Origin of the sequence: Shewanella ulleungensis (assembly GCF_014648315.1) — a bacterium.
GTDB lineage: Bacteria > Pseudomonadota > Gammaproteobacteria > Enterobacterales > Shewanellaceae > Shewanella > Shewanella ulleungensis.
Genome location: NZ_BMQW01000002.1, coordinates 576,715 through 634,385, shown reverse-complemented (window position 1 = coordinate 634,385; position 57,671 = coordinate 576,715). Strand labels below are relative to the sequence as shown.

At 41.5% G+C, this 57,671-nt stretch carries 54 protein-coding genes and 1 other RNA gene (2 of these 55 only partly in view); 19 read left to right on the top strand and 36 right to left on the bottom strand.

The features are described from left to right. Positions 1 to 3,121 carry the 5' portion of a phosphoribosylformylglycinamidine synthase gene (gene purL, locus IEY40_RS06545; protein WP_188954464.1) on the bottom strand. Its footprint begins 761 nt before the window's first position, so the window shows 3,121 of its 3,882 coding nt (coding positions 1-3,121); the start codon lies at positions 3,119 to 3,121; its stop codon lies off the left edge, out of view. Positions 3,122 to 3,470: 349 nt separating this feature from the next. Between purL and mltF the strand changes: the two genes are divergently transcribed. Continuing rightward, positions 3,471 to 4,907 (top strand): membrane-bound lytic murein transglycosylase MltF, encoded by a 1,437-nt coding sequence (mltF, locus tag IEY40_RS06540; protein ID WP_188954462.1) that lies wholly within the window; start codon positions 3,471 to 3,473, stop codon positions 4,905 to 4,907. Positions 4,908 to 5,155: 248 nt separating this feature from the next. On the opposite strand, the gene tadA is transcribed toward mltF, so the two are convergent. The 3 genes from tadA to guaB all read right to left on the bottom strand — a co-directional run bounded on the left by tadA (position 5,156) and on the right by guaB (position 9,026). Then, positions 5,156 to 5,683, bottom strand: a complete 528-nt coding sequence (gene tadA, locus IEY40_RS06535) for a tRNA adenosine(34) deaminase TadA (protein ID WP_428848148.1) — start codon at positions 5,681 to 5,683, stop codon at positions 5,156 to 5,158. A gap of 206 nt (positions 5,684 to 5,889) precedes the next feature. Then, positions 5,890 to 7,467, bottom strand: a complete 1,578-nt coding sequence (guaA, locus tag IEY40_RS06530; RefSeq protein ID WP_188954460.1) for a glutamine-hydrolyzing GMP synthase — start codon at positions 7,465 to 7,467, stop codon at positions 5,890 to 5,892. 92 nt (positions 7,468 to 7,559) lie between these two features. Continuing rightward, entirely contained in the window at positions 7,560 to 9,026 is a 1,467-nt protein-coding gene (gene guaB, locus IEY40_RS06525) for an IMP dehydrogenase (RefSeq protein WP_188954458.1), read from the bottom strand. A gap of 118 nt (positions 9,027 to 9,144) precedes the next feature. On the opposite strand from guaB, the gene xseA reads away from it, so the two are divergent. Together xseA and IEY40_RS06515 are read left to right on the top strand one after the other, a co-directional pair. Then, complete coding sequence (gene xseA / locus IEY40_RS06520) at positions 9,145 to 10,485, top strand: exodeoxyribonuclease VII large subunit (protein ID WP_188954456.1); 1,341 nt, start codon at positions 9,145 to 9,147, stop codon at positions 10,483 to 10,485. Between the two features lie 49 nt (positions 10,486 to 10,534). Then, positions 10,535 to 11,254, top strand: a complete 720-nt coding sequence (locus IEY40_RS06515; RefSeq protein WP_188954454.1) for a hypothetical protein — start codon at positions 10,535 to 10,537, stop codon at positions 11,252 to 11,254. Between the two features lie 104 nt (positions 11,255 to 11,358). Here the strand turns inward: IEY40_RS06515 and IEY40_RS06510 are convergent, their stop codons facing one another. Together IEY40_RS06510 and IEY40_RS06505 are read right to left on the bottom strand one after the other, a co-directional pair. Then, on the bottom strand, positions 11,359 to 12,036 hold the full coding sequence (locus tag IEY40_RS06510) for a YiaD family glycine zipper/OmpA-like lipoprotein (RefSeq protein WP_188954452.1): 678 nt from the start codon (positions 12,034 to 12,036) through the stop codon (positions 11,359 to 11,361). A gap of 158 nt (positions 12,037 to 12,194) precedes the next feature. Further along, positions 12,195 to 13,070, bottom strand: a complete 876-nt coding sequence (locus tag IEY40_RS06505; protein ID WP_188954450.1) for a choice-of-anchor H family protein — start codon at positions 13,068 to 13,070, stop codon at positions 12,195 to 12,197. 252 nt (positions 13,071 to 13,322) lie between these two features. Here IEY40_RS06505 and IEY40_RS06500 point away from each other — a divergent pair, with 252 nt between their 5' ends. From IEY40_RS06500 to IEY40_RS06485, 4 genes are all read left to right on the top strand, one after another. Continuing rightward, positions 13,323 to 13,664, top strand: a complete 342-nt coding sequence (locus IEY40_RS06500) for a PepSY domain-containing protein (RefSeq protein ID WP_229777021.1) — start codon at positions 13,323 to 13,325, stop codon at positions 13,662 to 13,664. A gap of 3 nt (positions 13,665 to 13,667) precedes the next feature. After that, on the top strand, positions 13,668 to 14,351 hold the full coding sequence (locus tag IEY40_RS06495; RefSeq protein WP_188954448.1) for a response regulator transcription factor: 684 nt from the start codon (positions 13,668 to 13,670) through the stop codon (positions 14,349 to 14,351). Beyond that, positions 14,344 to 15,672: an ATP-binding protein gene (locus IEY40_RS06490; protein ID WP_188954446.1), complete on the top strand. Its 1,329-nt coding sequence runs from the start codon at positions 14,344 to 14,346 to the stop codon at positions 15,670 to 15,672. The genes IEY40_RS06495 and IEY40_RS06490 overlap by 8 nt, the downstream gene beginning before the upstream one ends. A gap of 201 nt (positions 15,673 to 15,873) precedes the next feature. After that, entirely contained in the window at positions 15,874 to 17,337 is a 1,464-nt protein-coding gene (locus IEY40_RS06485) for a DUF3300 domain-containing protein (protein ID WP_188954444.1), read from the top strand. Between the two features lie 101 nt (positions 17,338 to 17,438). Here IEY40_RS06485 and IEY40_RS06480 read toward each other — a convergent pair whose 3' ends face one another. The 7 genes from IEY40_RS06480 to IEY40_RS06450 form a co-directional block, all read right to left on the bottom strand. Beyond that, a complete protein-coding gene (locus tag IEY40_RS06480; RefSeq protein ID WP_188954442.1) occupies positions 17,439 to 18,827 on the bottom strand; it encodes an ATP-binding protein in 1,389 nt (462 codons plus the stop codon). 83 nt (positions 18,828 to 18,910) lie between these two features. Further along, positions 18,911 to 19,570, bottom strand: a complete 660-nt coding sequence (locus tag IEY40_RS06475; protein ID WP_188954440.1) for a response regulator — start codon at positions 19,568 to 19,570, stop codon at positions 18,911 to 18,913. 5 nt (positions 19,571 to 19,575) lie between these two features. Beyond that, positions 19,576 to 20,406: an FAD:protein FMN transferase gene (locus IEY40_RS06470; protein WP_188954605.1), complete on the bottom strand. Its 831-nt coding sequence runs from the start codon at positions 20,404 to 20,406 to the stop codon at positions 19,576 to 19,578. A gap of 247 nt (positions 20,407 to 20,653) precedes the next feature. Continuing rightward, positions 20,654 to 21,949 carry a DUF3570 domain-containing protein gene (locus IEY40_RS06465; protein ID WP_188954438.1) on the bottom strand — a complete coding sequence of 432 codons (1,296 nt, stop codon included), beginning with the start codon at positions 21,947 to 21,949 and terminating at the stop codon, positions 20,654 to 20,656. After that, a complete protein-coding gene (locus tag IEY40_RS06460) occupies positions 21,940 to 22,167 on the bottom strand; it encodes a DUF4266 domain-containing protein (RefSeq protein WP_428848147.1) in 228 nt (75 codons plus the stop codon). Before IEY40_RS06460 ends, IEY40_RS06465 begins: the two co-directional genes overlap by 10 nt. 13 nt (positions 22,168 to 22,180) lie before the next feature. Next, positions 22,181 to 22,684 (bottom strand): TlpA disulfide reductase family protein, encoded by a 504-nt coding sequence (locus IEY40_RS06455; protein WP_188954436.1) that lies wholly within the window; start codon positions 22,682 to 22,684, stop codon positions 22,181 to 22,183. 249 nt (positions 22,685 to 22,933) lie between these two features. Continuing rightward, a complete protein-coding gene (locus IEY40_RS06450) occupies positions 22,934 to 23,500 on the bottom strand; it encodes a cytochrome b/b6 domain-containing protein (RefSeq protein WP_188954434.1) in 567 nt (188 codons plus the stop codon). A gap of 136 nt (positions 23,501 to 23,636) precedes the next feature. On the opposite strand from IEY40_RS06450, the gene IEY40_RS06445 reads away from it, so the two are divergent. After that, the gene (locus IEY40_RS06445) at positions 23,637 to 24,029 is read left to right on the top strand and encodes a hypothetical protein (RefSeq protein WP_188954432.1); all 393 of its coding nucleotides are present in this window, start codon (positions 23,637 to 23,639) and stop codon (positions 24,027 to 24,029) included. A 6-nt stretch (positions 24,030 to 24,035) separates the two neighbouring features. Here IEY40_RS06445 and IEY40_RS06440 read toward each other — a convergent pair whose 3' ends face one another. The 9 genes from IEY40_RS06440 to rlmN form a co-directional block, all read right to left on the bottom strand. Then, positions 24,036 to 24,239, bottom strand: coding sequence for a DUF3565 domain-containing protein (locus IEY40_RS06440; RefSeq protein WP_188954431.1), 204 nt, complete (start codon positions 24,237 to 24,239; stop codon positions 24,036 to 24,038). Positions 24,240 to 24,314: 75 nt separating this feature from the next. Next, positions 24,315 to 25,781, bottom strand: coding sequence for a ribosome biogenesis GTPase Der (gene der, locus IEY40_RS06435; RefSeq protein ID WP_188954429.1), 1,467 nt, complete (start codon positions 25,779 to 25,781; stop codon positions 24,315 to 24,317). 103 nt (positions 25,782 to 25,884) lie between these two features. Then, positions 25,885 to 27,117, bottom strand: coding sequence for an outer membrane protein assembly factor BamB (gene bamB, locus IEY40_RS06430; RefSeq protein ID WP_188954427.1), 1,233 nt, complete (start codon positions 27,115 to 27,117; stop codon positions 25,885 to 25,887). Positions 27,118 to 27,129: 12 nt separating this feature from the next. Next, positions 27,130 to 27,750, bottom strand: coding sequence for a tetratricopeptide repeat protein (locus IEY40_RS06425; protein WP_188954425.1), 621 nt, complete (start codon positions 27,748 to 27,750; stop codon positions 27,130 to 27,132). A 14-nt stretch (positions 27,751 to 27,764) separates the two neighbouring features. Then, a complete protein-coding gene (gene hisS / locus IEY40_RS06420) occupies positions 27,765 to 29,039 on the bottom strand; it encodes a histidine--tRNA ligase (protein WP_188954423.1) in 1,275 nt (424 codons plus the stop codon). 89 nt (positions 29,040 to 29,128) lie between these two features. Further along, positions 29,129 to 30,244: a flavodoxin-dependent (E)-4-hydroxy-3-methylbut-2-enyl-diphosphate synthase gene (gene ispG, locus IEY40_RS06415; protein ID WP_188954421.1), complete on the bottom strand. Its 1,116-nt coding sequence runs from the start codon at positions 30,242 to 30,244 to the stop codon at positions 29,129 to 29,131. Between the two features lie 33 nt (positions 30,245 to 30,277). Further along, positions 30,278 to 31,318, bottom strand: coding sequence for a RodZ domain-containing protein (locus IEY40_RS06410; protein WP_188954419.1), 1,041 nt, complete (start codon positions 31,316 to 31,318; stop codon positions 30,278 to 30,280). Beyond that, the gene (gene pilW, locus IEY40_RS06405; RefSeq protein WP_188954417.1) at positions 31,318 to 32,103 is read right to left on the bottom strand and encodes a type IV pilus biogenesis/stability protein PilW; all 786 of its coding nucleotides are present in this window, start codon (positions 32,101 to 32,103) and stop codon (positions 31,318 to 31,320) included. The genes IEY40_RS06410 and pilW overlap by 1 nt, the downstream gene beginning before the upstream one ends. 31 nt (positions 32,104 to 32,134) lie before the next feature. Then, the gene (rlmN, locus tag IEY40_RS06400) at positions 32,135 to 33,256 is read right to left on the bottom strand and encodes a dual-specificity RNA methyltransferase RlmN (RefSeq protein WP_188954415.1); all 1,122 of its coding nucleotides are present in this window, start codon (positions 33,254 to 33,256) and stop codon (positions 32,135 to 32,137) included. A 464-nt stretch (positions 33,257 to 33,720) separates the two neighbouring features. On the opposite strand from rlmN, the gene IEY40_RS06395 reads away from it, so the two are divergent. The 4 genes from IEY40_RS06395 (at position 33,721) to IEY40_RS06380 (ending at position 37,703) form a co-directional block, all read left to right on the top strand. Then, complete coding sequence (locus IEY40_RS06395) at positions 33,721 to 34,779, top strand: CNNM domain-containing protein (protein ID WP_188954413.1); 1,059 nt, start codon at positions 33,721 to 33,723, stop codon at positions 34,777 to 34,779. 163 nt (positions 34,780 to 34,942) lie between these two features. Continuing rightward, positions 34,943 to 36,679, top strand: a complete 1,737-nt coding sequence (locus IEY40_RS06390; RefSeq protein WP_188954411.1) for a bifunctional metallophosphatase/5'-nucleotidase — start codon at positions 34,943 to 34,945, stop codon at positions 36,677 to 36,679. Positions 36,680 to 36,836: 157 nt separating this feature from the next. Continuing rightward, on the top strand, positions 36,837 to 37,139 hold the full coding sequence (locus IEY40_RS06385; protein ID WP_188954409.1) for an NrfJ: 303 nt from the start codon (positions 36,837 to 36,839) through the stop codon (positions 37,137 to 37,139). A gap of 57 nt (positions 37,140 to 37,196) precedes the next feature. Then, positions 37,197 to 37,703, top strand: a complete 507-nt coding sequence (locus tag IEY40_RS06380) for a GNAT family N-acetyltransferase (protein WP_188954407.1) — start codon at positions 37,197 to 37,199, stop codon at positions 37,701 to 37,703. A gap of 105 nt (positions 37,704 to 37,808) precedes the next feature. Here the strand turns inward: IEY40_RS06380 and IEY40_RS06375 are convergent, their stop codons facing one another. Next, positions 37,809 to 38,021, bottom strand: a complete 213-nt coding sequence (locus IEY40_RS06375) for a DUF3820 family protein (protein ID WP_188954405.1) — start codon at positions 38,019 to 38,021, stop codon at positions 37,809 to 37,811. 449 nt (positions 38,022 to 38,470) lie between these two features. On the opposite strand from IEY40_RS06375, the gene IEY40_RS06370 reads away from it, so the two are divergent. From IEY40_RS06370 to IEY40_RS06355, 4 genes are all read left to right on the top strand, one after another. Beyond that, on the top strand, positions 38,471 to 39,217 hold the full coding sequence (locus tag IEY40_RS06370; RefSeq protein WP_188954403.1) for an AAA family ATPase: 747 nt from the start codon (positions 38,471 to 38,473) through the stop codon (positions 39,215 to 39,217). Beyond that, positions 39,177 to 39,593, top strand: a complete 417-nt coding sequence (locus tag IEY40_RS06365; protein WP_188954401.1) for a ribbon-helix-helix domain-containing protein — start codon at positions 39,177 to 39,179, stop codon at positions 39,591 to 39,593. The genes IEY40_RS06370 and IEY40_RS06365 overlap by 41 nt, the downstream gene beginning before the upstream one ends. Positions 39,594 to 39,849: 256 nt before the next feature. Then, positions 39,850 to 40,674: a M90 family metallopeptidase gene (locus tag IEY40_RS06360; protein WP_188954399.1), complete on the top strand. Its 825-nt coding sequence runs from the start codon at positions 39,850 to 39,852 to the stop codon at positions 40,672 to 40,674. A gap of 53 nt (positions 40,675 to 40,727) precedes the next feature. Next, complete coding sequence (locus IEY40_RS06355; protein ID WP_188954397.1) at positions 40,728 to 41,333, top strand: nuclear transport factor 2 family protein; 606 nt, start codon at positions 40,728 to 40,730, stop codon at positions 41,331 to 41,333. Positions 41,334 to 42,058: 725 nt separating this feature from the next. On the opposite strand, the gene IEY40_RS06350 is transcribed toward IEY40_RS06355, so the two are convergent. The 5 genes from IEY40_RS06350 to IEY40_RS06330 all read right to left on the bottom strand — a co-directional run bounded on the left by IEY40_RS06350 (position 42,059) and on the right by IEY40_RS06330 (position 49,909). Continuing rightward, the gene (locus tag IEY40_RS06350; RefSeq protein ID WP_428848141.1) at positions 42,059 to 43,522 is read right to left on the bottom strand and encodes an HDOD domain-containing protein; all 1,464 of its coding nucleotides are present in this window, start codon (positions 43,520 to 43,522) and stop codon (positions 42,059 to 42,061) included. Positions 43,523 to 44,145: 623 nt separating this feature from the next. Then, positions 44,146 to 45,795, bottom strand: coding sequence for a malate synthase A (gene aceB, locus IEY40_RS06345; protein WP_188954395.1), 1,650 nt, complete (start codon positions 45,793 to 45,795; stop codon positions 44,146 to 44,148). 1,248 nt (positions 45,796 to 47,043) lie between these two features. Then, positions 47,044 to 48,777, bottom strand: coding sequence for a tetratricopeptide repeat-containing diguanylate cyclase (locus IEY40_RS06340; protein ID WP_188954393.1), 1,734 nt, complete (start codon positions 48,775 to 48,777; stop codon positions 47,044 to 47,046). 47 nt (positions 48,778 to 48,824) lie between these two features. Beyond that, the gene (locus IEY40_RS06335; protein WP_188954391.1) at positions 48,825 to 49,031 is read right to left on the bottom strand and encodes a hypothetical protein; all 207 of its coding nucleotides are present in this window, start codon (positions 49,029 to 49,031) and stop codon (positions 48,825 to 48,827) included. Between the two features lie 44 nt (positions 49,032 to 49,075). Further along, complete coding sequence (locus IEY40_RS06330) at positions 49,076 to 49,909, bottom strand: SAM-dependent methyltransferase (protein ID WP_188954389.1); 834 nt, start codon at positions 49,907 to 49,909, stop codon at positions 49,076 to 49,078. A gap of 464 nt (positions 49,910 to 50,373) precedes the next feature. Between IEY40_RS06330 and IEY40_RS06325 the strand changes: the two genes are divergently transcribed. Continuing rightward, entirely contained in the window at positions 50,374 to 50,880 is a 507-nt protein-coding gene (locus tag IEY40_RS06325) for an outer membrane protein assembly factor BamE (RefSeq protein ID WP_188954386.1), read from the top strand. A gap of 79 nt (positions 50,881 to 50,959) precedes the next feature. On the opposite strand, the gene IEY40_RS06320 is transcribed toward IEY40_RS06325, so the two are convergent. Continuing rightward, a complete protein-coding gene (locus IEY40_RS06320) occupies positions 50,960 to 51,295 on the bottom strand; it encodes an RnfH family protein (protein ID WP_188954384.1) in 336 nt (111 codons plus the stop codon). Further along, entirely contained in the window at positions 51,288 to 51,722 is a 435-nt protein-coding gene (locus tag IEY40_RS06315; RefSeq protein WP_188954382.1) for an SRPBCC family protein, read from the bottom strand. Before IEY40_RS06315 ends, IEY40_RS06320 begins: the two co-directional genes overlap by 8 nt. A gap of 267 nt (positions 51,723 to 51,989) precedes the next feature. Between IEY40_RS06315 and smpB the strand changes: the two genes are divergently transcribed. Both smpB and ssrA read left to right on the top strand, forming a co-directional pair. Beyond that, positions 51,990 to 52,478 carry an SsrA-binding protein SmpB gene (smpB, locus tag IEY40_RS06310; protein ID WP_188954380.1) on the top strand — a complete coding sequence of 163 codons (489 nt, stop codon included), beginning with the start codon at positions 51,990 to 51,992 and terminating at the stop codon, positions 52,476 to 52,478. A gap of 145 nt (positions 52,479 to 52,623) precedes the next feature. Then, positions 52,624 to 52,979: a transfer-messenger RNA gene (gene ssrA, locus IEY40_RS06305) on the top strand. A gap of 278 nt (positions 52,980 to 53,257) precedes the next feature. Here ssrA and IEY40_RS06300 read toward each other — a convergent pair. The 6 genes from IEY40_RS06300 to IEY40_RS06275 all read right to left on the bottom strand — a co-directional run. After that, the gene (locus IEY40_RS06300) at positions 53,258 to 53,503 is read right to left on the bottom strand and encodes a glycosyl hydrolase 108 family protein (protein WP_188954378.1); all 246 of its coding nucleotides are present in this window, start codon (positions 53,501 to 53,503) and stop codon (positions 53,258 to 53,260) included. An 82-nt stretch (positions 53,504 to 53,585) separates the two neighbouring features. Next, positions 53,586 to 54,917: a KAP family P-loop NTPase fold protein gene (locus tag IEY40_RS06295; RefSeq protein ID WP_188954376.1), complete on the bottom strand. Its 1,332-nt coding sequence runs from the start codon at positions 54,915 to 54,917 to the stop codon at positions 53,586 to 53,588. 92 nt (positions 54,918 to 55,009) lie between these two features. Further along, entirely contained in the window at positions 55,010 to 55,267 is a 258-nt protein-coding gene (locus tag IEY40_RS06290; RefSeq protein WP_188954374.1) for a hypothetical protein, read from the bottom strand. Between the two features lie 563 nt (positions 55,268 to 55,830). Further along, positions 55,831 to 56,175, bottom strand: coding sequence for a zinc ribbon domain-containing protein YjdM (locus IEY40_RS06285; protein WP_188954372.1), 345 nt, complete (start codon positions 56,173 to 56,175; stop codon positions 55,831 to 55,833). A gap of 227 nt (positions 56,176 to 56,402) precedes the next feature. Continuing rightward, positions 56,403 to 56,594 (bottom strand): ribbon-helix-helix protein, encoded by a 192-nt coding sequence (locus IEY40_RS06280; protein ID WP_011636565.1) that lies wholly within the window; start codon positions 56,592 to 56,594, stop codon positions 56,403 to 56,405. A gap of 120 nt (positions 56,595 to 56,714) precedes the next feature. Further along, positions 56,715 to 57,671: the 3' portion of a leucine-rich repeat-containing protein kinase family protein gene (locus IEY40_RS06275; protein ID WP_188954370.1), read on the bottom strand. The gene runs 387 nt beyond the window's last position; 957 of the gene's 1,344 nt are visible here — the last part of the coding sequence; the start codon falls outside the window, past its right edge; its stop codon occupies positions 56,715 to 56,717.

Below are 57,671 nucleotides of genomic sequence, written 5' to 3'. Positions count from 1 at the left end.
CCATTTTCGGCGCTGCGCCCTTCAGAATATAAGGGGCTGCAACATCTTCACTCGGGTTAAAGCCTAATTTAACAGTTAAGCCCGGTGCATCAGCCTTTTGTTTAAGGTCAAACTCTTGCTTAGCGCATTCTGGATTATCACGCAGCGCTTGCATACGATAGGTGGTTTCAGACCACAATGTCCGTAATGCGGTACGGCTGTCGGCAAAGATAACGCGTTCGCCATCAGTGATGGTGATCTTATCAGCAGCTTGTAAGCCGCCAATGTGATGGCAGGTAACGCCTTTCGCTTCAAACTGCTCAGCAATGTCGTTTGCTTGAGCTGCACTAACTTGAATAACAGCACCTAATTCTTCGTTAAACAAACGCTCGAGATCAGTACCATTTAAGCCAGCTAAATCGATATTTAAGCCAGTGTTACCGGCAAATGCCATTTCAACCAGAGTGGTAAATAATCCACCGTCGCTGCGATCGTGATAAGCGATAATCGCCTGGTTTGATACTAATTCCTGCATTACTTCAAAGAAGCCAGCAAGGTTAGCGGTGTTATCCAGTGTTGGTGCTATATCGCCAAGCTCACTGTAAACCTGCGCTAAACATGAACCGCCTAAACGGTTTTTGCCGTTACTCAAGTCCAGCATCAGTAATGCGCTATCACCTTTATCAGAGCGAAGCTCTGGTGTGACGGTTTTACGAATATCTTGCACAATACCAAAGGCGGTGATGACTAACGACATAGGCGATGTAACAGTTTTGCTAACACCGTTGTCTTCCCATGCAGTTTTCATCGACATTGAGTCTTTACCGACTGGAATGGTAATGCCAAGTGCTGGACATAAGTCTTCACCAATGGCTTTAACAGCTTCGTAAAGACCGGCATCTTCACCTGGGTGACCTGCTGGCGACATCCAGTTAGCCGATAATTTAATTCTTTTAAAAGAACCAATATCTGTACCGGCAATGTTCATAATGGACTCAGCCACTGCCATACGCGCAGAAGCGTCAAAGTCGAGTAGCGCTAACGGAGTACGCTCACCCATCGACATCGCTTCGCCAGTATAGCTGTCATAGCTTGATGCAGTGACTGCGCAATCTGCTACCGGCACCTGCCAAGGACCCACCATTTGGTCGCGGTTAACTAAACCAGTTACCGAGCGGTCGCCAATGGTGATTAAGAAGGTTTTGTCAGCTACAGTTGGTAGAGTTAACACGCGCTTAACCGCTTCGGTCAATTCAATCTTAGTTTGATCTAACGCTGGTGATACTGCTTTAGCCGAAACAACATCACGGCTCATTTTAGGCGCTTTACCTAATAACACTTCAAGTGGTAAATCGATTGGCTTGTTATTGAAGTGGCTGTCAGCAAGTGTTAAGTGCATCTCTTCTGTGGCTTCACCCACAACTGCAAATGGTGCACGTTCACGAGCACAAATATCGGCAAACTGTTGTAGATTTTCTGGGGCTACTGATAACACATAACGCTCTTGAGATTCGTTACACCAAATCTCAAGTGGGCTCATGCCTGGCTCGTCCGATGGCACGTTACGTAAATTGAACACGCCACCACGATTACCATCATTCACCAATTCAGGAAAAGCGTTTGATAAACCACCGGCTCCTACATCATGGATAAATTGAATAGGGTTGGTGTCACCCAGCTGCCAGCAACGGTCAATAACTTCTTGGCAACGACGTTCCATTTCTGGATTTTCACGTTGCACAGAGGCAAAGTCTAAATCTTCACTCGATTGCCCAGATGCCATAGAAGACGCTGCGCCGCCGCCTAAACCGATGTTCATTGCAGGGCCACCCAAGACGATGAGTTTAGCGCCAACGGTGATTTCACCCTTTTGCACGTGCTCTTCACGGATGTTGCCTAAACCACCAGCAATCATAATCGGCTTGTGGTAACCACGTACTTCAACACCGTTATGGCTTGATACTTCTTGCTCATAGGTACGGAAATACCCAGTAATGGCAGGACGACCAAACTCGTTATTAAATGCCGCGCCGCCTAATGGGCCCTCAAGCATGATTTCTAACGGGGTGACGATACGATCTGGTTTACCATAATTGCCTTCCCATGGTTGTACAAAACCTGGAATTTTAAGGTTAGACACGGTAAAACCGTTTAAACCTGCTTTTGGTTTAGAACCTCGACCGGTTGCACCTTCATCGCGAATTTCACCACCAGAACCTGTTGCTGCACCTGGATAAGGGCTAATTGCCGTTGGGTGATTGTGAGTTTCCACTTTCATCAACACGTGCATAGCTTCTGTGTGATAATTGTAAACGCCATCCGGATCTGGGAAGAAACGCCCAGCAACCGAACCCGTCATTACCGCAGCATTATCTTTATATGCTGACAATACGAAATCTGGCGTCACTTCAAAAGTGTTCTTAATCATTTTGAACAATGATTTAGGCTGTACTTCGCCATCGATTGTCCAATCTGCGTTGAAAATTTTATGACGGCAATGTTCTGAGTTTGCTTGAGCAAACATCATTAGTTCTATGTCGTTTGGATTACGATTTAAGCGAACAAAGTTTTCGACTAAATAGTCGATTTCATCATCTGCTAATGCTAAACCTAACTTTGTGTTAGCCACTTCTAGCGCGCGGCGCCCTTCGGCCAAAATGTTTACGCTATTAAATTTAGCGGGTTCTGTGCGGGCAAATAGCACTTGAGCGTCATCAAAGCTTGGCAACATCACTTCAACCATACGGTCGTGCAATAAGCCTTGTAACTGTTTTTGCTGTTCAGCCGTCAAAGTGGCTGACTCAACATAATAGGCAATACCGCGCTCTAAACGCTTTACCTTACTCAAACCGCAATTTTGGGCGATGTCAGTTGCTTTAGATGACCAAGGTGAAATAGTACCCGGACGTGGAGTGACAAACAGTAACGCTCCTTGTGGAGCATGCGCCTCAATTGCCGGGCCGTAGGTGAGAATAGTTTCTAATTGTAGACGTTCATTATCATCGAGTGGTTCAGTCAAATTGGCTAAATGCACATATTCGGCATAAATTTGCGACACTGGAAGCGATGCGTTTTCGCAAGCCTCCATGAGTTTTTGAACTCTAAATGCAGATAGTGCAGGGGCTCCGCGAATGATTTCCATCACGTCTATTCACCTTATAATTTATATAGGAGGGTCAGAATTGGCGCTATTATAGGGAATTGCACCATACAAATCACGTTCAAGCGCAGGTGAAAACAGTGTTTCCTGATAGGGAAAATATCCCACGATAATAATGCTAAAGTGAATGCCATAATGACTTTACATTTGAGTGCAAATCAACCAAATTATGCTGCTTATTTATACAAGCCTAGGCGTTTAGGAAAACACCTGATAAAGTAATCCAAAAAAAATGCTATCCCCCTACATATTTAAAGGCTATTTACACTCGTTTTTCTCTTATTACTCTCGTGAATGTTAACGAACAACTTAAGATAACCAGTTAATAAATATGATCAAAACCTTATTTATCATTTTACTCTGCGCCATACTCAGCGCCTGTCAACCAGTTGATATTCAACAGGTCGATATTGCTGCGCCAGCGCAAAAACGTACTGTCCTTAAGGTCGGTACGCTTTATGGACCACAGATCTATCTCAATTCTGAGCTAGGTGAAACCGGCTTCGACTTTGAAATGGCGCAACGTTTTGCTGATTATTTAGCCGTGCCGTTAGAAATGATCCCTTTTACTGATCGTAAGGCACTGTTTAAAGCGTTAAAAGATAATGATATTGACATCATTGCAGCTGGGATTGCTAAAACACCCAATCGGAGTAAACAATTTAAACTTGGTCCCACCTTATACAAAGTTAATCAAGTACTGGTTTACAAAGAAGGCACACCTGAGCCTAAAGACATCGGCACCTTGTCTGGTGAAATTACGGTTATGGCAAACTCATCTTCGGTAAATACCTTAACGCAATTACAAAAAGATCACCCTGAATTAATGTGGAACCAGGTTAATGACAAAGACAATGAAGAACTATTTGCACTGGTTGCCAAAGGCGAATTGAACTACACCATTTCAGACTCAAATAGCTTATTAATCAACCAACGCTTTTTACCTGAATTACGCGCAGGAATGATTCTGGAAGAAAAACTCGAAGTCGTTTGGTTATTACCGCCCAAAGACAGCGACCGTTTAATGAGCCAGCTGTTAGCTTTTTGGCACAAAGAAAAACGTGCCGGCACTTTAGAACACCTTAACGAAAAATATTTTGGCCACGTAAAACGTTTTGATTATGTTGATACTCGTGCCTTTATTCGTGCCATTGACAATATTTTGCCAGAGTATCGCAGCATGTTCGAAGAACACGCTGGAGAATTAGATTGGCGTAAATTGGCTGCAGCGAGCTATCAGGAATCACATTGGAATCCGACAGCTCGTTCGCGAACCGGTGTCCGTGGGATGATGATGCTCACCCGCCCTACTGCAACTTATGTTGGCGTCGAAAATCGCTTAGATGCTGAACAAAGTATTCGTGGTGGCGCATTTTATTTAAAAGATATGATGGAACGTTTACCCGATTCTATTTCTGAATCACAAAGGATCTGGTTTGCATTAGCAGCTTACAATATCGGACTAGGCCATGTTGAAGATGCTCGTCGCTTAACCGAGTCTATGGGCAAAGATCCAAATGCATGGCGAGACGTTAAAAAGGTTTTGCCACTGTTACAGCAGTCAAAGTATTACAAGCAAACCCGTTATGGCTATGCCAGAGGCAGTGAAGCTGTTCATTATGTTGACAGTATTCGCCGTTACTATGACACCTTAGTGTGGGTTGATAATCAAACCAAACAGATGGAAGTTATCGACGAAAGCGACAGTATGGAAGTCATTGCCGAAGAAGTAAAAATCAATACTAATGTGTCGGCCCAACAACCATAAACATTGCATTGTTAAGTGCGAAAAAATACTATGGCTTATCAACAACGCTAACTTACTGCGTTGTTAGCAATTTAATTCAGCAACATGATTTAAAGGGTATCGGTATGAGAAGAAGAGCGATAAGCAACACCATGTCACGCCGTCGTGTCATGCTTAAAGTACATAAAACCCGTATTCAAAACCGCCAACGCGCACATTTCTTATTAGTTCAAACAGAAAGTTAATCGGTTTATAAACGCAAGTATAAATTAGCCTTCAACCTGTTGCTTCTTGGCTAACAGTTTGAGGGCTTTTTTTTCGGCTCGCCTACGCTTAAAAAATGCGCTTAACTGTTCTGCACACTCGTCTGCTAACACTCCCGCCCTCACCTCTAATTGATGATTAAACGCAGGATGTTGCAGTAAATCAATCACACTACCTGCTGCACCGGTTTTTAAATCATCTGCGCCATAAACCACGCGCTTAATGCGCCCGTGCACCATTGCACCCGCACACATAGCACAAGGTTCGAGCGTGACGTACAAAGTAGTGTCTAACATTCGATAGTTGTTGAGCACTTTACCTGCCTGCCTGATACATTCCATTTCGGCGTGGGCGGTGGGGTCGTTATTTATAATGCTTAAATTAAAACCACTGGCAATCATGACATCATCTTTAACTAATACTGCACCCACAGGCACTTCACCGTTTAACTCTGCTTGCTCAGCTAGCTGCATAGCCAAACGCATCCATTGCCTGTCAATAACTTGCTGAGCTTCACTCACAGGTGTATCGATAGCATTTAGGTTAGCATTTGAAGTTGCACTGGGAGCAGTATTAGAAGCTAGATTGGGATCATCAAGTTGAGCAGCACAATCTGCCTTGGGAATATCTGTCACGCTATTAGCCTAAGTCATGGGATCTACTTGACTATTCTAACAAATAAAAAAGACGCCGCAGCGTCTTTTTTATTTACCCTCTATACAAGATTAACCCTGTTGGGTTATTCCCATTCGATAGTGGCAGGTGGTTTACCTGAAATATCGTAAACCACACGAGATATACCATCAATTTCATTGATAATACGGTTTGAAACACGACCTAAGAAGTCGTATGGCAAATGGGCCCAATGTGCTGTCATAAAATCGATAGTTTCTACAGCACGTAATGACACAACCCAATCATATTTTCGGCCATCACCCATTACGCCAACCGAGCGTACTGGTAAAAACACCGTAAATGCTTGGCTGACTTTATTGTATAAATCAGCTTTATGCAGCTCTTCAATGAAAATAGCATCAGCACGGCGTAGCAAGTCGCAGTACTCTTTTTTCACTTCGCCAAGTACACGAACACCAAGACCTGGCCCTGGGAACGGATGACGATAAAGCATGTTGTAAGGCAGGCCTAGTTCTAAGCCAATCTTACGGACTTCGTCTTTAAATAATTCACGTAGTGGCTCAACTAAGCCCATTTTCATATCAGCAGGTAGACCGCCAACATTGTGGTGCGACTTAATAACATGTGCTTTACCAGTAGCGCTACCAGCAGACTCAATAACGTCTGGATAAATAGTGCCTTGAGCTAACCATTTAGCATTAGCACATTTTTTTGATTCTTCGTCGAAGATTTCAACAAATACACGACCAATGATTTTACGCTTAGCTTCTGGATCTGCTTCGCCAGCCATCGCATCTAAGAAGCGGTTTTCTGCATCAACGTGGACAATATTGAGCCCAAAGTGATCGCCAAACATTTCTAGCACTTGTTCTGCTTCGTTTAAACGCAATAAGCCGTTATCAACAAATACACACGTTAGTTTATCGCCAATTGCACGATGCAATAACATCGCCACAACCGATGAATCAACACCGCCAGACAAACCAAGAATCACTTCGTCATCGCCAATTTGTTGCTTTAAACGCTCAATAGCATCTTCAATAATCGATGATGGTTTCCAGTTTGCCTCACAAGCACAAATCTCTAACGCAAAATGTTCAAGCATGCGCTGGCCTTGGCGAGTGTGTGTCACTTCTGGGTGAAACTGCACACCGTAAAAACGCTTCTCTTCGTTGGCCATTGCGGCAAACGGACAGGTTGCCGTTTTAGCAACAGTAACAAATCCTTCTGGGATCACAGACACTTTGTCACCGTGGCTCATCCATACATCAAGTAATGGCTTGCCATCTGCACTTACAGCATCTTCTATGCTTTTGAACAATGCAGAAGTAGTTTGAAGCTCAATTTGAGCATAGCCAAACTCGCCTTCGCCAACGCCTTGAATCACTTTACCGCCAAGTTGCTCTGACATGGTTTGCATGCCGTAACAAATGCCTAAAACAGGCACGCCTGCATTAAACACGTATTCAGGTGCACGAGGTGAATTATCAGCGGTTACGCTTTCAGGACCGCCGGCTAAAATGATGCCATTAGGTGCAAATTCACGAATTTGAGCTTCGCTCACATCCCAAGCCCATAACTCACAATACACGCCAATCTCACGAATACGACGGGCAATAAGTTGAGTGTACTGAGAACCAAAATCGAGGATCAAAATCTTATGATCATGAATATTAATCATGGGTAACCTTTACAAATTGATTAAATGCCATGGCCAATACATTGGCCATAATGCGAGTAACAAAAGGGCGACAAACGTCGCCCTTGCGGTAATTATGAACGATAGTTTGGTGCTTCTTTGGTAATGGTCACGTCATGTACATGTGACTCGCCCATTCCAGCTGAAGTGACTCTAACAAACTGTGCTTTTTCATTTAAATCTTTAATGGTGGCACAACCGGTTAATCCCATACATGAACGTAAACCGCCCATGTGCTGATGAATGATTTCTTTTAACTTACCTTTGTAAGGTACGCGACCTTCAACACCTTCAGGCACTAACTTGTCAGCGGCGTTATCGCTTTGGAAGTAACGGTCTGATGAACCTTGAGTCTGGCCCATTGCGCCAAGAGACCCCATACCACGGTATGATTTATACGCACGGCCTTGGTAAAGTTCTGTCTCGCCTGGAGCTTCTTCAGTACCGGCAAACATAGAACCCGCCATAATACATGAAGCACCTGCGGCTAATGCTTTAGCTAAGTCACCAGAAAAACGAATACCACCATCGGCAATGACAGGGATACCTAACGCTAGTACCGCTTCTGCAGCATCAGACACCGCAGTAATTTGTGGCACACCTACACCAGTTACAATACGAGTTGTACAGATTGAACCAGGGCCGATACCCACTTTAACGGCGTTGACACCCGCTTCAACTAACGCAAGTGCGCCAGATGCTGTTGCAACGTTTCCGCCAACAATTTGTAAGTCAGGGTATTTAGCGCGAGTATCACGAATGCGTTGTAACACGCCTTCTGAATGACCATGTGATGAGTCGATCAATAATACGTCTACACCGGCTTTAACAAGGGCGTCAACACGCTCTTCGTTACCAGGACCAGCACCTACCGCGGCACCTACACGTAAACGACCTAACTCGTCTTTACAGGCGTTTGGTTTACGCTCAGCTTTTTCGAAATCTTTTACAGTGACAAGGCCTTTAAGTTTAAAATTATTGTCCACCACTAAGACTTTTTCAATGCGATGAGAATGCATTAACTTTTGCACTTCATCTAATTTGGTGCCTTCAGTTACTGTCACTAGACGATCTTTTGGCGTCATCATGTCAGCAACGGTTTTGCTCCAGTCTGTGACAAAGCGTACGTCACGGCCGGTAATAATACCCACAAGTTCGTGTGCATCATTCACCACTGGGTAACCAGCAAAGCCATTTCGCTCAGTTAATTCACGTAGGTCGGTTAAACTTGTTGCTGGAGTGACGGTAACAGGGTCTTGAACAATCCCTGCTTCATAGCTTTTAACTTTGCGAACTTCTTCGGCTTGTTGCTCAATACTCATATTTTTATGAATAAAACCTAAACCACCTTCCTGCGCCATTGCAATAGCAAGACGAGACTCGGTCACTGTATCCATAGCAGCAGATACAAGTGGAATATTCAGTTCGATTTTAGTCGTTAAACGTGTTTTGAGAACAGCGGTATTAGGGAGTACGGTCGAGTGGGCAGGAACCAACAACACATCATCAAAGGTTAGTGCATCTTTCAGTAAACGTAGCATGGCAACATCTCCCTAGTAAGTAGGATTTGAGGTGAAATATTGCGGCGAGATTATACCTTGCATATTGCAGTTGGTAAATGGAAAATAGATATTTATTACCGTTAGAATGAGAACATTCATGAGTGCCACAAAAAACAATGTTTACACCGTTTCGCAATTAAACGGCGAAGTGAGGCATATTCTTGAAGGTCAAATAGGTAAAATCTGGTTAAATGGTGAAATATCAAACTTTTCTTCACCCAGTTCTGGCCATTGGTATCTCACGTTAAAAGACAGCCAATCACAAATTCGCTGTGCGATGTTTAAAGGCCGTAATCAATCGGTACGCTTTAAACCTATCAATGGTCAGCAAGTCTTAGTTAAAGGCGCTATCAGCGTTTACGAGCCTCGTGGCGACTATCAATTACTACTCGAGTCAATGTTACCTGCAGGTGACGGCTTGTTAGCACAGGAATTTGAAGCATTAAAGCTTAAATTAGCTGCAGAAGGCTTATTTGCTACAGAAACAAAGCGTCCTATTCCAAGCAATATTCAACGCATTGGCGTAATTACTTCGGCCACTGGCGCAGCACTTAGGGACATATTGCATGTATTAGCCAGACGCGACCCGTCTATCGAAGTGATTGTTTATCCCACCCAGGTGCAAGGTGCATCCGCGAGCCAATTAATTTGTCAAGCCATTGCCCGCGCAAACCAACGCCTTGAAGTGGATGTATTGTTACTGACTCGTGGTGGTGGCTCGTTAGAAGATTTATGGTGTTTTAACAGTGAGCACTTAGCTCACGCTATTTATAATAGCGCCCTACCGGTTATTAGTGCTGTCGGCCATGAAATAGACACCACCATCAGCGATTATGTTGCCGATGTACGCGCACCAACGCCATCAGCAGGTGCAGAGTTATTATCAAAAGATAAAGGCAACAAAGCCGAAAAGCTCATATTATTGCGAGCCCGCTTACAACAAAGCATGAAGCATTATCAGTTACAACAAAGTGGGCGCTTAACTCAACTGACTCATCAGCTTCAACGTCATGAGCCACAACGTAAACTGCAACAGTTTGAGCAACGCTTTGATGAAATGCAGATGCGTTTAGAAAATGCCTTACAGCATAAACTTAGCCGCTTAACCTTGCGCCACCAGCAATTACATAACCGTTTACAACAACGCTCTCCCTCTAGTACTTTAACATTAGAAAAGCAGCGTCTACAGTATTTAACCGAGCGTTTTAACGACGCCAGCAGTGACTATTTTAAGCAGGCGTCATTGCGCGTAGCTCAAGCAGCCCATAAGCTCGATACCGTCAGCCCACTCGCCACATTGAGCCGAGGCTATTCAATCACAAGCGCGAATAAACATGTTGTCGAAAATGCTGAACAATTAACCAAAGGTGATGTGATTCATACTCGATTAAAACAGGGAAGTGTCACTTCGACTGTGACAAAAGTATCGGTAAAATAATCCGCTATTCAAGGTAAAGAAAAAACATGTATACGCTAAAGGAACTAGCTTGAAGAAAATTAATTTCCGTAAATACAAAAATGTTGAACTGTTAGATGCTCTGTATAAGATGAATCAACAAGTATTTCCTGAAAGATATCAGCAATTATGTGATGAAATAGCTCGCCGCAAACAAAATGGTCAACTCAAAGTTGAAAAAAGTAGCGTGGATAATATCAATCATGTCGGCTTTTGGGATCATCGAGAACTCATTATCGAGTTTACTCAAACCCACAAAGTATTTCGTATCGCTTTTCTGGTGCTGTATTTATTATTCAATATCATTGCGATAACGTTTATTGCATCAAAATATTGGGTAACAGACATCAGTAAAGTTCATCAATACACTGCAGTAATCGATCAAGCAACATGTCATAAAGATACTGTGGAAGATGAGGAGTCAGGTAGAATTGACGAGTATTATGATGTCGTGGTTTCAATTTATCCTGATATTTTTTTAGCCCCAAACTTACCCACCGCAACATGTAATAAGATTGCCGCAACATTAACGCCTGGTTCACAAATATCGATTTGGCATCAAGATGGACTTATTCATCAACTTGTATTGAATCAAAATACATTACTTAGTTATAAATACATGAAATCAAAAATACGAGATTTTAATAGCCGTGGGTATTTACTCTATTTATTCTGCTTATTTTTGATGCCTTTGGTTTTCTTTAAATCGCTTTATAATGCGGTTTACCCTGGAACGTTTAAGAAATATTAACCTCAGTATTTTCAGTGATTATTAGATAGCAAAAAAGCCATCTTTCGATGGCTTTCATTTAATTCGTAAATAAGTTTACGTCGTCGTTCAACGATTTGAGACTGTTACTTACCAATCGGTGTTAATACAATCTCAACACGACGGTTTTGAGCTCGTCCTTCAGCACTATTGTTGCTCGCAATCGGACTGGCTTCTCCCATACCGGTTGATGACACTCGTGAACCATTTACATTTTGGCTAGTGATATATTGTGCCACTTCACTGGCTCGCACTTGTGACAAACGTAAGTTGTATGAGTCTGAACCTGAGCTGTCGGTATAACCAATCACGTTTAAGCGAGTGTCGTCATATTCTTTCGCCACTAACACGACGCTGTTTAATACTGACTTAGCGCGTTCACTTAATACCGTTTGATCAACCGCAAATGTCACTTCGTTTGGCATGTTAAGGATAATGTTATCACCACTACGAGTCACACTTACGCCAGTAGACTGTAACTGCTTACGCAATTTAGCTTCCTGCACGTCCATGTAGTAGCCAATACCACCGCCTACAGCAGCACCAGATGCTGCGCCAATCAGTGCACCTTTACCGCGATCTTTTTTGCTTGCTGAGGCCACACCAATTGCAGCGCCGCCAATGGCACCAATAATTGCGCCATTGGTTGCTTTAGCATTTTCAGATTCACCAGTATAAGGATTAGGTAATTGACAACCTGACAACAACAGCGCCGTCCCCACTAAAGAACTGCACAACAACGATGTTTTTAACTTAATTAACATACTCTCTCCTAGAGACCTTAGCCCGGATAAATGATGAGATAACAGATTATCCCAAGCTCGGTTTACGACGTATTCTTGATGTTAAATATTCTTGAAGAAAACAAAAAATGAGGGCATCAAAAAACGCAAGTCTACCTGATGTACAACCAATCATTACGTTATTTTTTGTTCATAAAACTGCGACGGATCCAGGCAAAAGCGCCAAGCAAGCTAAAACTAAACCAAGAAAGTACTCCAGCATGAACTTCTTCGATATATACCTCTTCGACATACACGGCATCTCGATCACTACTTTCAAGTGGTAGGGCATACAATGAATCAATGTCGTCGCTGCTAATTGTGGCCACAGGATCGGCATAACCGAGCTCATATAGATCAATTAATACGTCATAATGATCAGTCTGATAACCATTAGCCAACGTTGTTAGGACTTCATAATCATCAAAGCTTGAATCAGCATTAAGGGTAAATACGTCGGTCGAGTAATAATGGATCCACGGACCACCATTTTGGCTTAAATATAATTCAGCAAATACATCGGCTTGAACATCGCCACCACTGCTGTTGATGTCTGCGTCAAAGGTCACGCTAAAGGTTTGATAAAAACCGTCGTAATCGAAATCTTCAAATAACCTTGTTTGTGCGTCATAAAATGAAAAGTCGTAATAAACCACTTGATTTTGCTGAGCCAAGGCACGTTGTTGCTGGCTAGCTTTGGTCGCTGCGCTTTTTTGATGCACAGCCATGCGTTGTTCACGCGTAACTTTTAGGCTAGTTTGAGCATTACCCGGTAATAATGTTGCTTGTTGATGTAATTGAGCTACTCGAAGTTCTGCATCATTGTCATCACTGGCAGGCGCATCAAGTTGTCTCGCTTGGCTTACAGCACCATTGACTTGGCTCGCTATTTCTTCAGCACTGTATACGCTGGCAGAACTTAAGCCTAAGGCACATGCAACACATAAGCTTAATCCCAATTTAACCGCGTTAAACGATGATGCTGTGTTGTTTATGTTATTTAATTGTTGGTTCATGGTGATTCCTCACGACCTTAAATGTTGCGGTCATTAAAACCCACTCAAAATGAACACAAGCTGAACATTAGCAAATAGTTATCGTCATCTAGATATCCTCAATGCCATTCAGTTAGTGTTCATCTGGATCTCGCTATACTTGCCCAAGAACACGTATTAACATCAACTGCTAGCGCAATTTTTTAAGTAGATGTTTCTATATATAAAAGGATCTTTTACACTAAGAACAATGAGGTAAATAGGATTAACACTATGCAGCGTATGTTCAAGCTCAAGGCCATTCTTTTAGGCTTAATGTTAGTGATTTCATCACCCAGCTTTGCTGGTGCTCCGCTTGTTTTATCATTAAGTTCTGCAACTCCCTTTGAGCTTATGCCTGGTCCTAAAGATAATCGCCAAAGCAATAATTTGGTTGTAACGAGTGCACAGCAAGCCATACAAATTGCTAAGCGTAGTTACTCTGGCAAAGTGTTGAAAGTACAATCTAGCAGTGTAAATGGTCGTCCTGGGTATCGCGTGAAATTACTCACCAATGATGGCGTCATCTTTTATGTGTCTGTAGACGCAACTAATGGCTCAGTATCAAGGAACTAACTCATGAGATTATTACTGGTCGAAGATGACTTAGCTCTGCAAGCTAATATCAAACAACATCTTATTGATGCTCAATATACTGTTGATGTCGCCTCTGATGGTGAAGAAGGATTATTCCAGGCCCAAGAATACCAATACGATGTAGCAATTATTGATGTTGGGTTACCAAAACTCGATGGACTGTCGCTCATTAGCCAGCTGCGCGAACAAAATATCAGTTACCCCATTATCATTTTAACCGCGCGAGACAGCTGGCAAGACAAAGTCATTGGCCTAGATGCAGGTGCAGATGATTATTTAAGTAAACCATTTCAGCTTGAAGAATTAGTCGCACGTATCAATGCATTGATACGCCGCTCGGCAGGCAAAGCTAGCCCTGTGATTCAAAATGGGCCTTTTAGTATTAATACCCGCAGCCTTGAGATAAAAATGCATCAGCAAGTGGTGAATTTAAGTGGTTCAGAATACAAGCTATTTGAATATCTAATGCTTCATCCTGGCTCGGTACATTCTAAAAGCAGCTTAATTGAACATATTTACGATCAAGATTTTGATCTCGACTCTAACGTTATCGAAGTGTTTATTCGTCGCTTACGTAAAAAGCTCGACCCAGACAATCAATACCAACTCATCGAAACATTGCGCGGCCAAGGTTATCGTTTACGCCAATTAGGGCAACATGAATAAGTTATTGGGCTCACTTAAAGTTCGCATTGTCGTTAGTGCATTACTGCTTATTTTAGTATTACTGCCCATTATTGGCATTACGGTTAACAACGCCTTTGAAACTCAAATTAATGCTGCGGCAAAAAACCAATTAAAAGCTTACGTTTATTCCGTGTTAGCCATGGCCGAAGTGGAAAACGATGAGCTACTCATGCCTGAGCACCTGCTCGAAAATCAATTTAATGTCATTGGTTCTGGGCTGTATGCATTAATTACCACCAAAGATAATCAATTACTGTGGACCTCAAATTCGTTTTTAGGCTTAAACACTCCAATTAACTTACCGAAACCTGTAACGGGTCGAAACAGTTACGGAAGTATTTTAATTAACGACAAACCACAATTGATCTACAGCTTCAGTGTCAGTTTTGCCACCAGCGAACAACCGTTTACCATGACGCTGCACATTATTAAAAACCAACAAGAATACCAACAACAAATTAGCCAGTTTTCAAAAACATTATGGACTTGGTTATTGATATTAATGGCCCTGTTATTAAGCGTACAGTTGAGTTGGTTGTTATGGACCCTCAAACCTTTAGGTCAATTCAGCCAAGAGCTCAGCGCTGTAGAGCAAGGTAAATCGATGCAGCTAAGCACCCAATACCCCATAGAGCTACAAAAGGTGGCCAAACAGCTCAATACCTTACTGCAAACAGAACAAAATCAGCGAAAACGTTACCGTAACGCCCTTGCCGATTTAGCGCATAGCTTAAAAACGCCATTAGCTGTAATGCAAACGCAGGCAAATTTAAATGAGGCATCGTTAGAGCAAATTAATCGTATTAATCAAATAGTGGCATATCAGTTAAAGCGTGCGCAAAGTGCTGCAGGCACGGGTTGGCATCTTGGTGTTAGTGTTGATGATATCGCCGCACGCTTGGTGCGAACCTTAGGCAAAATATACCAACAGCAAGCGCTGAAGATTGATTATCAAGGTGATACTGAAGCTCGTTTTAAAGGCGACGAGTCTGACTTAACCGAAATGCTCGGAAACGTATTAGACAATGCCTGTAAAGCAGCCAATAGCCATGTGTTAATAAGTGTTAAGCAGTTAGCTAACAGTTTACAGATCATTATTGAAGATGACGGCGCTGGTGTGCCTAAAGACAAGCAACAACAAATATTTGAACGGGGTATACGCGCCGACACATATGAACAGGGCCACGGTATCGGCCTAGCCATTGTACGCGATCTTGTCGACAGCTATCACGGCACATTAACGGTTGCTCAGTCTAAGTCTTTAGGCGGTGCCAAATTTGAGTTCGAGTTTACTCATTAATACATTATTCATTCGCAGCAGCACATTTACTCTGTATCACTTATCATTAATCGCTGAGCATTAACCTGAAGCTTAATTGACTGAGGCTCAATCCCCCAAATAAATATCCAAAAAATAAAACCAATTAAATCACTTTCAGCTTATGTTCATCTTCAGCTCGCTATGATGACGTTAACAGTCATCAATGACACTGGAGATAACATGAAAAAAGCCATTCAAACACCCGCTAAAGCGCTACTAGCGTTAGCCTTGGTTTGTATGCCATTAGCAAGTGTGCAAGCAGCGCAGCCAACTGAATCATATTCATACAACGCATCTGATGATGTGGTGAGTGATGCTGAATTGGCGCAAATGCTAGCGCCCATTGCACTATATCCAGACAGTTTATTAACTCACATTTTGATTGCCTCAACCTACCCGCTTGAAATTGTCCAAGCTAAGCGTTGGTTAGCCAATCAAGGTAATCGCGACACTAATCAAATTATGACCGAGGTAGAGTCACAAGATTGGGACCCAAGCGTTAAAGCGTTAGTGGCCTTTCCTAATGTGCTCGAGCGTTTAAACAATGATTTAGTGTGGACCCAAAACCTCGGCGATGCCTTTTTGCAAGACGAAGGGCGAATGCTCGACACCATTCAAGCGTTAAGACAACAAGCTGATGAAGCTAATAATTTGGCAGATCTTGAGCAGGTTAAAGTATCGCGTGTGGAACGCCGCATTATTATCGAATCTGTGCGTCCTGAAATTGTCTATGTACCTTATTACGACAGCCGTATTGTCTATGGCAACTGGCGCTGGAACCGTTATCCACCGGTATATTGGCATGCACCTGCTTATGTAAACTATCGCCCTAACAACCATGCGATTTTTTGGGATAGCGGTGTACGCATTAGCTTTAACTTCTTCTTTAGTGGTTTTCACTGGCATGACCGTCGTGTAATTGCAGTACCAGTACATAAAAACTACCGCTACTACACACCACGTAAAATAAGCTACAGCCATGGAGCACAACATTGGCAGCACAAACCTAAGCATCGTAAAGGTGTGGCTTATCGCAGCCTGGTGATCAGCAAACGATACAATGGTCACTATGAAAAAAGAAATAAACCAGTGAGTTACTCACGTCAAGTGACTAATGAGCCACGTCGTGTCACGCCACGAAATGACTCAATTAAGGTTAATGAGCAACGCAAGCACATAAACCAAAGTCTGAAGCAAGAAAACCGTAATGGATCTGCTGAACATAGAAGTACGCAGTTAAAGCGCGAACTAAGCCAGCAACGTCAACCTACGACTCAGGTAAAGTCATTTGAACGTAAGAATGAGCCATTGAAATCGACTTACAGTAGAGACAAAGAAGTGGTAAGCCGTCAACGAGACGTGGTCAATACCAAGGTGAGAAATGAGGTAAAGCCCGTGACTAAGGTTACTAACCAAACACGGACTCAACAAGTGCAACAAGCGCAACAAGCGCAGCGTAACACTCGCGTTGAGAAAGTGCGTGAACCGCGAACACAAACCGTGCAATCAGTGCAGCGTAACACCCGAGTTGAAAAGGTTCGTGAGCCCCAACAAGCGTCGCGGTCAATGAGCCAACAACGTGACAACTCTGCACGCCAATCAAATCAATCTCGAGATATTAAACCATCGCGAGAAAGGCAGTAAAAAAAGTGAATAAAAAATAAAGATGAGTCGCTAGGCGGCTCATCTTTTTGTATTTGATGTTTCAATGACACTCGACAATACTAGCTACCCTACAACACTAGCTACACGACAATACTAACGTTCAGTCCATGTGACTCAACTCGAGTAAAATGCAACTCGCCGTTATGTAGGCTTATGATATGTTGGCAGATGGATAAGCCCAACCCTGCCCCTTGCGAGGTATTTTCATCTACACGATAAAAACGGTTTTTAGCTAAGCTGATTTCATCATTGGACATGCCACGTCCTTGATCGATTACTTCGATTAACGTTTGAGCACCCTGCTTGCTCGCTCGAATCGTAATTAACGACTCTACAGGGCTGTACTTACAAGCGTTCTCGATAATATTTTTTAATACTAATTCAAGATAAAACGGGTCAGCATTAATCGTCATGTCTAAAGGAATATCAATATGCCATTCGTAATCTGCTATGAGATGCAATAATTGATTTATCACATTATCAATACTATTTTGCAGCTTACAGTCTGAGCGATTGAGCGCCTCAATAGCATCAACCCGCGATAACAACAGCAACTGCTCAACCGTATGATTTATTCTATTGACCCCTTCGCCTATAGCATTACTGTATGGCTGTGTTATTTGCTGAACGTCTTGATGCTGAGCTAACAAGACATCATTTAACCCATCACTGTGTAACTTAATAATCGCTAATGGGGTTTTAAGCTCGTGAGCGGCATCGGCGCTAAAACGACGCTCGCGCACTATGGTATCGGCAATGCGCAATAAATAACTATTGAGCGCTTTTTGCACTGACGCTAACTCGGTTGGTAATGTGAAGTTAATTGGCGTGAGATCTTGAGCTGGTCGCTTATCTAAATGGCGCTCTAATAACTTTAGCGGTTTAAATAGATAGTAAATAAACAACAGCATAAAAAACATCATGATGGGAGTTATAATCAATGGTGTTCGCCATGTGTTACTCACAATTAAAGACACTAATTCCTGGCGCACATCATGGCGTTGAGCAGTAACAATCCACACTTGATGCGCCGCTGAAAAATAGCTGTACACGTGCCATAAATAACCATTGATGTTGCGAGTATCATAACCTTGAGTGAACTGGGTTAACGTTTGCTCACCAGAACTGTCTGAATAGGCGAGTAATTGGCCTGTAATCGACAAGAGTTGAAAAGACAGTTTATGTTCATAAGATAGGGAGATCGGATTAGCTTGATCGGCAAATGTTTCAATATTGGAATCATCAACATGAAATAAAATAGGCCGTATCACTAACTGGGCAAGCTGTTTTTCAGTCAGTTGATTAACATAAAACTGTTCAAGCATTTTTGCCGTTTGAACCATTTGTGCATCAAATATCTCTTCAACTTCATGCATCGCATCTCGAGAACTTAATACACTCGAAAACGTTACCGTGAGTACAATGCCTAAAAGCATTAATACGCTAAATAATAAACGTAATGAGAACATAAAATCCTTTAAAAATAGTAACGAAAATTAATTAATCACTTACTTGTGCGCAACCGTTATTCATGACGCATAACTTAACCGCGCTAGTGCGTTTCAGTTAAAATGTAGCCAATTCCTCGTACCGTTTTAATTAATTCGGTGGCCATTTTTTTACGTAAATGATGTATGTGCACTTCAATCGAATTACTGCCGACCTCGTCCCAACCGTAAGTTAATTGCTCGAGTTGGCTGCGAGTTAATACGCGACCTGCAGATTGAGCAAATTCAAGTATTAACTGATACTCGCGTCGAGACAATGACACTAGTTCGCCCCGAAAATGCACCTCACAACAGGTAAAATCAATGTCGAGTGCACCATAGCTAAATTGGTTGTTGTCTAAACCATGTTGACGCCGAATAATGGCACGTAACCGAGCGATTAACTCTCTCACATCAAAAGGTTTGCTGAGGTAATCATCAGCACCAATGTCTAAACAAGCCAAGCGAGTATCAAAGTCAGTATTCGCCGTTAACACGATAATGGGTAAAGACACACCATTTCGGCGCCATTGTTTTAACAACTCAGCACCATCGCCATCAGGTAAGCCTAAATCAAGAATAATCGCGCTAAAATCTTCGTTGTTGAGTGCCGCTTGCGCCTGCTTAAAAGATGATAAATGATCAACTTGAATACCTTCTTTAGCCAGGCTCATCACCACACCTTGGGCGAGTAATTTATTATCTTCAATCAGTAATACACGCATATTTATTACCCTCGAAACACCTTAAAGTCGACACCTTGCTGCTGTAAAAAAGCTTCAGCCTCAGGTCCTTTTAACATAGCCATGGTAGCCAGCATCCCCGCCATAACACAATTAGGTGCAAGGACAGTGACAGACAAAGGCGCCTGCTCAATAGGATAACCCGTTGTAGGATTAATAATATGCCCGTAGCGTTTTCCATCAACCTCAATATAACGACGAGTTGTACCGCTAGTTGCTAACGCACCTTGGCGAATCGTTAATAGCGCTGCGGCATTATCCAGCTTTTGTGGGTTTTCAATTCCTACCTGCCAGCCATCGCTTTTGGTGTTCGGACAGGCAATGTCACCGCCAAAGTTAACCAACACTGAATGATTAGGCCAGCGCTGAGCAATCATTTGAGCCGCTTTATCTACCGCATACTCTTTACCAATACCGCCAAAGTCGACACTCATCCCTACAGGCATGTGAATATGGGTTTGCGAGAGCGATATGTTGTTTAAGCCAACATGCTGCAAGGTTTGATTTATATCGCGTTGATTAGGGATTGTTTTTTGGCCATCAAAACGCCACAACGTCATAAGTGGACAAGCACTGATATCAAATGCGCCGTCACTCAATTGGTAACATTGCTGGGCAAAATGCAATAAATGCAAGGTCTCTGCATCTATTGGGATAGCTGTACCATTGGCATGGTTTATTTGCCAAATAAGATTGCCTTTAATGAAGCGGCTAAACTTTTGTTCAATCCGTTTCGCTTCTTGGTAAGCCACTTGTAGCATCTGCATAGCTACGTGCTCATCTGGAACGGCCATCAAGACTTCACAAGGACTTGCCATTGCTTTAAATGTGCCTAAAAAACCCCATGTACGCGGCTGTAAGCTGATGTCACTATCAGTGTTGGTTTCAGAGCGTGATAAATTGGCTGACATGACACTCTCAGTTGGTTGCATAAAACTATCTTAATACCAATAACCAGTAATTGATAATATATTCAGCATCTTGAATATGGTCATATATTATAGACTCGGCCATTATCACTTTCGTCATAATGGCCGAGTCTACCAGCTTTAAGATAAAGCCTGCTTAAAACGAATAACTAACTTGAGCAACAATTGCTTTCACTGAAGGAAATAGATCGTAATTTTGTAACTGGCCTGGTAGTTCTGTACCATTGTTTTCAGGATTTTGTTGGTAATACTCAAGACGATAAGTCATCTCATGTCCACCCGATAAACGCTGCCCAAATTTAAGTCCGATGGTATAAGCAGTCATATCGCCAATTCTATAATCAGCACTGGCATATTCTGGTAAGGTATCGCCCATCGTTAAGAAAGGTTGATAAAACTCTGCCGCTTGTTGTTGGTAATAACGCAAGTGTAGTTGCCCATAAAAACTCGGACTAAAGTAATAGCGATAATGCGTTTCTAAGGTGTGCGAAGTAATGTCCCAATCATCGGTACTATAGCGATATGAGAAATCTACCACGCCTGAATCTAATGCACCTTTTGTCATCACATACACACTGTGCTTTAGGCGTGAATCCGGTCGGCTCTCGTAACGGTATCCTTGAGTTATCCCGTTGCTATCAACTTCGCTCAATATTTTATACGGATCGCTCATGTAACCTGACACACTAGACAAACCATAATTAGCCTGCATTAACCAATTGCGATTAAGAATTTGAGTAACACCAAACATGATATCCGATGTTTGCTTGGTATCATCGCCACTTAAACGAGTTTGATCAAACGCAGCTTGGTACTCTGTGTCACTGTTGTAGTCAGACCGATAAACCATCTCACTGAAGGCGACAGGGCGGCCACCAACTGGATCGACAACATCATGTGTAAATGCGCCAGATAATGCCAAAGTGGTATTATTTTTATTAAAGCTACGTTCAAGGCCAGCATTTAATCCCATCGATAAGTAATCAAACTCTTTCGAACCATATACGCCTACGTTACCAGTCCAATCTTGATTAAACACTTCTTGCCAGTTAGCACTTAACTGCACTCGCGTATCGTGGAAAGTATCATCAAGTGGGGTATCACCTGCGCCAACGGTGTATTCGCCTTTACCAGATGGACGCGTAAACGTTTGGCTTTCGCCTTGAGCGACTGCGCCTGATGCTGAAGAGCCAGTTAAACTGTCGATGACGACTTTCATGTCTAATAACGATTTGTCACCAAACGCTTTTTGTACGTTACCAATGGCCTCTACAGCTTGCACGCGCTCTTGTTCACCGTAATACATAATGGCAGCATCGACTTTCCAGTCATCATTAGCCGGCACGGCTTCGGCTGCATTGGCTTGACCAATTAAACTACAACTTGCAATTGCTAAGGCGCTGGCAATGCTTTGTTTTGATGTTAGTTGCATCCACAACCTCCGCCCGCCAATGAACGACCGCCACTAGTACCTTCTTTACTGAAATAAATATGATCATCCAAAGATAAATCTAGTTTTTCGCTGTTCAATGCCATGTCTTCACGGGCAAATTGATCTTTTTCCCATGGTTGAACACCTAAACTTGAACATCCAACGATACTACTTGCAATAGCTAACGCCACTACAGTTTTGCCAATGGGTTTAAACACGTTAGTCATGAGTTTACTCCTGTAATAATATTTGTATTTCTTGCTCGTAGGCAGGAATGTTCTCTTCAAAAAAGCCCATGTGCGTTTGAACTAACTCGCCTCGGCGGTTAAACAAAAAACTGCTTGGCATTCCTTGTAAATCAAATGCTTTAGCGACATCACCTTCTGGGTTGAACATCAGATTAAATGAGGCGGGTATTTTAGCTAAAAACTCATGAGCTAACGCGGTGTCAACATCGAGGTTAATCGCGACAACCTCTAATCCCTGTTGTTGATATTTAGCTTGCATGGCATTCATCCATGGAAATGACTTACGACACGGTCCACACCATGACGCCCAAAAATCCACGTAAACAACCTTACCAGTATATTGCTGTAGACTGACGGGTTGGGCTTTAGCATCTAACACAGTGTGATCTAATGAAGGTGCAGCATTTACCACTGCACTCAAACTAAGTGCGAGACTCAGTAAAGTAACTGTGATATTTGAGGTGAGTGAAAATAACTTCTTTGGCATTATATTTTCGCCTAATGACTAAATGAATAACAAACTAGATTACCAATCTTAAGGTTTACTTAAGCAATAAGGGATCAATGTATGCAACTTAAAATCTGCATGCTAACCAACCTCACTTCAAGCTTGTTATTTGTTAGGCTAACAAAGTGAATTGACGCGTCAATAGTTAGCCTATTGTGAGTCGATTCAACCCTGTTAGCAGGGTAAAGGGTTGTTTATAAGTCGTTTATTATCCTGAACTCAGATTGGTTAGCCACCAATCATTTTTGATACTAAGCCTTTATTATGACCAGCTTCTGCCAGCAAAATACCCGCTAAATGCAAACTGATAAACGGAATAAAATACCACAACGCGAGCTTATGAATTGTTTCGACTTGCTGCTCTATGGCCTCCGGACCAAATTCAAGTAGTAAACCAGTGCTCACCGACATGGCAACACCTGCATAAAATAACCAATACACCCACGCTTGAAATTTTTGCTTAGTTGTAGCCTGAGCACTGAATGCTGACGGATAATGCAGGCCAAATTTAGCCATGTATACAAAACGAGCAAAAACAAATACGCTCACCGCATAGCCAAAGTAGATGTGCCATTTAAACATCACGCCACGGATCCCCTTAGCAAGACTAATGGCTTGTTTGTCTGTAATCAGCACATCAATTTTAGCTAACCCCTGAGTAATCACTGCCGCCATATGATTTTTTTCCATCCACCCAAGGCGTAACAGTACTGTGAGTAGCATCACCAGCATGGTTATGGCTAACCCCCAGTGAAGAAGTCGGTGAAACAATGGGAATTTGGATTGGCTATACATATACACCTCGATAGATTAAGTTAACCGCTACATTATTGCCCCGTAACCTTAACAATCACTTATGCCTTTAAGACTCATCGAGTGGCAAGGTAAATGTTGGCGCTGTATAAAATGGGTTTATGAATAGGACGTTCTCATGACTGAGTTCTTTAAACGTACGCAAACGCTTGCATTATTCATTGCAGGATTTGGTACGTCATTAGGTGGCTTATATACATTAGCGCCTCAGTGGGCTTTAGCGCAGCTAAATCAACTACCTTATATGGTTAGCGACACGATATTTATCCAGCATTGGGGATTTTTAGTATTAATGATGGGTTGTAGCTTTTTTATTGCGATATTTCGTCACGATTGGGTCGTACCCATTTTTTGGGTAGCATTAATCGAAAAGTTATTTTTCGTGAGTCTCGTTATTGGTCATTCAAGCCAATCTTTTATTGATGGTTTTTGGTTATCAATGGTCATGGACAGTACAATTTGCTTGTATATAGCGGGTTACTTATGGACTCAGCGCAATCCTAAACACTAACGAGTTTCATATATCAGCGGGAGCCCCTTCGTCGCATTTTTTGCAGTTAAGCTGCTCGCCTAAGTGTTGTTGACGCCCAACCTCTGTAATCACCCACTCCCTAATCGTCCAGGGTGGGTTATGCCGAACATGTTGAAAATGTCCGCATGTTAACTGCGCTACCCAATGTTGTTCTTCATCAAGGTGATAAGCCATTATTTGCTGTTGCATAAACACCTTCATTAATCTTTTAGTATTCCTGAGACAAAAAAGCCTGAACAAGTCAGGCTTTTTTATCTGTAACCGTTATTTCTTACGGTCACGAATATGTGTCATAGCACGTTTACGGCGGCGTTCTTGTCCTAAAGTTAACTTTTCAGTTCGGCCTTCAAACGGGTTAGCACCTTCATGGAAACGTAATTGAATTGGTGTACCAACCACTTTTAATGAACGACGGAAATAGTTCATCATATAACGCTTGTATGAGTCTGGTAGCTTACTAACTTGGTTACCATGAACCACAACAATCGGTGGGTTGTAACCACCAGCATGAGCATATTTAAGCTTAACACGACGGCCATTAACCAATGGTGGTTGGTGATCGTCTTGCGACATTTGCATAATACGCGTCAACATAGAGGTACTTACACGGCGCGTAGCACTGTCGTAAGCTTCTTCGATTGACTCATACAAATGGCCAACACCAGTACCGTGTAATGCTGAGATAAAGTGAATACGCGCAAAATCGATAAAACCTAAACGGCGATCTAATTCACTTTTAACGCGATCTTTAATTGCCTGGTCAATTCCGTCCCACTTGTTTACGGCAATGACTAATGCTCGGCCAGCATTTAAAGCAAAACCTAACAGTCCTAAGTCCTGCTCAGCAATCCCTTCGCGTGCATCAATCACTAACAATACAACGTTAGCGTCTTCAACTGCTTTTAAAGTTTTAATTACTGAGAATTTCTCAATAACTTGATGTACTTTACTGCGACGACGAACCCCTGCGGTGTCAATTAATACGTATTCACGACCTTCACGTGACATTGGAATGTAAATACTGTCACGCGTGGTACCTGGTTCGTCATAAACCACAACGCGTTCTTCACCTAAAATACGGTTTATTAACGTTGATTTACCTACGTTCGGCTTACCAATAATGGCCAGCTTAATCGGCAGATTCTGTAAGCGAGTTTGCTCTGCTTCAGCTTCTTCTTCGGTATATTCACGTTCGACTTGCTCACCTTCTTCGTCAAGTTCACGGACAATACCCATAGCCTCAGCATAAGGTGTAAGCGCGTAGTCGATCATGTTTGTGACACCACGGCCTTGTGCCGCTGCCATTTGGTAAACTTCGCCTAAACCTAATGACCAAAACTCGCCACAGGCTGAATCAGCATCAATACCGTCGACTTTGTTAGCAACCACAAAAGTCACTTTATCGCGACTACGTAAATGTTGTGCAATGGCTAAATCAGCAGCGGTTAAACCTGCGCGAGCATCGGTCATAAATAATACGACATCCGCTTCTTCGATCGCCGCTAATGACTGTTCAGCCATTTTTGTCTCGATCCCTTCTTCGGTGCCATCAATACCGCCGGTATCAACAACGATAAACTCGTAACCCGCTAAAAAAGCACGGCCGTATTTACGGTCACGTGTTAAGCCAGGAAAATCTGCTACTAACGCATCACGAGTACGTGTAAGACGATTAAATAATGTCGATTTACCGACGTTTGGTCGCCCCACAAGGGCCACTACAGGGATCATGATTTTGCCTCTAAAAAACTTTTCAATAAAAAGCCCCCGGAACACTTCCAGGGGCTCTAGTAAAGATATTATACCTTAATTAATTCAGAAATGGTCCTAGGACTTATTCTGCACTCGCGTTGGTATCTTCTTCAACTTTCGTTTCTTGTTTGCTCAACGTGACGATGGCGATTTTACCACTGCGACTTTGAACATAGATTTTGTCGTCAACCACGAGTGGCTGAGCGTATAAACCTTCACTGTCGACTTGAATGCGGCCGACAACATCGCCATTACTTCGGTCGATGAAATGTAAATAACCTTCTAAGTCGCCAACCACTAAGTAACCTTCAACGACAGCTGCTGCGGTCAATTCACGATTTTTAAGTGTTGAATTACTCCAAAGCTCTAAACCATTACGGCGATCGACAGAGTAAATGCGGCTATGATCATCCACTAAATACAGGCTTAAACCTGCTTCAGCGAGTTCATTAAAGCTTGAATATTTACGCGACCAAATAATACGGCCACTGCGTAATTCCATTGACACTAGATTGCCGTTATAGCTGGCAACATATAAGTTTTCACCAAGAATTAACGGCGTCATATCCACATCAGCCATACGAGTAAACTCGTTACCACCGCTTGGACTAAAAACAGGTTGTTCCCATGCAGCTTGACCGTTATTTTTAACCACTACAGCCACTTTACCGTCAGCAGTACCGACAAAGAATCCACCAGCTTCATATGCTGCAGACGAAGTACCACGCAATGTTAAGTTTGGTAGTTGGCTTTCGTATGTCCAAAGCTTTTCGCCAGAATCAACATTAAAACCTTCAAACGCGCCTTTGGCAGTATTCACAGCGACAACGTCTTCGGCAACCGTTGGTGCTGACAATAATTCGCCGTTAGCTTGGGCTGACCATAATACTTCACCCGTTGCTTCATCTAACGCAACTAACAAACCGGTTTCGCCACCCACAAACACTTTTTTACGTGCAGCGGTTACACCTGCAGCTAAGCGAAGACCTTTAGTTTTAGTTCTAAGTTTTTGTTCAAACTCTTCATTAAAATTTTGCGACCATAACTCTTCGCCTGTCACTTCATCGAAAGCAACAACAACGCCACTGCGGTCAGCAACAAATAATTTTCCATAACGGACGGTCGGACGAAGCTGCGAGTAATAATCGCCTACGCCTTCGCCTACATTTGTGTCCCAGCTGATCTCTGGAAACACGGTTGCTTGAATTTCAACTAATTCACTTACTGGTTCTTCTTCAACATCGCTCGAAGAACAAGCTGATAAAAAAGCAACACTTAGCCCAACGGCAAGCAGATTTTTACACCACGACTTCATTGGCTAAATTCCTTATGCCTTGTTTAGATTGTCTAGTTTCATTGTCAGCGCAGGACTGGCTAAAGCTCCGCCATTATCTACCGCTGCTTGATAAGCTAATTTAGCTTTATCAAATTCACCTTGACGCACTAAAAAGTCGCCTTTTAATTCTTCACGTTGCGACGCAAACGCTTCGTCGGTCACTTGTTCCAGTGTTGCTAATGCCACACCTAAGTTATTTTGTTCAGCTTGAACACGTGCTAAACGGATTGTTGCGACCATACCTAAGCCTGAACCAGGTTGAGCAGCAATCACCTTAGTGAATGCGGTTTCCGCTTTGGTTAAGTCACCCGCGTCAACCGCCGCTTTTGCGACCATTAATTCAAGCAGAGCTTGATAACCCGCTTGGTCATGCTCGGCATTAAAAGCTTCTGCTTGAGTTAAAAACGCAGCAGGATTAGTTGACTGCTCTGCAATAGATTGGAATGTCTCAGAAGCTTGTTCAGCTGACTCGACTTTCATGTCTGAATAAGTGTTCCAACCATATAGGCCGCCAAGACCTACCACAGCACCTACAGCAATTGAGGTACCATAATCTTTCCAGAACTGCTTGATAGCATCTACTTGTTGTTCTTCTGTGCTATAAATTTCCACGTGCACTTCCCCTTTTAAATCAGTTCTGCAATTTTAGTTACCAGCTCATCGCGGGCGACTAATTGTTGTTCGTTGTTATTTCGTAATGGTTTAATGGCAACCTGATTATTAGCAATTTCGTTTTCGCCAATAATTAACGCATATTGAGCACCGCTTTTATCTGCGCGCTTCATCTGCTTTTTAAAGTTGCCACCACCGCAATGACTCATGACTTTAAGCGTTGGTAACTGTTGACGCAACTCTGCGGCAACTTTTATTGCTTCAACCAAGCAATTGTCGCCCATCGCTGTGACATATACATCAACTTCGGCTGCAATATCATTAGTTAACTCAAGAGTTTCAAGCAGCAATACAATGCGCTCTAACCCCATAGCAAAACCAACTGCAGGCGTGTCTTTACCGCCAAGCTGTCCGACTAAACCATCATAACGACCACCCGCCAACACAGTACCTTGCGAACCTAAACTCGTGGTTACCCACTCAAATACAGTGCGGTTGTAGTAATCTAAACCACGTACTAAACGTGGATTGATGGTGTATTGGATGCCGACAGCGTCTAAGAGTTCACATAAAGTTGAAAAATGTGTTTTCGTGTCTTCGCCTAAGTAGTCCATTAACGCTGGTGCATCAGCTAAAATAGCCTGCACTTGTGGATCTTTACTGTCTAATACGCGTAGTGGGTTTGAATACATACGGCGTTGACTGTCTTCGTCCAACTTATCTTTGTGTTGCTCTAAAAAGACTATCAAGGCATCACGATAAGCAGCTCGTTCAGCTGGGTCGCCTAGAGTATTAAGCTCTAGAGCAACATGTTCTTTAATGCCAAGCTGATCCCATAAACGGGCCGATAGCATTAACACTTCAGCATCAATATCAGCACTGCCAATACCGTATACTTCTACACCAAATTGGTGGAATTGACGATAACGACCTTTTTGTGGACGTTCATGACGGAACATAGGCCCCATATACCATAAACGTTGTTCTTGGTTGTACAGTAAGCCATGTTCGTTACCGGCGCGCACTGTCGAAGCGGTACCTTCTGGGCGCAGTGTTAAACTGTCACCGTTACGATCTTCAAAGGTATACATTTCTTTTTCGACGATATCGGTCACTTCACCAATAGAACGTTTAAAAAGATCTGTGCTTTCAACGATTGGTGTACGAATTTCGCTATAACCAAATGCGCTCACCGATGAGCGCAAAACCGCTTCGACTTTTTGCCAAATTGGGCTTTGAGTAGGCAGAATATCGTTCATTCCGCGAATTGCTTGGATTTGCTTTGCCACTGTTACTGGTCCAATTTCGAAATTAGTTTGCACTAATAAAATGTAAATTTACTCGTAGAGGTAGTAACTACCATTAACAAGTTAGAGAATTATTCTGTTTTGTCGGCAATCTCAATACGATTAGCCATCATAGCCGCTTTGGCACGAATTTTGGCTTCTAGTCCATCGACAATGCTGTTGTTATCAAAGCGCTCTTTTTGGCGCACGCCATCGTCGTAGTAGCCACTTTTAGCATGACCACCTGTTAAGCCAATATGTGACACTAAAGCTTCGCCAGGTCCGTTTACAACGCAGCCAATAATCGACACATCCATTGCAGTGGTGACATCTTCTAAACGGCGCTCAAGTTCATTAACTGTGCTAATCACATCAAATTCTTGGCGTGAGCAAGATGGGCAAGCAATGAAATTAATGCCACGACTTCGAATACGTAATGACTTTAAAATGTCAAAACCGACTTTAATTTCTTCAACCGGATCTGCTGCCAATGAAATTCGAATGGTGTCACCGATACCTTCGGCTAACAACATGCCTAACCCAACGGCAGACTTAACAGAACCAGATCGCATGCCACCCGCTTCTGTAATACCTAAATGCAATGGTTGACGAATTTGTTTAGCCAGTAAACGGTATGACGCAACGGCTAAAAATACATCAGACGCTTTGACACTGACTTTAAATTGATCGAAGTTGAGACGATCTAATATGTCCACGTGACGCATTGCGGATTCAAGTAATGCCTCAGGTGTTGGCTCACGATATTTATCCATTAAATCTTTTTCAAGCGAGCCACCATTCACACCAATACGAATGGGAATGTTTTTATCTCTTGCACACTCAACTACGCTGCGAATACGTTCTTCGTTGCCAATGTTACCAGGATTAATACGCAGACAATCAACGCCATATTCCGCCACTTTTAAGGCGATACGGTAATCAAAGTGAATGTCGGCGACTAACGGTACATTGACCGATTGCTTGATGATTTTGAATGCTTCAGCAGCATCCATTGTTGGCACAGACACACGCACAATGTCAGCGCCCACTTTTTCTAATGCTTTAATTTGCGCCACAGTTGCTGCTACATCCGTGGTTTTTGTATTGGTCATCGACTGCACAGCAATCGGTGCGCCATCACCAATAGGCACATTGCCCACGTATATACGAGTGGAAGGTCTGCGAATAATTGGGGATTCGTTATACATGCAAATACGCTCTACTGCTGTTGCTAAAACAATTTATGCTTTTGGCAGGGTTAATCTTGCGACTCGACCGTTAGTAAACTCAGCAAGACTGACTTTACTGCCGTCAAGGCTAATACTCGCGACCTGTGGTGCACCCAGTATAACCTTGAAAGGTTTAAGACCACGAACTTCAACTAAATTAGCGGCGGTTTTGACGCCATCAACCAACACTTTACCGTTGGCATCAGTGACGTTAATCCAGCAATCGCCGCTTAACTCTATAGTGAGCAAGCCATCAGCACCGGTGCTAATCGCTGCACTGGCATTAGTGTCGATAGTCGGCTCTGTACTGGCCTGATTAAGGGTACTAGTTGCTGTTGGATTTAAAGTGCTGGCGGGCAATGTAGTTGTTTGTGATACGTTCGGATTTGATGAAGTAAGATTACTTGCTGCGTCAATAACAGCATCGGTAGCAGGTAATCCGTTCGACGCCTCTACGTTGGCGTCAACAGGTAATGATACTGACTCTGCGGCATTTTCAGCTGCAATTTGTGCACCTATATCTTGTTGACTCTGGTTACGAACAATTTGTTGTGGCTCAGGCATATCTGAGTCAGCAGCAATCTCTTCTACCGTTGGCAGTGAAACATCAACATCAGTTAACAGCGACGACTTTTGAACCCACCAAATCACCAGCATTGCAATCAATACAGTAATGATAAAATAGGTCACTAAGTTAAGACGGCTATTACGAGCTTGATGAGTGGTTTTACGCGAAAAGCTTTGCATTGCCGGTGGGACAATTTCAGGCAACTGATGCTTTAAGCATAGTTGTATCTCGTTGATATCAGCATGAACGAAACGGGCATAATTCTTGATATAACCTCTAACATAAGTTGTTGAGGCTATATTTTCAAAAATGTCTTGTTCAATATCGCTGATAATTCTTGGACGCAAATGCAATTGTGTTGCAACGGCTTCGATTGACAACCCTTTTGCTTCACGAGCTGCCTTTAAAATAGCGCCTGCGGTAACAACATTTTTTAACAATGCCGCTTTTTCAGCGTCTTGTTCTACTTCGAATTCATTAGTCATTAATTCAAGTTAGCTCTATAATTTTTGGCTTGTGGAGATGCAGGAAACTTCGCAATTAATAAAATGCCAAATCGTTTTACGGCTTCTAAATTATTTGCCGCCTGCTCAATCTTGATCCCTAAGGCTAAACTTTCTGCAGATTCACTTACAACTCGATGGTATCTTGCGAGTTGTTCGCGCGCATCGCCGTAGTCAGCATCGTCCATGGCTAACTCGGTTAACTCTAATAAAGTTACTTTTCTTCTTTGGTCATACTTTAACGCCATATTAAAATACTGTCGCGCTTTTTCTTTATTACCCGCTTTGCGGCTGCAAACACCTAAGTTTTCGTAGCTTGAGGCTGTACGAGTATATTTAGGTGTATTGATCGCGGCTAACAACATTTTTTCTGACTCAGCGAAATTATTTTGTTGGCATAAAAACACCCCAAAATTATTACGTGCATCTCCTGTCGCATCGCTAAGCACTATAGCACGTCGATATGACTCTTCAGTACGGGCTAAATCCCCTACGGTTTGGTAGTAATACGCCATGGCCACATGTACTTCACTCATTTCTGGCGCATATTCTACCGCTTTATTTAAATTATACTTTGCTTGCTCACTGTTACCGCGATTTAAATACGTTAAGCCCAATTGCATACGCTCACGCGCTGCGCCGACCTTGTCAAACTTTCGCTCGGCGACCGGGGTGTCAGTACCACTGTAGGTGCGCTCGGTGACACAACCGCCAACCAACATCGCGACTAAAGTCATCGCAAAAATCTTTTGCATTCCATGCTTCATTTATAAGCCTATTATCTATGCAAACAAAGAGTTAATCCATTGTGACTGAAATCTGGTTTTGTTGCATTTGTTTTTTTGCTAAACGCTTTGTTCTATCACGAATATCACCAGCTAATTGACCACATGCAGCGTCAATATCATCACCACGGGTTTTACGTACAATGACCGTTAAACCGTATTCCATCAACACCTTAGAGAAACGGTCGATGCGTGAATTAGATGAACGACCATAAGGTGAACCAGGGTAAGGGTTAAACGGGATTAAATTAATTTTACATGGCGTGTCTTTCATTAACTTAGCTAGTTCATGTGCTTGGTCAGTGCTGTCATTGATATGGTCTAGCATCACATATTCAACAGTTACACGGCCACGGTTAGCATTAGACTTCTCTAAGTAACGACGAATACCGGCTAAGAACTCTTGTAACGGGTATTTTTTATTTACAGGTACAAGCACATCACGCAGTTCATCGTTGGGGGCGTGAATACTCACCGCCAATGCTACATCAATAGCATCGCCGAGCTTGTCTAGCGCAGGTACTACCCCAGACGTCGATAAGGTTACGCGACGTTTTGATAAGCTAAAACCAAAATCATCTAACATGATATCCATTGCAGGAATAACATTGGCTAGGTTTAATAAAGGCTCACCCATACCCATCATTACCACGTTAGAGATTGGACGGTCACCGGTGTCTTTATGAAATCCTAAAAACTGCGATACACGCCAAACTTGGCCGACAATTTCTGACACGGTTAAGTTGCGGTTAAAGCCTTGCTGTCCCGTAGAACAGAATGTACATTCTAATGCGCAACCCACTTGAGATGACACACACAAAGTCGCGCGGTCTTCTTCAGGAATATAAACAGTTTCAACTTCTTGGCCTTGACCAACGTTAATGGCAAATTTAATGGTGCCATCATTCGACTTTTGAAAGCTTGCAATTTCTGGAGCAACGATTTCACATTTAGCAGCAAGCTTACCTCGCAGCACCTTGTTAATGTTGTTCATTTCTTCAAAGTCGCTGACGCCAAAGTGATAAATCCACTTCATTAATTGATCGGCGCGGAACGGTTTTTCTCCCATTTCGCTGAACAACGCTCGCAGTCCTTTACGATCAAGATCTAATAAATTGATTTTTTTTACACTCATCTGCCTAACCTCAAAACACCAAAACCTGTAACAGGGCGGCAAATTATACAGGTAGCATACCGTTTTAGCCAGTATATCTATGTTAACGCCAGCTCGAGTGAATAAACGGTTATCAAACAGCCCTTTGAGTGACGAACAACGTTTTATTAACTTGCAATGGCATTGCGATTAACGCAGGCAGTAAAAAGACGATGTCTTGCTCCCCCCCCAAAAAAAATAACGAGCTTGAAATGGAATAGTTCTCACGCTGTCATTTTTAGGCTCTATGCCCCACATCAGATAATCCTATGATGTGAGTTGGTGATATAGCATCTGGTAATCATAAAGCCAGCTGAGGTCGTTTTAACACCTTTGATTTATCAAAATAAAATACTCAAAATATATTCAGATTATATTAACGAAGCTTATGATATGCTCCGCCTGGGCTATGTGGCCTGCCACGAGGAAGTTTTTACTTTCCCTGTATGACAACCCTTCTGTTTATCGTATTTTTTGCTATATCCATTTCGTTTTTATGTAGTATTTTTGAAGCTGTGCTCCTGTCGGTTACGCCAAGCTATATTGCAAATTTAAAAGAACATCACCCCCAAGTTGCTGCCAGATTGCATAAGCAAAAGCAGAATATTGACTCGCCTTTAGTGTCGATCCTGACGCTTAATACTATTTCTCATACTATGGGGGCTTCAATTGCCGGAGCTCAAGCCGCGATAGTATTTGGTAGTGAGATGCTTGGCATTTTTTCCGCAGTATTAACCTTTTTAATTTTATTTCTGTCTGAAATTATTCCTAAAATCATTGGTGCTAATCATTGGCGTAAGCTAGCACCCACAGTGTCGATATGCCTTTATTGGATGGAAAAGCTGACTTTACCGTTAATTTGGTTGTCGCAAAAAGTGACTGGTTTTTTAGGTAAAGGCGACAATAATCTTTACATGCGCCAAGAGTTGAGTGCCATGAACCAATTGGCAAAAGACAGCGGCGAGTTAAGCGAACAAGAATCGCAAATTTTAACTCAAATGTTGGCAATGAAAGACATGTCAGTCTCGCATATTATGACACCGCGTACGGTTATTTTTAAATTACCGACAACCATGACCAATCAACAATTTATTGCAGATCATTTAAGTAGCCCTTTTACTCGTTTTCCTGTTTATCAAGATGATCGCGATAACGTTATTGGCTACGTCAATCGTAACGATATCATCTTGCAAGCCAGTTTATCGCCGCAAACGCCAATAGGCGATTACGTCAAAAACTTATTGGTTTTACAATCGTCGGTAAGCGTATTGCCGTTGTTTCAAACCATGATAAAACGCAATAGTAAAATGGCTTTGGTTGTTGACGAATATGGCTCGAGCGAGGGTATTGTGACCATAGAAGATATTATCGAAACCTTAATTGGTCTCGAGATAGTTGACTCAAAAGACATTGCCCCAGACATGCAAGCACTGGCGCGTAAATTGTGGCAACGACGCATTAAAAGCAAAGGTTTAGTCATTTATAGCGAAACCGAAACAAACTAGTGTATTTTTTTGATACTAGATACTCGATTTACCATAACCCGTTAGTGACATTAAGTCTCACTAACGGGTTATGTTTATCCTAAACGGATACTTTTCAATATTGCTGCGGGTGACATCATTACGCCTGATACGTTAAGATAATGACATTATACAGAGGGAACTAATGCAAAAATCTTATCGTTTATCCATCGCTCATATCAACGACACGCATTCTAATTTTGAACCTAGCCCAGTCCAATTTACGCTTACAGCCAATCAACAATCATATAAGTTGGAAGGACATTCTGGTGGTTATGCACGCTTAGGGTTTCAGATAGATCAAGCAAGGCAACAAGCCGCCTCAGAGCAATGTCCATTTTTGTTTTTACACGGAGGCGATAGCTTCCAAGGCACCTTGTACTTTCGCGAATTCCAAGGCGCAGCCAATGCTCATCTGCTAAATTTATTAAAACCCGATGCCATGGTATTGGGTAATCATGAAATTGATGCAGGTAACAGCCCGGTACAAGCATTCTTAAATCGTATCGATTTTCCTGTTTTGGCTGGCAATATGGATTTAAGCCAAGAAGACAGGCTAAAAGACGGCAGATTGTACGGTCATCCTATGCTGTATGATTTTGATGACAGCAGTGAAACCGCCAAAGTGTTAATCAAACCTTTTCATGACACCAAAATGGCGATTATTGGCATTACATTAGACCAAATGCGTTTAATTGCTAGGCCCGACCCTGACACTCATTTTGTTAATGCCATTGATACCACGCGTGCAACTATTGCTAGATTAACTCGTCAAGGTATCAAACATATTATTGTCTTGAGCCATTTAGGCTTAGATCAGGACCGGGAGCTAGCCGAACATGTCGACGGCATAAGCCTTATTATTGGCGGTCATTCTCATACACTCCAAGGCAGCATGAGTGACATTGGTTTGAGCGACATTCCTTATGCCGAAACCATCAACGACACACCAATATTACATGCTGGCAAATACGCTGAAACACTTGGATTAGCGGAAATAGTATTTAATCAACAAGGTCGAGTCACACAGCTCATTGGCAACAATTACTTTATGCTCGATGATAATATTAATGTGACTCAAGCTGACGGTACAGCAGTAGACAATAGCGTTAGCATGCAATTAATTACGCAGTTATTTTCGCATTCAAGTATCAAAGATGCGCAACACGATGAGCAAATACATCAGGTGATCCACACACAATACCGTCCTTCACTTGATGCCTTAGAAAACCAAATATTGGCGCATATTCCTCGCGATTTTGTCCATACTCGTTTGCCGAGTAAGCATTTACCCCACGGCAGTGAAATAGCACCATGGGTGAGCCGCAGTATGTACAAAGCGGCTAAACTTATTGAACCCAATATTGATTTTGCACTACATAATGCAGGTGGAGTAAGGCAATCGTTAAACAAAGGGCAATTGTCGCTTGCGGACGTAGTGGGTCGAATTTTACCCTTTGAGCTGCCTTTAACACTGTATCAAATTATGGGTAAATACGTCATCGAGGCCCTTGAATCAGCAATTAACAGTGCAACTAATAACGGCATAATGGGTACTGGAGCCGGAAGCTTCCCCTACCCTTATGGGCTTCGTTATTTTTACGATGGCAAACAAGTTAAAGGTCAACGTATCACTCAAATTGAAATTTATAAGCAAGATGCCTGGCAACCACTTGAGGCGAACAAACTTTATATTGGCGTGTCCAGTGCTTATACCGCTGCAGGAAAAGAAGGTTATGACGCTCTGTTGCATGCTCACTGGCAACAGCCTATTGAACAACAAACCTTGCCCGAAGCCTTTATTGATTTCGTCAGTCAGCATGGACATTTAATTGGTGGCCAACTGTTTGCCAATGTTCACTATATTAGTCATCGCGAGTAATCGCGACTTTATCGCCTATAAATACACTGAAAAATGCCCTACTTGAAAACAGACAGCGATAATTGGGGTTAGATCACAGACCCCAATCGGCTTAAATGCTTAAATGCTGAAGTAATCCCTTGCGGACCTCTTCTAAATCGTATGACAGGACATTAATATGAAAGCTAAATTGATCGCATTTGCTGCCGCTGCCACCCTAGCATTAGGAATTTCATCTGTTTGGGCACAAGGTGCATTACATCAGGGCGAAGTACTCGACACCATGAATGGTGGTGGTTATACCTATGTTCAAATTAAAGAAGCAGACAAAACATACTGGGCTGCGGGTCCACAAACCCAAGTAAGCAAAGGTGATACAGTAGAAATGTCAGAACAAATGTGGATGACAGACTTTGCTAGCTCAAGCCTAAACAGAACCTTTGATAAAATCATGTTTGTTGGCAATATCAGTAAAAAATAGTTCTTTTACTGGCTAAAAAACACCATAATTGACCAATCTTTCGGATTGGTCTTTTTTATGGAACACTCACACACACAGCCCTATCAAATTATTGATTTTTCTGCACAGTATGCAGATCAAATCAGCCAGTTATATCATGCCGCAGTGCAACATATTGACCATCCTCGTTACCCACAAGCAAAATTAAACGCCTGGTCATCAGCACCGCGTTCAAAAAAATTTTGGCAATTAAGATACCAACGAAATCGAGCCTGGCTAGCGGTGAATGACAAACAAGAAATCGTTGGATTTATCAGTGTTGAAACCCACTTTAGCCAACAAGGTTATATAGACTGTTTATATGTTGCGCCAACAAGCCAGCATCAAGGTATAGCGCGTGCACTGTATAAAACATTATTGCACTGGGCGCAGCTACAACAATATTCCTATTTAAGTGTCGACGCGTCATATTTGTCTAAAACATTGTTTGAAACACATGGTTTTGCACTTAAACAAGTGAGTTATCAGCAAAAACGCGGGCAAACTTTTACAGGATTTTACATGCAAAAACGATTAACAGACTAGATACTAGGGCGGACTTCGTCCTGCTAGGGTCGCTTCGCTGCTAAGATTTTATAGCATCTAGCCGCGTAGTGTTCTAGTTGTTAGGATTTTTCGTTAACTCGCTTGTCAGCGCTTTAACAAGGGTTGCAACATTTCTTCTAAGCCATTGAGTTTCACTTCATACATTAGCGCTAATTGCTCACCAAGCTTACCCGCAGGAAACCCTTTGGAATGAAACCATACTAAATACGGTTCAGGTAACTGTAGCAACTTTCGCCCAGCATATTTACCAAAAGGCATTGTTTGGTTTATGGCTTCGAGTAATTGTTGCTCATTCATTATAAAGGTCCAACGTTCTTTTAAATTAAAGCCAAATTATATCACGCGCATATCAAATAAAAGTGTATTTATTAGCCTTAACCAGTTATATCAATTTGAAATAAAGGAATGCATAAAAATACTTTAAATGCATAAAACGCAAAATAATAGAGCAAGTTAATAACAAACTAAAGCTGATCCACATTGACCCTGCATACACAATTTAGCCCTAAGTGTTTATGCTATTTAACTTTTTAGTAACATTGACGCACGCACCGTAATAGCGTCAACTTATTGCCATATCGACTATTTTTGTCAATAAATTATCTTGGTGACTTTTATAAAAAAACGTCAAAAATCAGCTAATTGACGATATCACTTTGAGAATATACAGTGAATATAAGCATTAGATTTGGCCATGGTTTGCCCTTACCTATTTAGGGGATGGCCCGATAAAGAGGACAGTTGCGATGATCATATTAGTCGGCGGAGAAAAAGGCGGTAGCGGTAAAAGCTGTCTTGCACAAAACATTGCAGTGTTTCTTACAACAGAGGCTCAAGCCAGTGTCATTATGGTGGACTGCGATCCGCAGCGCACCACATCGGACTGGATCCAAGCTCGAAATAACAACCCAAATTTAGCCACCATCAATTGCGTGCAATTATACGGAAAAATTCGTAATGATTTGCTCAGTTTAGAACAACATTACGACTATGTGATTGTCGATTGTGGAGGCCAAGACAACCTTGCATTGCGCGCTTCAATGTCTGTCGCATCGCATGTGCTAATGCCATTACGGCCAAAGCGTCGGGATTTAAAAACCGTCAGCCACATGGACGACATCGTCTCAACGTGTCTAATGATTAACCCAAAAATGCAAGCATCGTTTGTCATCACTCAATGCCCTAGTTTACCAAACCAAGCGGGTCGAATTACAGAAGCGAAAGATGTATGCCGTACATATGATATAAAAGTACTCGATGCCGTCAACTACAGTCGAAACATTTATGACGACAGCGAGGAATCAGGATTATCGGTATTTGAACTTGAACCTAAAGGCAAAGCCACTGAAGAGATGCGCAGTATCGCTTGTGAGTTATTAGGTATTACCGATGCAAAACAACTTATCGACCAGCGCAATAATATCGCTAGCGTAACGACATTAAGAGGAAATTATGGGACTGGCAGATCTCAAGAAAAACGCTTCGTTATGTAAAACAGAGCGGCCCATTGCGGTATCAATCGATGACTTTATTGCCGCAGCAGATTTATATGCAGCGGGTAAAACAACATCAACACTCCACTCAGATAAAGGCATGTGTAATAACCTGTTGGATCAACCAACAAATGTGGTTGATTTTTTACAACGAAAATACCCTAATCAACCGACAGCATTATCGAAAGTGAATAATGGTAGCAACAAACCGTTTAAGCGCTGTACATACACGTTAAGCGAATCGGCAATCGATCAACTCACGCAACTTAGCCAACAAGGCAATATTGCTAAATCAAAGTTGATTAGACAATTAATTAGTCACTATTTTTCACTCACGCCCGAGCAACAAAAACGTATTGACGCTAACTTGGGTTAATCTTATTCGTTTACTAGTTCTATCCCCACCCTTTGCTGGCTGCAAATATCAGGACGATATTTGTTTGCCAGTTCTTTTTATATTCAGCATCGCTCGGCCGTTATCACTCAACACCTGTCGAAACCTGATAAAAACCATCAGTAAAAAATCATAGCCGACATAGTCTCAATATATTAATGCACGAATAAGTAAACTTGAATTTAACACGAACCTCCCCCATACATAGACTATGTAGATTTATTCTTAGGTTAACTATATGGTTGCGATTGTCTTGGTAGTGTTTATAGCAGTAATGGCAATCGCCTGGATTGGCAGTAGTCGTTGGCGTAAACAACGTAAGCATCAACGTATCACAGCACAACCTTTCCCTAACGCTTGGCGCACCATACTTAAAGCTCGCTTTCCATACTTTAAAGCCATGCCGACAGACTTACAGTTACAACTCAAAAAGCACATCCAAATTTTTATTGCAGAAAAACAATTTGTCGGTTGCGGTGGCTTTGTTATCAATGATGAGGTCAAGGTCACCATTGCCGCCCAAGCCTGTTTATTGTTACTCAACCGTCAAACAGATTATTACCCCAAATTAAAACAAATTTTAGTTTATCCAGCAGCGTTTATTGTTGAGCAAAACCGCACAGATATTGCTGGAGTTCAATCAACTCAACGTAATGTATTGCTTGGAGAATCTTGGGAATATGGCAAGGTAGTATTATCGTGGAACAGCACACTTGAAGGTGCTGCAGATCCGTTTGACGGTAGTAATGTAGTTATTCATGAGTTTGCACATCAGCTTGACCAAGAGGACGGCACAGCCAATGGGGCTCCTCCATTAAATGACATTACGGCTTATCGTTCTTGGTCACAAACTCTAGGAGAAGAATTTAAACAACTTCAGCATTGCGCAGTGCATCAGAAACCGTCATTATTTAACTATTTTGGCGCAACCAATCCGGCAGAGTTTTTTGCGGTTATTAGCGAAACCTTTTTTGAACGTCCTGCGGAGTTTTACCAACAACACCAAAAACTATATAAAGAACTCAGTCAGTTTTATCACTTAGATCCAATTCATTGGCATTAACGCAGACACACAATAAATCAAAGCGAAATGTCATTAATAACGTAAGGAACACTATGCAATCAATTATTCACCGACTTGGTTTTATCGCCATGTTAGTCACCACAGCAGCAGCTTTCGACTTACACGCAACTGGAGCGAATGATTTATCCCCAGATCAAACTCAAACAGAACCTAAAAATGCTGCAGTTAGTCAGCAGGTTAGCTCTGAAAGCCAAGCTGTGATAAAAGATCTCAACAATGTGGCTGATATTGAAGATAGCCAAGGTTTGTCAGCAGAAGACCGTCAAGAAGTAAGCGCTCTGTTAAACAAACTACATGAAAGTGCCACTGCAGCTGATTGGAGTACTTATTTCAGCTTGTATCACCCACAAGCAGTATTTATTGGCACTGATGATTCAGAACGCTGGAATATGGTCGAATTTGAACGTTATGCAAAGCCAACAAAAGGCTGGCGCTATGAACTTCAATCTCGTCACTTATTGCAAATTGACGATACGATTTTATTTGATGAGCAATTGTTTAGCCCAGCTTATGGCGTAAGCCGAGGTACAGGAGCATTAGTGCACACAGAGCAAGGCTGGAAAATCGCCCAATACCACTTAAGTTTTCCAATTCCGAATGAGAAAGCCAAACGAATCACCAGCTTGATCATGCAGTAATCGTATAGATTAAGCCTTAAAAAAGAGATGGCCAATGGCCATCTCTTTTTTATTATTTAATACTAAGCTCATTTAATCTTTTCTGATTGAATTTTTGTTCGAGTTAAAAACGTGTCAATCAAGAAGAATGGATTGCTGCCTAGTCATCTAATACCATTTCCATTAATTATGTGACCAATCAGAGTCGCTCAGACTGTTCAGTTTGAGGCGCATTGTTGAAACAATGGTTACTCCCTTTTAAAGCAATGCAACAAAAAAATGGACTGTCTGAGCGTCTCCTGCAAGGCGGGTTTCTGTGCCTTCTATGCTGCTTAATAGCATTTTGACGTACGACTGCATGAACGCAGGAGGTAGAGCAACGCAGGAGCAGTTGCCGACGACTGCATGGACGCACGAGGCAGAGCAACGCAGGAGCAGTTGCCGAGAGCAACTATGCCTACAATCCTATTACTTGCCTAGAAGGTACAGAATTCCCGCTGAATGACCAGATAATGAGTGGAATTGGTACAAGCATTCTTTATTCGCAAAAATGCTTTTTAATAAAGAGAAAACGTTTTAAGTCGAATCCTTCAGGCAGCGTTTGTTGATCACTTTTACAGCATCATCAACTTTTAATGAAAAATAACTACAGCTAAAAGTCTCTGCCTCGCAGTTATATATATGTGAGCCATGACCAATTATTCGCTGTAAAAGTAACCTTAAAAGCGCAAGCGCCCCTAATCACATTAACTCATCGACATTGCAAAACACACGTTGGCTAACTGGCAAAAGTGGGTAAAGCTGTCATTATCATGTTGCTCAAAATGGCGAGCGGTGCCATGCCTGTCAGCATAAAATAATCCAAGCACTTTATTACCAATGGCTAACGGTGCAATCAAAAAACCAAACGATGATAATTTTTCTACAAGAGCATCATCAACTTGTACTTTACAATCTTGCGAAGAAGGAGCGTTAATCCAAATACTGCGTTTTTGTTCAATGCATTGGCTAAATACAGATTGAGGATCGTTTAATTCAATCACAAAAGCTTGTTTAAGCATTTCTGCATCGTCCCCCATCATTACCCTAGGTTGAAGTAATTTACGGCTTGGCGACAACAATAACACCCCACAACGATCAACTCCCACTCCCGTTAAAATACCTTCAAGTGCGGTGTGCATAATTTGATTAAAGTCAGTTTTCACCACAGCATATTGAGTAAGCTGTCTTAACTTACTCAATTGGTATCCTTGATCAGCTTGACGGACAATGGTTTCTGCAACAGGTGTTTCGATACAATCAACCACACGGCTCGGTTCAGGTAAATATGACACAATCGCTTTAGCGCCATATTCAATCGCAAGCTTGTGAGTCATTTCATTACAATGAATTATCCGTTTAGTGATTTCTTCGACACTCACATCTAGCATTTCGGCGGCTTGAGTTAATCTTTTTTGTAATTCTTTGGGATCTGAATAAGCTTGTGACAAAACTTCCGAAAGCTTGTCTGCCAAAAATATACAGCGTATTTCAGGCATACGTTCGTCAGGTTGGGCCAAAGATTTCAATAGCACCTCTCCTAGACCCCAACTTCGGGCAATCCCCTGCGTTAGCTGAATAAATGATGTACCTAACTCTGCTCTAATTGCTGCATTTTGATCTATTTTGTTATCAATATGGATGAGCTTACGGTCAAGATTCTCAGTAATATCGCCCCCCATACTCCAAAAAGCACTTTCTCCGATGCGGTATAGTAACGAGGCAATAAACACTTCTTCACGTAAAGATTCACCGCGATCACTCATCATCATTCGCGCCAACATCGCAGCTTGAAATGACTGTGCCATCAACTTTAACAAACGCTGGTATACACCTTCAGATAGGTGCTTGTTTTCTAATAAGCTGGTGAGTAATTTTGCGGTAATACAAATATTGCGGATAGTATCAAACCCCAGCACGACAGCTGCACGGCTCACAGTAGAAACCTGATTAATGCCTTTATTATAGATAGCACTGTTAGCAACACGTAAGATACGTGAGGTTAAGGCGTTATCATGCATTACACTGCGGCCGAGCAAAGCTAATGAAGACACATCGTCTTTGGCCAGTTTTTCTAAGTCACGAACCGTTGAGCATAACGCGGGCATTTCTTGATCACTGATCCGTTTGGTCCAATAATCTGCCCCTTTGGGCTGAGTTGTGGGCTTCAATAATTAACCTAAATATAACAAATGTAAATTTCAGTATACTCAATTTTGTTCAACAATCTTGTACTGTTTATACTTTATTGTATTCATGTCTAAAAAACTCACATAATTGAACACTGAAAGTTTATTTTATATACGCTTGACTAAAATTAACGAAAAAAAAACGGCTCATCAGAGCCGCAATCACAATTCGTGGTTGGGAAAGCTTACGGGTAGGAAGTACCCAAGCCATTAAAATCAACAACTAAGCAATTGCTTATGATCCAATAGATTGGATAAAAATCCCGTGCGACCTGTAGGTGAGCCGCACGGGGTTACAACAGCCACAAAGTGACTAAACTGTAAAACGGTTGGACTAACGGCTAAAACTGTTTTTCTTCAGTAGAACCCGTTAATGCAGTTACTAATGACATACCTCCCTGAATACTGGTAGTGACTGAGCCAAAGTAACCTGTAATCTCTTCTTGCAGATGCGATACAAATGTATTTGTTACTAACGAGTTAATTGTGTCGTCATGGCATTACTCCTTCCTGAGTAAATAAGTTAGCAAAGTGAATATTTTCGACCTTGCTCTATATTCTTTATTAATAAATTCATAGCTAATAAGTTCGTTGTTAAACCATCATTACGCTGTCAACAATTCGTATCCAGGTAATGTTAAGAAATCAACAAGCTCATCTGAGGTAGTAATTTGTTCAAATAAAGCAGCCGCTTGAGTAAACTTGCCGGCATTAAATCGTTCACTGCCGAGTTCTTCTTTCACGTTAGCGGTTTCTTGCTTCAACATATCTTTAAATAAATCTTTCGTGACCAACTTGCCGTTTGATAACGTTTTTTGGTGCTTTATCCATTGCCAGATAGACGTTCTTGAAATCTCAGCTGTCGCAGCATCTTCCATCAGGCCATAAATCGGTACACACCCATTACCTTGGATCCACGCTTCGATATACTGCAATGCAATGCGAATGTTTAAACGCATACCCTCTTCGGTGCGATCACCTGCGCAGGTTTCTAACAACTCGCTAGCTAAAATTGGTGCGTCTACGTCTCGGGTTATGTGTAATTGATTCGTTTTATTGCCACCGATGTAATCGTTAAAAATTTTCATTGCGGTGTCTGCTAAACCCGGATGTGCAACCCACGTTCCATCATGACCATTACGGGCTTCAAGCTCTTTATCGCCGCGTACCTTTTGCAATACTTTGGCGTTGGTTTCTTCATCCTTTGCAGGTATAAAGGCTGCCATGCCTCCCATAGCTAATGCACCACGCTTATGGCAGGTTTTGATCAGCAAGCGTGAGTAAGCACTTAAAAACTTAGTGTCCATGGTCACGGCTTGTCGATCTGGCAATACTCGGTCTGGATAATTTTTTAAGGTTTTGATGTAGCTAAAGATGTAGTCCCAACGTCCACAATTGAGAGCCACGATGTTTGAGCGAAGCTCATATAAAATCTCTTCCATCTCAAATACGGCGGGCAATGTTTCAATTAGGCATGTACATTTAATCGTGCCAGGCTTTAAGCAGAAACGATCTTCTACAAAGGCAAATACCTTGGCCCACCAACGCGCTTCAACATGGCTTTCTAACTTTGGAATATAAAAGTAAGGTCCTGAGTTTTTAGCAAGTAATTGACGATAGTTGTGATAAAAATACATTGCGAAATCAACAAGCCCGCCAGGTACAGGTAAGCCTTTATAAAGCACATGTTTTTCAATTAAATGCAAACCACGTACACGGGCAATTAACACAGCAGGATCTGGATTAAGTGAATACTGTTTACCCGTTTCTGGTGCTGTAAATGAAATGTCGCCATTAACAGCATCACGAAGATTAATTTGTCCTTCAACCACTTTTTGCCAGCTCGGTGCTAATGAATCTTCAAAATCTGCCATAAACACTTTCACATTGGCATTTAAGGCATTAATAATCATTTTACGATCAACTGGACCTGTAATTTCAACTCGACGGTCTGTTAAGTCTTCTGGCATACCGCGGATCGTCCAAACACCATCACGAATAGCACGCGTTTCAGGTAAGAAGTCTGGCAGTTCGCCATTATCAATACGCGCTTGCTTTTGCTTACGCTTAGCTAATAGTTCTGGAACCTCGGCAGCAAACTTTGCACATAAAGAATTTAAAAAAGTCACAGCACCAGAATTGAAAACATCTTGCTGCCCCTCTATTACAGGGCCAACAAATGAAATGTCGGTGGCTGCCGAGTCATCTATTGATGTGGTCTTACTATATTGAGCGACCAATTGTTCTGCCGTCATATGTGGTTCCCTAAGTGCTACATCGTTTTGTTTGTTATTACTTACTAGAGGCAACATCTGTGTTTGTATTTAATCGCAGCATTTCTTCTGTTAGCTCATTTGCGGGTAACGTCCGGCTGTGCTTATTAATGTTAAAACTGAATATCAGTTGTTATCTTTTGCTTAATCATTATCGCTACAAACTAAAACGTTCAAATGTCTGTTTCGTACTAAAAACTAACCAGAAACGTTTGTAATTGCAACAGTTTAAATTTGACCAAGCCCTTTATACGATCTCGAAAAACAACATTAAAATTGGTAATACCAACAACCAAAAATCAATATAAAATATTGATTTAAAATAGATTTAAAATTTAGGGTTAACATTCTAAATAGAGTTTTATAAATTCATCTTACCAATTTACCAAGAAATACTTTTGGTAAAAAGCGATGTAATTAAATTACCACTCGTAAATTTAAGTTTACTAAACTTTAGTCTAAATACAAAAATAGAACAATTTAATTATGTTTTGAGCTTACCTTAGGGTAAAAGAAAATTACACTTACTAAACATGCACTTAAAAACTTATAACTCGAAACCAAATTTAAACACCTGTTTTAATATTACGCTTACGTAAACGTAATAACTTTTAAGTTTGAATAAACTAAAAATGTGAGTTACGTCACCCGATCAACAAGAATTGATAGATTGGTTTTTTATAAAATAAATGCTTTTATTATCAAAAAAATTAACAAAAATGTCATTAATGGTGCACTTAAAATGATAATGAGCTTAAAAATAGTGCAAATGCTTGAGCTTACTAATCGTAAATTTGAGCTGATAACGACGCCCATTGCCTGAGATAAGCGACAAATGACTCGCTGAACGGAGCTCTGTTCGCACTATTCCTTGAATATGATAATACATAGCGTGTTTAGCTGTTTTTTGTCACCGACATTACAATCTAACCGGCTTTATCTGTCGATATTAAATCAACATTAGTATAAGTGAGCATGCTAAATACTAGGCAAGAGAAAGCACATGCACCAAATAGAGACGTTTAATCAAGAGTCAAACGAATAGCGTTTAAAGCAAGGGACTGTCGATAGCAATAAATAGCATGGTGAAGAATGACAATAATAAATCAGAGTATACGTTGTTAATTAGTGCTAGCAGATTCGCTCACCAAATTTGACCAAGTAAATAAACAACTACTCAGTCACGCATATAAGATTAAGCAGGAGGAGAAGCGGATAGAACAAGCGGAATTAATTTGAAAATGAACGAGTCGGCTGTGACATTAACTCGTTGTAACAAACAACACAGTTGCGACCATTATTTTTTGCACTATAAAGGGCGAGATCTGCACGTTGAATGAGTGGATCAAGACTCAGGTCGTCTTTGTTAGCCGTGCTGACCCCGCAACTCACCGTAATAGTGAATTCGTGCCCCGAGTAACGCGTATTAATGCCCATTAGCTCAATACGTATACGTTCTGCAAATTCTTCTGCCGCTGGTTGTTCAAGTTTCGGCATAAAAATAGCAAATTCCTCACCGCCCATGCGGGTAAAGATATCATTTGGACGTATAATAGTTTCAATCACAGAAGTGACTTTTTTAAGGGTCCAATCTCCTGTTGCATGACCAAATTGATCGTTGATGTTCTTAAATAAATCTAAATCCATCAACAACACAGAAAACGGTTCGTTAATCGTTTGCGCCTCGATAAACTCATTTTCTGCTAATTCCTGACCCGTTCGGCGATTGTAAATCCCGGTTAACCCATCACGTTGTGCTTGCTTCATAAATTGATTACGTTGCAACCATGCAGAGATAAGCAGCAATAATAACCCGACAGAAACACCAACCAATAAAGTAGAAAACATAATTGATGAGCTTTTATCTTTCATGAATAAATCTTTCTGTTGTACCAGCAGTTCATGGTCTTGCATCAAACTATTGGTTTCGCGATTTTTCTCAACACTGTCAAAACGCGCCATTTGATAGGCGTTTTCTTTTACTTTCTGTTCATTCAAAATCTGCAAGCTCAATGCATTCGCTACCACTTGATATTGATATGCTTTGTCAAATTGCCCTTGCTTACCGGCAACTAATGACAGTGCTTCGTTAACGCGCTTTTTCACGAGTAAGTTATTGGGGGCGATAGGCAATTGGTTTACTTTATCGGCAAATAATTTAGCTTGCTGAAAACGGCCTAAATAAAAATACGTCATGCCTAAATATGAGTGGATCTCATTAATTTCGACTTCAAACTTAAACTTTTGATACCCATCTAATGAGGTTAAAAGCAATGTTTCAGCCTGCTGATAATCTTCGTTTTCATAGGCAACAATGGCCCGGCCTTTAACTGACATGACTGCTATGAGTGGAAAGCCTTGTTCGGCACAATATTCTTCTGTATCACTGAAGAGACTCGATGCTTGTTGAAGTTTTTTCAAACGTAAATGAGCGACCGAATAGTACAGCATCGAATAACATTGATTTTTAGGGTTTTTACCTTGATTTAGATCCAACGCTAACCGTGAAATACGTAACATTTCGTCGTACGCTTCTAATTCTAAATAGACATTTAATAGCCGGTTGTAAGTGGCAATTTTAATGCTATTGTCTTGGTAATTATGAATGCGGGCTAAATTAATCTCTAACTGTGTAAATGCTTGTTTATAATCTTTAAGCCCAATGTTGACCGTGACTTTGTATAAATAAATTCGCGTCAAAATATCATCTGGTGGATTAAAAGATAACGCTCGCTCTAATGCGATATCGGCTTCCTTATACTCAGCGACATAGAGATGCTTAAGACTTATCAGCATGTATAAGCGACTTTTTTGGCTACTCGACAACTCTGCTTCGTGGCTTAATACCGAATTAAGTTTATCAATCGCACTTTGGGTGTCGGTATGCATAAAGCTTTCTGCAATATCAAGCTCAGCATCTATTTCGTTTGCATTAGCAAACACTGCGCAACTTATCAGTAGCACAGAAAAAATCCATTTAATGCAAAAGCGAGTAAGCAATGTGCCCACCGCTATGGTGTGGTAATTATTTGGAACATCTGCATCTCATCATCTCCAGCTAGCTGACGAATAAGGGCTTTATCGCCTGACATAACAGCAGCGATTTCTTCATCGGTAATGCCATTGGCTTTCATCACGCCACGCGGATCTTGTTGATAAGCTTCTAACAATGCGGCGTCAGAGCCTAATTGAGTAAAAAATTGACTTAAGTTCGACATATCATGCCCTTAATTATAAATTTATTATATTGCACAAAAATTTTTTATCCGAGATCTGTCTCAGTTATTGCTAATTTTGCGAGCATTTTATGGTTCAGCCTCAATGGTTGACTCGGTGGAATAAGCAACGTACTAATAGTCGTTAATTCAACATCCGTTAACTCAGCTAACTTAATTTTTTCTATCCTAGGCGTTTGTATCGCTAAATTTGCCGCTTCATAAATTATCACTTCATGGTCAGCGCAATACCACAGTGTTAAGTGTTCAACGAGTATCTGAATTCTCGCATTAGTGGTACAAAATTGCGTTAATGTATGCTCTCCTGCAAGTGCTATTTGCCACAATACAAGATGCGAGCAAGTGTCAGGTACATGCTGGTACAACATAAACTGAGTTGCTTCATAACTTTGGTGCCCACTACTGCCAGGGTCAATCCCTAAGTCAGCCCATAAACAAGCTTCTGCAGAAACACCTGCTAGCATTTTGGCACGAAAACCGAGCATTCTTGTTTGTGCTATTGCCATATGGGACACGCAGGAGAATACCCCAGGATGTCCATACAAGGCGCATACCACAATTTTATTGGCGCGCACTTCAGCTAACATGGCATCTACCATTTGCTGATAACTATCACGCCGATTTTTAATTTCACCCGCTTGCGCATAATAAGGTTGCAACGAGCGTACATCATCATTAAGTGTCGCTAGCCACCTGTCGGTAAACCCATCTGGCACCAACGAAAACACCACATCAGCAAGTTGAATATAACTCACGCTTAACGAGCCTATTTGTCCTGCAAGTTGGATCCCTGTCCCGACACAAATTAACTGACCGAGTTTTACCTGTTCACTTGGTGAGTCTGGTGGCTTTATTGTCATAGTGCCATCTTATTTTATTGATGAATAACGTCATTTTAACGCAACGAGCATTAATGCCTAAATTAACACTATTGTTTAAATTAAACACTTTAATGACTATTTGCCAACATTACTACAACGCTATGATGTAAATATCGTCAGCATGACGGTAAACGCCAAGGCAATGGTGTTGTTATTTGCTTGGCGCGCGGCATATTCAGCTCACAAGATTGATATAGTGCTATTTAAAAATTAAGATTAATTATCAAAAATGCAGGACGAATAAACACAGGCGCAATAAGCTAATCAGGCTGTTAGAATCGCCATAATGATTTTAAATGCACCATTGTGGTCATTTTATTGACAAAATAAGGAACTTACGCCCAGATATTCACTCAAAGCCACAACATCTTCTAATCGGCCCTTGTCAGCATAGGGACAGCTTGGGTATGATGACCGACAGAATTTAGGAAGTAGCGCAGACAATGATAAACAAAAAACAAAGTCTTACCCTTGTAAGCGCAGTAGCGCTTTCACTATCTATGAGCGGATGTAGCGTTTTCGATTGGCTAATTTATAAGCCCGATATTCCGCAAGGTAACTACATGGAAACGCAGCAAGTTGAAAAACTGCGCATAGACATGTCTAAAGAACAAACTGAATATATTTTAGGGCGTCCGGTTTTACGCGACAGTTTTGCCGACGACACCTGGTATTACGTTTACCATTTTAAAAGTGGCCGTAATGCAAAAATCACTCATAAAGAACTCATCGTTCATTTTACCGGTGATAAAATATCTAGTGTGACTGGCGATTACGATTTAAGTAGCGACTTCAATACGCCACTTGAATTGAGCACTTTACCGTCGGTAAACGATGCAGCTGACTTACAGCCGTTATTACCTGAAGTGCGCCCAGATGCAAAACCACTCGTTGAAGAAGAACGTCCTACGTTGACCAATCAACCAGAAAAAGCTAACGAGCCAGATTAATCCATAATCAGCGCCGACAAAAAAGCAGAATCAACTGATTCTGCTTTTTTATGCCTGCAATAAAATCGAAAGCTATTTTTTAATTTACCTTCGCGCCAGTAATTTTATTAATCCGGCCTTCATCTTTAGCTTTCTCAGCACGTTTACGACGTACGTCTTTAGGATCTGCTATTAAAGGACGATATATTTCAACACGTTGCCCAGGGACCAGCACTTCATCTTGTTTTGCCGCTCTGCTAAAGGTACCAAGTTTTGCTTCATCAAGATTTATTTCAGGAAAAAACTTCACCATATTACTTTGAGCCACCGCTTCAATAAATGTAGTGCCCGGAGTAACCATTATCGTGATGATTTTTTGCTGTTTTGGTAAAGCATAAATGACGTCCACGGCAAATTTTTCTGTTTCACTAGTCACGATAAATTACCTTTGCTCTTTCGGTAAATGCCATCACCATTGACGACATTAACTCTTTAAAAATTTTTCCAAATGCCATATCAACTAACATGTTTGAAAACTCAAAGTCTAAATCAAATTCAACTTTGCAGGCTTCGTCAGTTAATTCAGTAAACTTCCATAATCCATGCATATACTTAAAGGGACCATTTTCAAGCTCAAGGGAAATTGTTTTCGCCTCAACAACCTGGTTACGTGTCGTAAAGGTTTTACTGATCCCGGCCTTACTCACATCAACAGATGCCACCATGGTTTTACCGTCAAACTCTAGCACCTTCCCTCCGACACAGCCGGGTAAAAAAGCATGATATGACTCAACATCATTCACTAAATCATACATCTCTTTAGCACTAAACCTAACCAGCATACTTTTGGCAATCTTGGGCATCTGACATCACTATAGTAAAAATAATATGCGGATTTTATCACGTTACACAAAAAAGGCATCCGCCTTGATGTTAAATCGCGTGGGAAATAGCACAATAGCGAAGAAACTGGGTATAATCATTGATATATCAAAAATCTTCCCCATATCTCTTATATCAATGGTGTTAATTTATAGCATTAATATAATAGCGTTTATTAAATGGGCTAACTGCTGACGGTCAGCTCGCTCTCTTAACGAGCCATAGCGACAATCACAACGGTAAATAGAATGGTAAAGAAAAAAACAGCAAATGCCTCAGCGAGCATCGCACGTAACAAACGCGCGACCTTTGAATACCGCATTGAAGACAAAGTAGAAGCGGGATTACAGCTAATGGGCTGGGAAGTTAAGTCTATCCGCATGGGTAAAGTTAACTTATCTGACTGTTATGTATACATTAAAGAAGGCGAAGCCTTTATGCATGGTTGTACAATTCAACCACTGAATACAGCATCGACCCATGTAATATGTGACCCAATCAGAACTAAAAAACTGCTATTAAAGCGCAGTGAAATTGACAAACTTGCCGGCTTAATTGAACGCCAAGGCTATACCTTAGTGCCACTATCAATGTACTGGCGCAAAGGTGCTTGGGTAAAAGTTGAAATTGGCTTAGGTAAAGGTAAAAAAGATCACGACAAACGTGAAGACACTAAAGAACGCGAGTGGAAAATAGAAAAAGCGCGCGTAATGAAAAAAGACAAAGAAAACGCTTAATGTCGATAGTAGGCCGTTGAAACGATTAAAACTGATAAGTTGTTATTGAACATAGGCCTAGAACGAACAGATAGTGAACAAACGATTATATTTTGTTAATGGACACTAGGTATTCGTCCAACAACACGTTATGATTAACTCAATTGGGGGCGATTCTGGATTCGACAGGATTCACGAAACCCAAGGAGCATGTCGAGGGGCGGTTGGCCTCGTAAAAAGCCGCACCGTTATAGTTGCAAACGACTCTAACTACTCTCTAGCAGCTTAGGCTAGCTAGCCATCAACCACACGTTTCGCACGTGGACAGTGGATTCTGATGGTCATATTACAGTGTGCTAGCGAGGGAACTCCGTCCGGGGGTGAACCGCGAAACAGTACCGGACTCACCAAGTAGCATCCTGTCTTTCGGAGACTGCTTGGTTAAATAAAAGAGAGACTAAACATGTAGCGCCGAGGATGTAGGCTTTCTGGACGCGGGTTCAAGTCCCGCCGCCTCCACCAAATACCGAAAGGGCTTAGCAGCAATGCTAAGCCCTTTTTCTTTGTCTGCTAGCTCAGTTAAATCCGCTTTATTTTTGTGGCTGGATGCGTATTTCAATCAAAGGAATTTATTCGGTACCAACACTTTATTTGTACTTATTGCCTGCCGCAGGCTTAGTGCAATCGCTTCTGTGACACGCTGTAAACCCATCCATGGGCGCTCTGCGAAAACATCCATGTTTTCGAAGGTCACAGCCGCGCTTGCACCTGTAATTTTACTATCTTCGATTTAGCGGTACTTAGTTCTGCATAAAAAAGAAATTACATGCGGCGCGCCAATAATCACGATGGTATAAAAACTGCGCCCGCGTTTGGGTTAAGTTGGCAATATCTTCTTTAGGGCAGGCCATGGCGCTAATGCCAAAATGGGTTTCACCGCCTAAGTCATTAGGGTTGCAGTGATAGCCGCCCTCTTTGCTGAACACTAAATTATCCGCGACAATAAAGGCTGGACTGTAAGGACTGTTTGGCTGAAAAAGATCCATAAAAAAACCGAGACAAGGAACATAGGTTCATTGTCTCGGTTTAGAGTGTTCTGGCGGCGGTTTAGAAAGGTTTCGGGATATATTAATTTGTTATTTCTGTTAGCCACTTATTTATGAGTATCAGGCGATTTGAAGTTTGCCTTATGAAATGAGGTTGATTGATTTGCTTTTCCTCTATCATTTTGTCCTTTAATTCCTGATCACCAAAGTCAAATTTTACAAGCCGTGTTATGTATTCTAATTGAGAAAATCGCTCTGTTTTTTCAATATCAGCAAAATTGGCTGCGCTGGCAATCAGATTATAACTTAATGTACCATTTACTGGGTTGAGTGCTGAAGGTTTGCAAGCTTTAAGGTAACAAACTATAGCCATTATAAATTCAAAGTTACTTTCATAGCCTTGCTGACCTGCCATATTGCTTAATATGGCAAAGTAAGAAAGTATCCTGTCGATTTCCCGAAAAGATGGCTGATAGTATTGAACAATTTCATATAGCACATTCTCGCAATCTTTAAGGTTTGTCCTTTGATCGCTCTCCACTAGCATTGAATGCATTAAATGACGTAAATATTGATAGCCATTATCATTATGCACCTCTGATGATCTTGGCATAGTTAACCACACATTAATAAACTTGTGCAGGTAGTTAACAGGGTCGATTCCACCATATTTGGCCATAATTGACTGCTCTAATTGCACTCGATTGGTAACTAGTAGAAAGGTAATTCCTTCAACAGAAAACAGATGTTTAACCTGTTCAAGTAATTCAAGAGCAAAATCAGGGCGGCATCTGTCTAACTCATCGATAATAAAAACAATCGGCTTGTCATTCCCCACACTCTTTGAAAATTCGGACAAGTGTTCTTTAAATGCTTTTAGTGCTAGCTTATCCTTTTGTGCATGCTCAAATTTTTCTTTAACAAGATCATCAACTTGGTCTGCTATTAAAGAAGATATGCCGCTCTCTGCAGCATCAAAAGTGCTACCATCCACTATACCTGCAGTTACAGTCTTTACTGTTAATTTTAAAGTTCCTCTGGCAAGGGATTTACCAGCTTTTATCGCTTTATCCTTAAATTTAATCTTATTGCTTGCATCCGCATCAGGTATCAACTGATACATTTCAGATGCTAATGCTAAAAATGGGTCCTTTTGATAGTCATTTTCAAAGGCATCAAAATATACTGACTGAATTTTTGAATCTCGGTGGTGCGATAAGTGACCTCGCCACATTTTTATAAAGGTGCTTTTACCCTGCCCCCAACCAGCGTCTAAGGCAATAACTAAATTACCCTCTGCATTTTCGATTAAATTGGCTAATCGCTCACCAAAATCTTTACGTCTAAAAATATCAACCGCAGGATCAAATCCTGTAGCGTCATTTATTTGTATTTCTGGTAATACAATTTTCACTTTAGAACCACCTGATTTTATTGTTCAAAGAGCTTATCTATAAAAAACCGTCGAAAAAAATTACACATTAGGCACGGATAACATATTTATAGTCATTTATTTTTATCGTATCTGTAGCTTGGCATCACAGGGACTTCGGGCTTAAGAGTGTTTTTCTCAGGTGGAGTTGAACTGTTATATAAAAGAAACGATGCATTAAATTTACTGGTAGCACTGGTAGAGCTAGACGCCTGTTTCTGCTTTTGTGTTACCCCTCGCTCAAAATCATTGTTTTCACTAGTTCCCATATTATGAGGATTATCTTTATATGAGCCGGAGTTAAATCCGTTTTGATACTCTTTGCTCTTCATTTCAAATTCCTTCTCTTTTCATCCATTTTAATTCTAAGAGTTTATGATCAAAATCGACGAATAAAAAGGCTATCTTTGGGTAACCCTGATGTTGAAATTTAATTTAGTGGCTTGAGGGTAAACTTTAATAAAAAGGTAACTTCTAACCCATTTTTGTCCAAAATGAGTTAGATCGCTTAGTTATAAACACGGTTGAATCGAAGATAACTGAACGGCGGATGTAATCGCGGCTATGACCTTCGAAAACATGGATGTTTTCGCAGAGCGCCCTGGGATGGGTTTACCGCGTGTCATAGAAGTGATTTCATTTGAGTGTTGCCACTAGACACCTAGCACCTAGCACCTAGCACCTAGCACCTAGCACCTAGCAATTCTCTACATCTGCTAAAAACTAACAAGCTTTTTTAAATTATCAACGGTTGCTTAGAACACTGATTTAATGAGGCGGCGGGACTTGAACTGGCGTCCATAAAAAATCCCCGATGGCATTGTTGCCTGCGGGGATTTTTTTAATAAGCCTGAAGCTGATTAATGGTCGCTTATAACAATTAAGTTAATCGCTATTAGCTTTGTTTTTTAACAAACTGAGATTTCAGCATCATTTGACCGTTACCGTCGACTTTACAATCGATGTCGTGGTCGCCAGTTGAAAAGCGGTTAATCACGGCTTTGGTGCCGACTTTAAGCACAAGTGATGAACCTTTGACTTTAAGATCTTTAATTAAGGTGACTTTGTCGCCTTCTGCCAATAGATTACCCACGGCATCTTTTAAAATGATGGCGTCTGGATCAACCACTTCTTCATTTGGGTTCCACTCATTCGCGCATTCTGGGCAAATTAATAATGTACCGTCTGAATAAGCGTATGGAGACTCACACTTAGGGCATGGCGGGATGACATCACTCATATACTTCACTCTCTATTTTTAGCTTAAATCGAACCAGATAAAGGCGTCAACGCACTGTTCGAAAAGCATTATCGATTGGCATGAGATAGCGTTATCACCACCTCACCTTAAATTGTAATGACATTATAATGCTATTATCACAAATTAACTAGCCTAAGCATTAGCTCACGACGTCATCAATCACACTCATTAAGCCATCGTCAATACATTAACGTCTTTATGACATACTAGCTCTTAACTTGTGGATTAGGTCTGCTTTGATTATCGCCAAAGCTAACGTCATGTTTTTCAAGGTATTCACGAATAAGTTGACGAGTAACTTGAGAGGGCGTGAGATCTTGTGCGGCGCATAATTGTTCGAATGCCTGCTTTTTTAGCGGGTCCATTAATACAGTAAAACGTGCAGTTTTGTTTTCCACAATGGTTAGCCTTTAACGATAACATGATAATTTGATTATAATTCAGTGTGTCGTTAAAGGCTATAATTTAGCAAGGATATTACGCTAATCCAGCTCGATAGCAGAACACCATAACGTGCATTACATGCTAGCTAATTGCTGGTGAATCCTCTTAAAGTTAGGTCTGGAAGCGATGTTAGTTTGCATACATTCTTGTGCCAGTTGGATTAACCTCAATGTTTGAACGCTTTGTGTATTATCGACGGGATTAAGCTCAATGAGATTAAGCATATCGTCAAGTAAACAACCAAATGCCCTTACTTCTATCGCCTGCATTAACTGCTGGTACTCTGGGGTAAATTTATTAAGGTTAGACGCTGCGCCAAAATCACCAAATAACACATTATCTTGTGGATTTATCATGATGTTGTGTGCATAAATATCGCCATGACTAATGCCATTTTGATGTAAATGAGCCAACGTATCGGCCATTTGAGAACCTATTTTAACAATACGCTGCCAAGTAAAACTGGTATGCACTTCAAATGTATCTCGGCTACAGGTTTGCAACGATGGTGGCAACCCCAAATTTGCGTAGCTTGGCGGGATAAGCTGCATCACTAAACCTAATTGATCTGGCTGATTAATTTGTGCCAACACATTAATTAAATTAGGGTGCTCACCTGCGGTTAAGCAGCAATCTAATTCATCGGCAGGATAACCATCGCTGGTGATCATGCCCTTAAATAACTTTATCGCCACATCATCTTGGGCGATAGCGGCTAAAGCACTCGCTGATGTCTTAGGCGAGGTGTGTAACCTAGCTTGATAGATTAACCCTGATGCCCCCTGCCCTAATAATTTTCCTAAGCTACATTGGCTTAACTCAATAGTTGGAACACGGGTATTATCGCAATGTTCAACGTGGCTAAAACGATTGCCTGAAAATGCTAACCACGCCAGCTTTGGTAAGGTAAATAACCACTGTGGTAATTCGTTAAGCTGATTGGCAGACAAACGAATTAAGGCTAACTGATGACAGTTGGCCATACTGCTCGGCAGTGAGGTTAGGCGATTACCTGCTAACGCTAGTTTTTC

Bases quoted from the DNA above. Each gene is read 5' to 3' on its own strand.
- mltF (WP_188954462.1), top strand. From the start codon at position 3,471: ATGATCAAAACCTTATTTATCATTTTACTCTGCGCCATACTCAGCGCC.
- guaA (WP_188954460.1), bottom strand. From the start codon at position 7,467: ATGATTAATATTCATGATCATAAGATTTTGATCCTCGATTTTGGTTCT.
- guaB (WP_188954458.1), bottom strand. From the start codon at position 9,026: ATGCTACGTTTACTGAAAGATGCACTAACCTTTGATGATGTGTTGTTG.
- xseA (WP_188954456.1), top strand. From the start codon at position 9,145: ATGAGTGCCACAAAAAACAATGTTTACACCGTTTCGCAATTAAACGGC.
- IEY40_RS06510 (WP_188954452.1), bottom strand. From the start codon at position 12,036: ATGTTAATTAAGTTAAAAACATCGTTGTTGTGCAGTTCTTTAGTGGGG.
- IEY40_RS06505 (WP_188954450.1), bottom strand. From the start codon at position 13,070: ATGAACCAACAATTAAATAACATAAACAACACAGCATCATCGTTTAAC.
- IEY40_RS06500 (WP_229777021.1), top strand. From the start codon at position 13,323: ATGCAGCGTATGTTCAAGCTCAAGGCCATTCTTTTAGGCTTAATGTTA.
- IEY40_RS06495 (WP_188954448.1), top strand. From the start codon at position 13,668: ATGAGATTATTACTGGTCGAAGATGACTTAGCTCTGCAAGCTAATATC.
- IEY40_RS06490 (WP_188954446.1), top strand. From the start codon at position 14,344: ATGAATAAGTTATTGGGCTCACTTAAAGTTCGCATTGTCGTTAGTGCA.
- IEY40_RS06485 (WP_188954444.1), top strand. From the start codon at position 15,874: ATGAAAAAAGCCATTCAAACACCCGCTAAAGCGCTACTAGCGTTAGCC.
- IEY40_RS06480 (WP_188954442.1), bottom strand. From the start codon at position 18,827: ATGTTCTCATTACGTTTATTATTTAGCGTATTAATGCTTTTAGGCATT.
- IEY40_RS06475 (WP_188954440.1), bottom strand. From the start codon at position 19,570: ATGCGTGTATTACTGATTGAAGATAATAAATTACTCGCCCAAGGTGTG.
- IEY40_RS06470 (WP_188954605.1), bottom strand. From the start codon at position 20,406: ATGGCAAGTCCTTGTGAAGTCTTGATGGCCGTTCCAGATGAGCACGTA.
- IEY40_RS06465 (WP_188954438.1), bottom strand. From the start codon at position 21,949: ATGCAACTAACATCAAAACAAAGCATTGCCAGCGCCTTAGCAATTGCA.
- IEY40_RS06455 (WP_188954436.1), bottom strand. From the start codon at position 22,684: ATGCCAAAGAAGTTATTTTCACTCACCTCAAATATCACAGTTACTTTA.
- IEY40_RS06450 (WP_188954434.1), bottom strand. From the start codon at position 23,500: ATGTATAGCCAATCCAAATTCCCATTGTTTCACCGACTTCTTCACTGG.
- IEY40_RS06445 (WP_188954432.1), top strand. From the start codon at position 23,637: ATGACTGAGTTCTTTAAACGTACGCAAACGCTTGCATTATTCATTGCA.
- IEY40_RS06440 (WP_188954431.1), bottom strand. From the start codon at position 24,239: ATGCAACAGCAAATAATGGCTTATCACCTTGATGAAGAACAACATTGG.
- der (WP_188954429.1), bottom strand. From the start codon at position 25,781: ATGATCCCTGTAGTGGCCCTTGTGGGGCGACCAAACGTCGGTAAATCG.
- bamB (WP_188954427.1), bottom strand. From the start codon at position 27,117: ATGAAGTCGTGGTGTAAAAATCTGCTTGCCGTTGGGCTAAGTGTTGCT.
- ispG (WP_188954421.1), bottom strand. From the start codon at position 30,244: ATGTATAACGAATCCCCAATTATTCGCAGACCTTCCACTCGTATATAC.
- IEY40_RS06410 (WP_188954419.1), bottom strand. From the start codon at position 31,318: ATGACTAATGAATTCGAAGTAGAACAAGACGCTGAAAAAGCGGCATTG.
- pilW (WP_188954417.1), bottom strand. From the start codon at position 32,103: ATGAAGCATGGAATGCAAAAGATTTTTGCGATGACTTTAGTCGCGATG.
- rlmN (WP_188954415.1), bottom strand. From the start codon at position 33,256: ATGAGTGTAAAAAAAATCAATTTATTAGATCTTGATCGTAAAGGACTG.
- IEY40_RS06395 (WP_188954413.1), top strand. From the start codon at position 33,721: ATGACAACCCTTCTGTTTATCGTATTTTTTGCTATATCCATTTCGTTT.
- IEY40_RS06390 (WP_188954411.1), top strand. From the start codon at position 34,943: ATGCAAAAATCTTATCGTTTATCCATCGCTCATATCAACGACACGCAT.
- IEY40_RS06385 (WP_188954409.1), top strand. From the start codon at position 36,837: ATGAAAGCTAAATTGATCGCATTTGCTGCCGCTGCCACCCTAGCATTA.
- IEY40_RS06380 (WP_188954407.1), top strand. From the start codon at position 37,197: ATGGAACACTCACACACACAGCCCTATCAAATTATTGATTTTTCTGCA.
- IEY40_RS06375 (WP_188954405.1), bottom strand. From the start codon at position 38,021: ATGAATGAGCAACAATTACTCGAAGCCATAAACCAAACAATGCCTTTT.
- IEY40_RS06370 (WP_188954403.1), top strand. From the start codon at position 38,471: ATGATCATATTAGTCGGCGGAGAAAAAGGCGGTAGCGGTAAAAGCTGT.
- IEY40_RS06365 (WP_188954401.1), top strand. From the start codon at position 39,177: ATGGGACTGGCAGATCTCAAGAAAAACGCTTCGTTATGTAAAACAGAG.
- IEY40_RS06360 (WP_188954399.1), top strand. From the start codon at position 39,850: ATGGTTGCGATTGTCTTGGTAGTGTTTATAGCAGTAATGGCAATCGCC.
- IEY40_RS06355 (WP_188954397.1), top strand. From the start codon at position 40,728: ATGCAATCAATTATTCACCGACTTGGTTTTATCGCCATGTTAGTCACC.
- aceB (WP_188954395.1), bottom strand. From the start codon at position 45,795: ATGACGGCAGAACAATTGGTCGCTCAATATAGTAAGACCACATCAATA.
- IEY40_RS06335 (WP_188954391.1), bottom strand. From the start codon at position 49,031: ATGTCGAACTTAAGTCAATTTTTTACTCAATTAGGCTCTGACGCCGCA.
- IEY40_RS06330 (WP_188954389.1), bottom strand. From the start codon at position 49,909: ATGACAATAAAGCCACCAGACTCACCAAGTGAACAGGTAAAACTCGGT.
- IEY40_RS06325 (WP_188954386.1), top strand. From the start codon at position 50,374: ATGATAAACAAAAAACAAAGTCTTACCCTTGTAAGCGCAGTAGCGCTT.
- IEY40_RS06315 (WP_188954382.1), bottom strand. From the start codon at position 51,722: ATGCCCAAGATTGCCAAAAGTATGCTGGTTAGGTTTAGTGCTAAAGAG.
- smpB (WP_188954380.1), top strand. From the start codon at position 51,990: ATGGTAAAGAAAAAAACAGCAAATGCCTCAGCGAGCATCGCACGTAAC.
- IEY40_RS06300 (WP_188954378.1), bottom strand. From the start codon at position 53,503: ATGGATCTTTTTCAGCCAAACAGTCCTTACAGTCCAGCCTTTATTGTC.
- IEY40_RS06290 (WP_188954374.1), bottom strand. From the start codon at position 55,267: ATGAAGAGCAAAGAGTATCAAAACGGATTTAACTCCGGCTCATATAAA.
- IEY40_RS06285 (WP_188954372.1), bottom strand. From the start codon at position 56,175: ATGAGTGATGTCATCCCGCCATGCCCTAAGTGTGAGTCTCCATACGCT.